The organism is Sporomusa sp. GT1, assembly GCF_014634905.1.
Taxonomy (GTDB): Bacteria; Bacillota; Negativicutes; order Sporomusales; family Sporomusaceae; genus Sporomusa; species Sporomusa sphaeroides.
The window spans coordinates 1-55414 of the sequence record NZ_BMBX01000023.1 but is presented as its reverse complement, the minus strand read 5'-3'; the positions used below and the strand labels follow the sequence as shown (position 1 = coordinate 55414).

Sequence of the window (55414 nt, the reverse complement as noted above, 5' to 3'; positions counted from 1 at the left end):
TCTCAATCAGTATACAACTATATTTTAACATATTTGTAATTTCATATAATTTTTAAATGCACTTTTCACACAGTCTGCCATCCTCTTCCGCATAGTATTCCCGGATGCATTTCCCGAAAAAGTTCTCTGTATGACCTAACAGATCGCCCTTTTTCACTATCCCATTTTCCTCTATAGCGGGATACCAAAGGCCTGCCTCTGCGGCCGCCAGGTAAATAGTTTTATTATATACCTTTTTATCACATACAGGTTCTGCCGGATTAAACACATATACACCCAGGTGATTAAATAGTAAACGGATATCCTTTTGATATGCCTGCACCCATGCTTCCTTGCAATAACCGCAGTATCCCCGTTCCAGCAGGAGACCCGGTATACCCAGTTTGGCGGCATAACTATATTGTCCCGTAGCTGCAGTTGAGGCAATCAGGTAGGGAATATCGGTCGCCCGCGCGGCCGCTTCCGAAGTTTTATGAACCTCTTCTCCTGCCGCTGCAGGGAAGAACAGGCAGGGGGTGAGAGGCTCCATTTGGCCGCCGCTGTGCAAGTCAATGATGAATCCGGCCTGGGGAAAAATCTCGCGGACAAAGTAGTCGGCGATACGGTCGCCGGTACCACCATCCGGGCTGCCCGGGTAATTGGCGTTTAAATTCGCGCCATCTTCCGGTACACGGTCTGGTGATTTCGCCCAGAACCCACTGGTGTTAACGCAATGCAGCAATAATATTCGCCCCTTGACCCTGACCGGATTAATTTCCGCTGCCACGCGGATGGCCGCGGCGACTCCGGGGTATTCCCCGCTGTGGATGCCTGCCGTAACAACAATGGTAGGGCCGTCCTCATTACCATAAATCAAAGTAGCCGGCATTTCATATCCCGCTACACCTGGCTCGATCAAAACCTGTTTCTTTTCTCCCCGGGCCACACTGTATCCGCAAATCGTCCATTGGTTCATTGTATCATCCTCCTGTACTCTGTCATGATATATGATTTCATCCGCTGGTTTGACTTCTCCAACACTGATTTGTTGATACGGCAAACTTTCAATCCCATTGCTTTCGCGTTATAGTCCGGCACTATGTCTTTACCATGATTATCTATATTTTATTGCAATTGAACTTAAAAAAGGAGCAACCTTAGCGGCCTCTCCTTTACGCTTTATGCATTTGCAAACATTTTATCCTGTATGGGAAAGTTCAATATAATGGTCATATTATACCAGTCTGACAAGTGAGGTGTCTACAAATTTTGTTAGAAGGGATTAAAGAGCTGGTTTTGGCAGAAGGGGATTGTCCTGAAGTATTATTACAGAGAAGACTGCCTTTGACCCTCAAGAAGTTTCAGTGGTAAAATAAGCATATAATAAGAATACTATTTTACTACAGGAGGTGCTTGCAGTGAATATAAAACCTTCGGCCGCAATACGCAAGAATTATAACGAAATATCTGCACTTTGTAAAAAGTTTCCCGAACATGGGGCATGACTTATTGATCGCAAATGTCTATAGGAAACTGCTTGTGGACAAACGTTACCTCTTTATTTACAAGATTAAAGACAATACGGTATATCTTGATTATGTGGTTGATTGCCGTCAAGAGTACCCCTGGTTGATTTAATATAAATGAATTCTTAAATGACTGTTTGTCAGGGCGGTATTGACAGGTATTTCCGGATATGGTATAGTCATATGCATAGCAAGGATAAACTAAATATTTCGAGATAGGTGCCCTTAGGGGCTTAATAGGGAAGTCCGGTTAGAAGCCGGCGCGGTCCCGCCACTGTAACGGGGAGTAAGCTTAAGTTATACCACTGGGATGTATTTCCTGGGAAGGTTTAAGCAAGCCATGATCCGGAGTCAGGAGAACTGCCTGTCTGACAATCACCGTTTTTCACCCACGAGGTATGGGGAGGGGATTACAGTAGACGCTTCTATGGCGTAGCTGATTAATTCGCTCCTGGTATATAAACCAGGAGCTTTCTATTAGTCTACTGATTATTACTCCCAGCTTTTCAACGGTTGGGAGTTTTAATATTTCTTCAGGACATTCTTCTCAAAACGCTCCTTTCGAACTTTTGCGCCGCTGGCGCGCGGGCCAATTTGGCCCTAATTTTTTACAATTATACTTTAACATAAAAATTGTATTCAACAACCAATAGCGTGGCAAGAGCAGTTGAATACACCGGGAAAACTTAATATGACAGTATAGGTGCCTGCGAGGCTTAATAGATAAGCCGGTGCAATACCGGCGCGGTCCCGCCACTGTAATGGGGAGCAAACTCAAAAAATGTCACTGAGATTATTGTCTTGGGAAGGCCTGAGCCAGCGATGATCCAGAGCCAGGAGAACTGCCTATATGATAATCACCGTTTTATCCACGAGCGATGGGGAGGGGATTAGCGCAGCAGTTTGGCTTGTGCTTATTTTGTCCCGGCGTATGTTATACGCCGGGATTTTATCGGTATAGCGATACTGTTTTGTCTGTCTCCTCGCCTTTCAGCAGGGAGACTTTTGTGTTATGGCTCGGCAGCTTTCCAGGGGATGCTGCAATATTGCAGCGGGATAATAGCGTAATCCTCCCTTCACTGTCACGGGTCCTACCCTTCGCTTTACGGCTTTGACTGACTAAGACGGCTTATAAACAAGGAGGATACCAATGAGGAGAATTGAAAAGTTAATGGAACTTTTTCACAACTATGACCCTGCTACATTGAGGCATTGTCAAAGTGTTGGTATGCACATGCTGGAATGGGCGGATTGTATGGGGTTTTCCGATAAAAAAATACAAATAGCATATTATTGTGGTTTAATGCATGATATCGGCAGATTGTGCCTGCCTGGCAATGTATTTAATAAACTTGAACCATTATCAGACGACGAACAGGATATGCACAAACTTCATACGGTATATGGCTGGGTCATCCTTAATAGTGTGGGGCTGAAGGAAATAAGTCCTATTGTTCGTTATCACCATGAACGGTATGATGGAACAGGATATCCGGAAGGCCTGAAAGAAGCCGAGATTCCCTTTCTAAGCAGAATGCTTTCTATCTGCGATGCTTTCGATGAGATGACAAACAGACAAGGAACGAATAATCTAAGCGGCCGCCAGGCGTTGCAAGCAGTGGAAACCTGCGCCGGGACACGGTTTGATCCGTGGCTGTGCCAGCAATTTGTCAGTTATATAAGGAAAGTAGAAACACTAAAAGCGGTTGCTAATTTCGCATAAACCGGTTGATATCAGATAATATAAGAGGGATGTGTAGTATGATTTTACATATTGCTAACGGCTCAATACTGAAATCCTATTTAGAGACTAAAGGCATTTCAGGCCAGAAGATTATTGCATTTAATGAATCCATGATTACCGGGAAATGCGCGGAGACAATTTTTAGTGAGGAATTCTTTCAATTACGGGCAGAAACCTTACAGGTTGCTTATGAGCGCTATAACGAATTGACGGTGACAGAACTAGAGGCATTATTAAGTCACTCGTATTCGGAGATTATATTATGGTTTGATGCCGATATGTTTTGTCAGATGAATATTTTAACCTTGTGCGCCTATCTGGATGCCAGCAACTATCAGGGGGAAGTGCATTTACATATTATCCGGCACGATTTCTGGCAATATGACAGTTTGCAGGACATAATACGTATATCCTATCAAATTAACCCTGCGGGATATTACGAGATATACCGGGAGGTTCTCTTGCAAAGACGGCCAACAAGAGAAAAATATCCGGTTTTTGCAGAATTAAACGCAGGAATTAACTTGTACACAAACTATATTTCCGCTAATAGCGATATTCGGTTAGCCATAACAAAAATGGTTAAAGAAAACAAAGATAAACCGTTTGTAATAAAAGAAATAAACGAGAAATATCCTCATTATGGTATCGGTGATTACAATATTCAGCTGATTTATCGTGATATAGTAGATAGGATTCAAATTAATATGGATTGACAATCACTTCCTGCAGTGTTATGCTAATTTCATAAGAAAACTACATATGTTAGAGATAGGTGCCTTACAGGCTTAATAGGGAAGACCGGTTAAATGCCGGCGCGGTCCCGCCACTGTAACGGGGAGCAGGCTTAAGATATACCACTGGGATGGATTTTCTGGGAAGGTTTAAGCAGGCTATGATCCGGAGTCAGGAGAACTGCCTATCTGACAATCGCCGTTTGTTACCCACGAGGTATGGGGAGGGGATTATAGTAGGCGCTTTTATGGCGTAACTGGCTAATTCGCTCCTGGTTTACACACCAGGAGCTTTCTGTTCGGGCTACTGTTCAAACCTCTCACCGCTACGGTTGAGAGGTTTGCTGTTTTAATCACAGGCTGCTCCCATCATCCTGGTAACGAAGGCGTGTCCGGTAATCAAAAAATATGAAGGAGTTGTTTTTGGCCAATGAAAAACATCTATTCGTTTATCACCACCCTGTGCATGCTGGCTGTATTTGGCTGTGTAAGTCTGGTTCCGTCACTGGCAGCGGCTGCACCGGCTCAGGCAGGCAAAAAGGCTATTTTAGTTGTAAGCTTTGGTACTACGTATCCTGAAACTTTAAAGACAACCATTGAAGCTGTTGAAACCAAAATAAAAGCAGAATTTCCCGAGTACGAAGTTCGCCGGGCTTTTACTTCCCGGATTATCATTAAAAGAATTGCTGAACGTGACGGCGTGAAAATCGATACCGAAAAAGAAGCGCTTGACCGTTTAAAAGCCGAAGGCTTTAATGAAGTTATTGTTCAGCCGCTGCATATTGCTGCCGGTGAAGAGTTTGATTTGGTGAAGGGTGTTGTAAAACATCATGAAGCCGCTAAAACCTTTGACAAAATTGCCTTAGGCAGACCTATTATGTATTTTATGGGACAAGAAGAGAAACCTGATGACTATTTAGCTGCTGCTAAAGCATTAGAAAACCAGTTCCCCAAACAGAAAAAAGACGAAGCCATTGTACTGATGGGACATGGTGGCAGCCATCCCGGAAATTCGGCTTATGCCGCCATGCAGCTTAAATTACAGGATGAAGGCTATAAAAACGTATATCTGTTCACCGTGGAAGGGTATCCGTCCTTCGACAATATGCTGGCTAAATTAAAAGCCAACAAAGTAAAAAAAGTTACTCTTATGCCGTTCATGCTGGTAGCCGGTGACCATGCTACCAACGATATGGCCGGTGATGAAGAGGATTCAGCAAAAAGCCAGCTTATTGCCGCCGGCTTTAAAGTAGACACTTATGTGCATGGCTTGGGTGAAAATGCAGGTTTTCAAGATATTTATATCCAACATGTTAAAGATGCCATTGATGAACTGAATAACCCGGAAGCTAAAAAGCACTAAAAGCAAAACCAAATAACAAAAGAGTTGGGTGCCCTGCGGGGCTTAATAGGGAAGTCCGGTGAAAAGCCGGCGCGGTCCCGCCACTGTAATGGGGAGCAAATCCAAGAATATGCCACTGGGATGAAAAGTCCTGGGAAGGTTTGGATGAGCCGTGAACCAGAGTCAGGAGAACTGCCTAGCTGACAGTCGCCGTTTTACCCACGAGGCATGGGGAGGGGATTACAGTAGATGGTATGTATGCTGAAGACTCGCGGGCCCTGGGGCGCCGGATGCTGCAAAATATATCAAAACTGAAAATACATTCCCACGCGTAAGCGCGGGAATGTATTTTTTTTCCTAAGGGGGCAAGGATTTGACCATCAAAAAAGCACTGACCGGCATCGTGACAGTGCTGTTGGTAATGTTGACAATTACCGGACAGGCCCAGGAGGAAGTGTCTTTTTCCTGTCAATTTCCCTATTACCTGGGGAAGATCAGGGATTCTGTGATTCCCGGCGGACAAACGGCAGCGCTGTTTAGTATTGAGCATCGTGGTCTAAACGACAAAACGGTGACAGTGACCATCAGTCTGCCGCCTGGCTTTAGCCCGGCCGGTTCTCAGGAAAATTGGGAGGTAACCAGGCAGGCAGACAGGTATGCCTTAACGAGAGACATGCTGCTGCCAGGAGGGTATAGTCAGTGGTATGATTTACTGTCCCTGCAGGTGGCGTCAGATTTGCCAACAGGCAGGTATACCGCTACTGTGACGGCAGGAGGCAATACACAGCAGATACCGGTTACCGTAGGGACGGGTACCGGTGATGCCGCTGCGCCGGTCACGCTGGCAGGTATGGTTCTGCCGTTGGATAAGGACGGCAAAACCGATGACCGTGTAGGGCGCAATGTCTTAGTGCTACGGGACAGACAATGGGATTACTACAAAAATTTATTCATTGGCAAAGGTGCTTCGAATCAAGAAATTGAGGCCATTCACCCGGTAACTCACCTGGGCGTGGATATTGTCAATCCAGCCGGGGTGCAAAAACTGGTTATTGTTACCGTTCATCTCTTAGATGCGGCTGATCGTCAGCCGGTAAGCGGCTTGTTTACTCCCGGTGCGACCAATGAAGATGTCGATGGTGGCGCACTGGATGGTCACAAGGAATATTTAGAGATGTTTACGGCTTTGAACGGTGACTCCCGGCAGCGCCTGCAGCTGCCTGTATATGCGGATGAACGCAATTTGACCGGCGGGGATTATATCCTCCGGGCAGAACTGAGCGACGGGGTCAAGGCGCCGTTGCTGTACGAAGTGTCGCTTACTATTATCAAAAAAGACAACAAAGCCCTGATAGTAGTCAGTAGTGCCGCCCTGGCGGTATTGACAGGCTTGCTGCTTTCCCTCAAGCGCCTGCGGCAAGTATTGGCGGTGCTGAAAACACGCTGGCTGGTAACCATTGCCTTGTTTGGTGCGGCGGCTTTTGCGGTGGTCAATGTACCGTCCACTTTATTAAATGATTTTTTTCATATTTTGCTGGGCCCATTCGGATTTTTAATTACCGGCCTGTTTAGCAGCATATTTCTCTATATGATGGTGGTGGCGCTGGTCATACTCATTCCCCAGCCCGGGGTGGTGGCGCTGATGACCGTTGTTCGCATGCTGCTCGGGATGCTGGCATTTGGTCAAATCTCACCCATTGGCCTGTTATCCTATGGTCTGCATGCGCTGCTGCTGGAGCTGCTGATTTATGGCAGTGGCATGTATGGCTGGCTGCAGCAACGGGAAGACAACCCCATACCCTGGGACAAGATCGCGCTGCTGGCTGTCAGCTGTGCGGTGGCTGATACCATCGCAGCCTATGTGAGCTTGCAGGCGATGGCGTTTTTGTACCGCATGTATTATGCTGCCTGGTATATTGCATTGGTCTTACTGTTTAACGGCTTTATCTATACCATAATCGGCGCCGTCTGTGGCACCGCCTTAGGCAAACGACTGGCCAGAGTAGGGGGAGATTGACCAATGGACAGTATAGTATGCTTTAATAAGGTTTCCTTTACCTATCGGCATCGCAGCAGTCCCAGTATCAGTAGCGTCAGTCTCCGGGTTTCCCCAGGCGATTTCCTGCTGCTGACAGGTGCGACCGGTTGTGGCAAAAGCACTTTGTTAAAAATGCTTAACGGACTGATTCCCCATGAAAGCGGCGGCAAGCTTGAGGGAGACGTGGTTGTCGGCGGACGTTCGGTGAGTGGCTTGAGTGTGGCGGAGATGAGCCGTACCGTGGGCATGGTATTTCAGAATCCGGATGATCAGATTTTTTCCACAACCGTGTTTGATGAAGTGGCTTTTGTCCTGGAAAATATGGGAATGACGGCAGTTCAGCTCGAACCTCAGGTCAAAGAAGCGTTAGCCTTGGTAGGTCTTGCCGATAAGGCAAAAGCCAGTGTGCATGCACTGTCGGGAGGACAAAAACAGCGCCTGGCGGTAGCCGCCGTACTGGCAGCCAAACCCCAGGTACTGGCACTGGATGAACCTATCAGCCAGCTTGATCCGCAGGGAGCCGCGGAATTGCTGTCCGTATTGCAGCAACTGAATGCCAATCTGGGAATTACCATTATTATTGTTGAGCACCGCCTGCATGAAGTACTGCCTTTATGTCACAAGGCAGCCATTATGGATGCCGGCCGGCTCATCTGGCAGGGCAGGCGTGAAGAGGCTTACAACTGCCAGGAAATGTTTGCTGCTTACGGTCTCAGGCTCCCCCAGCCTGTTACCCTTTGTCATCATCTGGGGGTTGCGGCGCGTTCGGCTCAGGTTGACGATGCCGTGGCAGCCATCCGGCAGCATTATGCCATTCCGGTTCCCGCTATCAGTCCGGTTCCTGCAGCGGCGGCATCGCTGCCTGTAGGACAACACCCGTTGCCAATACCGGCAATCCAGGCCAAACAAGTATTTTTTCATTATGATAACCCGGCGCAAATGGTGCTGAACGGGGTTGATTTGACAGTTGCCGCAGGCCAATTTATTGCCCTTATGGGCAGTAACGGGGCCGGCAAGTCTACCTTGCTGCACTTGCTTGGCGGGTTGCTTAAACCGGCAGCCGGTGAAATGCAGATACTGGGACAAAAGGTTAGGGCAGTATCGCCGGCTGTGGGAATGGTGCTGCAAAATCCGGATTTTATGCTGTTTAACAGTACTGTGCAGGAGGAAATCGGTTTTAGCCTGCGCCAGCAAAGCAAAGACAGCACCGACGGCTGGACAGAGTACTGCGAATTATTGACAGACAGGCTGGGCTTAGGCGGCTTGAGGGAGGATTTCCCGCTGGCTTTGAGCCGCGGTCAACGCTTGCGGGTGGCTATTGCCGCCGTTTTGGCCAATGAGCCGCAGGTCCTGCTGCTGGATGAGCCAACGACAGGCCAGGATATTGGCCATATTGAGGATATTGCGCTCTTGCTCAGGGAATATACCCGGCAGGGTGGCAGCATTATATTTTGCACTCATGATACTGAGGTGGCAGCACGGTTTGCCGATCGAATCATTGTTATGCGGCAGGGTCAAATTGTGGCCGACGGCGCACCGGCTGCGGTTTTCCAGGATCAGGCCATGCTTAAGGCCAGCGGACTTAAACCGCCTGCAATCCTGCTTGCCGCTCAGGCCCTGTATGGCGGCACCGCGCTTACTGTGGAGGAGGTGGTAGGATATGTACGACAGGCATGTCTGGGAAGCTACACCGGGGAACACCCTGCTTCATAAGATCGATGTCCGGACAAAACTGGTGTTATTGCTCCTGCTGGCAGCTATGGTGCTGCTGGTGGACAGCCCGCGTTCACTATTTCTGCTGTTTTGTCTGGTGCTGAGCCTGCACCTGCTGGCGCGCTCCTCTATGGGCAGGTGGCGTATCCTCATGGTCTTTATTCTACTGGGTATTTGGGGCTCCATGACCAGCCAGGCGCTGTTTTACAGCAGTGAGCCGCGAACCATTATCGCTTGTCTGGTGTCGCCGGCCGCACCGGGAATCGGCGCATTGACCGGAGGGGTGTATGTTTACCGGGAAGGCTTGGAATATGGCGCCGTGCAGGCCTTGCGTTCCGGAACTATGCTGGCTTTGGGCCTCCTGATTAACTGGACCTCCGATCCCCGGCAGTTGTTGCGCAGCCTGCTGGCCTGGAAGCTGCCTTACGAACTGGGCTTTATGCTGATAACCGGTCTCAGGTTTCTGCCGGTCATTTTTCAGGAGACCGGTGTTGTTCTGACGGCACAGCGTCTCAGGGGCTTTAATCCATTCCGGACAGTATCGCCCCGGCGGCTCATTCAAACAGCCTTTCAAACTTTGTTTCCCATTCTGGCGCGGACTTTGCGCCGGGCCGCGACTTTGGCATCTTCTGTCGAGAGCCGCGGCTTTGGGCGGGAAACACCGCAGATACCTTTGCCGGTATGGTCCTGCAAGGAACGCCTGGTTTGCCATAGCCTGCTGCTGACGGTGGTGGGTTTGATACTTCTCAAAGTAATGGATTCATTGCAATTTAACGGTTTTTTGTATGTGTCGTCTTTGCGGGGGGTATATGATTTGATGAAGGTGTGGCTGTAAACAATGAAAAAAGTCATCACAGCTGGAATTGCTCTCTTATTTCTCGGTACATTAGGAGCATTAGCCGCCCATATTTTTGGCATGAGCACCCATGTGAGCCTGACTGGCAAACAAAACGGCACACAGACAGGCGCTTATGGTAAAGTAATGGAAGTCGTTTTAGGTCAAACGGAAGTATATAATTATCAGCGAATGGGCTTTAACCGGGGCTTTATCCGCTTTTCCCCTGACAGCAGCTTTTTGGCCGTCGGTTCGGAAACAGGGGAAGTACTGCTTTATAATACCAAGGGCAGCCTTATCTGGCGTAAAAACATGGGGCTGGGTAAGCTGACCGCACTGGAATTTTCGCCGGACGGCCGTTCGGTGCTTGTCGGCGAAAGCAGTCAGCAGGGATGGCTGGTGTGCCTGCGCGTCAAAGATGGCAGTGAACTGTGGCGACAGGCCAGTGTACAGGAACTTGGTGTCAATATTAAGGAAAAAACCTATCCCGGTATAGCCGCCATCCGGACAGATGCCGCCGGTATGGTTTATGCCGTGGCCCAGCGGTATATCAAGCACGCCGACGGGAGCAACCAGTATGCCGGGCGTATCTATAAATTTGCACCTGACGGGGAAAGGATCGGTATGTTCCCCACTGATCACAATCTGGATTGCTGGGTAAGCTGGATTAGTGTGGATAAGGCAGGTGAACAGGCAGCGTTTGCCACCGCTAATTTTGATGTGGCAACCTACCGGTATGACAAGAATATCTATTGTCTGGACGGTGGGCTCAAGGCTGTATTGTGGAGCAATTACGCAGAGTTGGTCCCGCCTTATCAGAATGTTACCATGCGTACAAGCCCTGAGCTTAGCCCTGACGGAAAGTATGCGTCTGCTATTGCCAGCGACGGGCGCTGTTTTTTATTTGACAGCCGGGAAGGGCAGAAATTATGGCAGCGCAGTATCAGCTACCCGCAGAAGATTGGCGGTGTCACGATTAACGCCACCGGCAGCAATAGCTTGATCATAGGGGAATATGCCGTATACACAACAGGCAATACCTACAATAAAGCCAATTGGCAGCTGCCAACCCCGGTGGAGCACCCTAACTCCAACAGCCTGTTTGTGTTTGACATGCAGGGCAAGCTGATCAATAGCTATAAACTTGACGGCACGATTGAGGAAATGGCTGCCGGCAGCAAGCTGGCAGTGTTGGCCGTAGGCCGGAATGTCCGTTCCAAGGATCCGTCAATGCATGGCTTGTATCTTGTTACCATACCGGAAACCCGGCTGGTTGATTACGCCGCCACCAGCGGTGGCCCGTGTATTGCTGCGGCGGTAAGTCCTGACGAACGGTATGCAGCCGCAATAGAGGCCCCTATCCAGCTTGACGATGGCCGGGTAATCGGGGAATATAAGTTAACCCTGCTGGCAAGACAGTGAGTTTCTTCACTGAATCAACTGTAGGGAGATGAGGTTATGGGAGTAAACAGCCAATGGAGGCCGTATTTTTTGCACACTATTATCCTTGCGGTTGTAGGCTTGCTGTTGCTAACCAGCGGCTGTACCGGTTCAAATAATATAAAGCCGCCGGGAACTGACAGCGGTTCCGGCAGTTATGAGCTGGCAGACAGTACCGGTTATGTAGTCCGGTTGCCGCAAAAACCGCAAAGAATTGTATCACTTTCCATCAGTGGGGATGAAATTCTGATGGCACTGGTAACACCCCGGCGGATTGCCGCCCTGACTTATCTGGCAGATGACGGGGGTATCTCCAATATAGTAGAACAAGCCAAAGCCATACCCGGTAAAGTACGGGGTAATGCCGAGAGCGTTATCCCGACACAACCCGATCTTGTGCTGATGCCTGACTGGTATCCGGCGGAATTTACGCAAACACTCAGGGAAGCAGGCCTTACGGTTTATGTTTACAAAACACCTGACACCATTGAAGAAGTGAAACAATCGGTTAGACAAATTGCCCGCGTAGTCGGGGAGGAAGAGACCGGCGAACAGGTGGCAGCCGATATGGACCGGCAACTGACCCAAATTAGCGACAGAGTGAAGCACATTGCCGCAGCTGAGCAAAAGGTGGTCATCTATTACAGCCTCATGGGCGGCACCAACGGTAAGGGCAGTACCTTTGAAGATATTTGCCGGCAGGCAGGAGTAATCAATGGTGCGGCGGCAGCGGGACTGGGGAGGGGGACGTTATTGTCCAAAGAGCAGCTGGTTGCCATTAATCCGGATATCATCATCCTGCCGGTCTGGGATTATACCGGCACAACAGATATGAAAAAATTCGCCGACGATATCCAAAATGATCCTGCGCTGCAATCGGTAAAAGCCATTCAGGCTCGACAATTGATTCCTGTGCCTGACAGGCATTTTAACAGCACCTCCCAGTATATTGTACAGGCGGTGCAGGATATCGCGCAGGTGGCCTACCCGCAGTATTTTTAGATACCGGCTGGTGATCGTGCAAGAGTGCGCTTGGCTGGAGCAAGTTGGGAGAGGAGTGAGTGGCATGGGACGCATATTGTTTATGTGCAATATTGACCGTCAATTTGTCATGATGGAAAAGGCCAGACAGCAACTAATCGAAGAGAAATATCTGTCTGAGGAAGGCGATGTTATTTTCCTGCATGATACTCTGGCATGGGGAACCGACTGGCAAAATAGTTTTCTTGCCAGTGACCTGGTGGTGTTTTCCTGGATGGGAATGGGACGGGATACGCGTTTTCTCAAGGAAGCGGTTGAGTTTTTAAGGAAAAATAAAATCCGGCACGTTATGCTGGCAAGCGAAATACAGCCGGAAGATGCGCTTGGCGGCGTAACGCCGGAGGACAGGAACACCATGCGCCGCTATTTATCCTATAGCGGTCTGGACAATTACCGCAACCTTTGGTTATGGCTTAATAACCGCTATTGTCAGCAGGCCTATGAATGTCAGCCGCCGCGCGAACTGGCCTGGAATGGCATTTTTCACCCGCGGGCCGCTGCATTTTTTACCGATGCCGGGCAATACCGGCAGCTGTTTTGCAAGCCCGGACAAGGGACTGTCGGCATCGTTTTTCCCCGGGATGAATGGATATGGTCTGATTTGACCTATCAGAGCCGGCTGATTGAGGCCATCGAAGCCCGGGGGCTTAATGTTATTGCCGTTTTTAGCCATTGGGCACGTAATGCCGAGCTTAACGCCCCGGGTGTCGATGATGCTGTGAATGCCTTTTTTTATCATGAGAATATGCCGGCGATTGATGTACTGATTAATACCTTTAAATTTTCCCTGACGGTAGGCAAGCCTGTTGATCAGGAATTTCTACATAAGCTGGGCGTGCCGGTATTGCAGGCCTATGCCTTACTCCGGCCGCGGGAGGTATGGCAGGATAGCATCGAAGGGCTCACCCCGATGGAAATTTCCTGCAGTATTGCCATGCCCGAATTTGACGGATGTTTGCATGCTGTTCCCATTGCCGGCAAAGAACAAATGCCTGACGGTACGACAAAATACCAGATACTGCCGGAGCGAATTGAGCGGGTGGCCGCCAAAGCGGCCAAATGGTCCAATTTACGGCGCAAAGCCAATAGCCAAAAGAAAATTGCCATTATATTTCATAATTATCCGGCCACCAATTCAAATATTGGCAGTGCCCAGGGCATGGATTCGCCGGCCAGTATCCGGCTGCTCTTAGAATGTATGGCCGGGCGGGGGTATACAGTCGACGTCATCCCGCCTGACAGCCGGGCGCTTATGGACAGCCTGCTGGCCGCCGCTACCAACGACCGCCGTTTTCTGTCCGAGGCGGTGGTAGAGCAAGCGCCAGGCAAGGTAACGGCTGCTGAGTACCGCCAGTGGTTTGATTTACTTGCACCCCGGACGCAGGAACAACTTAGCGGGGACTGGGGCGAGCCGCCGGGTGATGTATTTAACTATGACGAAAAACTGTTGGTGCCCGGTATGCTCAACGGCAATATTTTTATTACTGTTCAGCCGCCGCGCGGTTTTGGCGAGGACCCCGGCAAGCTGTATCATTCGCCGGACTGTGCTCCCACCCACCATTACCTGGCTTACTATCACTGGATCCGGGATATCTGGCAGGCTGATGCCGTTGTGCATGTGGGCACCCACGGCACACTGGAATGGCTGCCAGGCAAAGGCACAGGCCTGTCGGCCACCTGCTACCCGGATTTAGCCATCGGCGACTTGCCGAATATATATCCTTATCTTATCAGCATTGTCGGTGAGGGTACTCAGGCTAAGCGGCGCGGGGCAGCCTGCCTGATCGGGCATTTGCCGGCGCCTGTGAGTCAGTCCGGCACCTATGATCAACTGGCAGAGCTGGAAAAACTGCTGGATGAATACTGCCATTTTGCCCAGAACCAGCCGGACAATATCCAGGTTGTCGCCAGCCTGATCACCGAAAAGGTGGTGGAAGCCAAGCTTGAGGAGGATATGGGACAGGCGGCCGGGGAAACCTTTGACGACTACGTGCAGCGGCTGCACGGCTATATCAGCGATATTAAAAATATGCAGATCCGGGTAGGGCTGCATGTCCTTGGCTGTCCGCCGCAAGGGGATACTTTGATCGAATATTTGCTGGCCCTGACCCGGCTGGCAAACGGGGATACGCCGTCACTCCCCGAAACCATTGCGGCCATGCATGGGTATGACTACTATGAGCTGCTGGCCGGGAGCGGTAAGCTGCTGCCGGATGGCAGCAAAACCTGCGGCGTCTTGCTGGATGAAATCGGACAGCAGTGCCGGGAGGTTATTGTCTGGCTGTACGACCATGATTTTGACCTGCAAGCGGCTGAACAAGCGGCACAACTGCCGTGGGCCGCCGGAGCCGGTCCTGAACGCCAAGAACAGCTCAGGCAAACGGTACGGTATATCTGTCAGACACTTGTCCCTAATCTCAATAAGACCGAACAGGAAATCACCAATTTACTGGGCGCGTTGGAAGACCGGTTTGTCGAACCCGGGCCGGCCGGTGCACCTACCAGCGGCATGGCCGATATATTGCCGACAGGCCGCAATTTCTATGGGGTTGACCCGCGGACCTTGCCGACTCCGACTGCCTGGGAGCTGGGCCAGACCTTGGGAGACGGTGTGATTGAACGCTATATTGCCGACGAAGGTCACTATCCGGAAAACATTGGCATGATTTTCTGGAGTGGCGCCAATATGCGCAGCCACGGGCAGTGTATTGCCGAATTTCTCTATTTTCTGGGCGTGCGCCCGGTATGGCAGCGGGGCAGTCAGCGGGTTGTTGATTTAGAGGTTATTCCACTGGCACAGCTCAAACGGCCGCGGATTGACGTAACCGCCCGTATTGGCGGCTTGTTCCGCGACACCCTGCCGATGGCGGTAAAGTGGATGGACAAAGCCGTCAGCCTTGTGGCCAATCTGGAGGAAAGCAGTGAAGTTAACTATATTCGCAAGCATGTACTGGCAGATTCGGCTGAGCTGGCCGGTCAGGGTATAGAGCAAACGGCTGCCTGGGAACAGGCCTGCTACCGGGTGTTTGGCTGCCCGCCAGGCACCTATGGTGCCGGTGTCGGCCACCTGCTGGAGGAAAAGAACTGGGAAACCATTGACGATTTGGCTAAAGTATATGTACGCTGGGGAGCCCATGCCTATGGCGCCAAGAGCAGCGGTGCTTTTGTGCCGGAGCTCTTCAGCCGCAGGCTGGCAAGCCTGGATGTTACTGTGAAAAATGAAGATAACCGGGAAGTGCATATGCTCAATTCGGATGATTTTAACTCCTACCATGGTGGTATGATTGCCGCTGTCCGCAGCCTGAAAGGGGAGGCCCCCCGTTCCTACTGTGGTGATAGCTCCAACCGCCGGCAGGTCAAGCTCCGGAGTTTGGATGAAGAATTTAAACGCCTGTTTCGCGGGGAAGTCATGAACCCCAAATATATTGAAGGCATGAAACAGCATGGGTATAAAGGCGCGGCTGACTTAGCCTCGGTGGTGGCTCACTGCTACGAATGGGATGCCACCAGCGCGGTGATGGAGGATTGGATGTACAACGGTCTGGCGGAGAAATATGCTCTTGATCAAAAGATGCAGGAGTGGATGAAAGACGTTAATCCCTGGGCGCTGCAGCGGATTGCCGAAAAGCTGCTGGAGGCCGGGATACGCGGCCTGTGGCAGGCTGATGATAAGACCAGGCAGGAATTGCAGCAAATCTATCTGGATATTGACAGTGAGCTGGAAGAACGGAGTGACAGGTAACTGCTATGGTGAGAATGTTGATATTGAGCCTGACAGGTGCATGTAATTTTGCCTGCAAGTATTGTTATGCCCACGAACATCCGCCGGAACGTATGGATGCCGCCACCGGGATTGCTGCCGTGGAAATGGCGGCAGCGGACGGCCAGGCCTTTATCCTGCAGTTCACCGGCGGCGAGCCGTTGCTAAACTTTCCGGTAATGCAAGAGATTATCCGTCATGTACGGGAAAATGGCCTGCCTGCCATCCTGCAGCTGCAGACAAATGCCTCGCTGCTGACCCGGGAAATGGCGGCTGTGCTGAAAGCCGGTCAGGTAGGTATCGGCATCAGCCTTGACGGGCGGCCGGACGTCAACGACAGGCAGCGCTGCCTGCCTGACGGTCAGGGAACCTGCCGCCAGATTTTACAAGGTGCCGGCCAGTTAGCTGCCCAGGGGATGGCTGCAGGCATAACCTGTGTTGTTACCAATGAAAACGTGAAAAATTTGGCCGGTATTGTAGAAATGGCTTATTACCTGGGAAATGTGCGGCGGATCGGCTTTGATCTCTTACGTGCCCAGGGCAAGGGCGGTGCGGTTACCCCGCCTTCGTCGGCTGCCGTATGGCAGGGAGTAAAAGAAGCCCTGGAGACGGCGGAACGTATGGCTAAACAGACCGGCATATCCCTGCTCTTTTCGCAGGTTGAACGGGTGGATACGCTGTCCAGGAAACAGATGCCGGGGTTTGGTCACTGTCATGCCATGAACGGCGAAGCAGCTTTTGTAGATGCGCAGGGAAATTTGTATGCTTGCGCTTCGCTGGCCGGCAATCCAGATTTCTGTCTGGGACATGTAACAACAGGCTTGGATAAGGTCAGACAGAAAAAAGTTGCATCTTTGATTCAGGAGGGAATGAGTTTTTGCCGGCACTGCCCCTCATTTTCCTTGTGCGGCGGTGCGTGTTTTGCCCGCTGGTACGGGGCAGGCTGCGGCAATCAGGGGTATGCCGCCGAGTGTGCGTTAAAACAGGTAGCTATCGAGTGGTATCTGGAACATCAGGGAAAGGGGAAAAATGGTCATGAAAGTTGCGTTACTGCATGTAGATGTTAGCGGCGGACCGGAGCGCCGCAACCTGGAACTGCTGGCAGAAAGTATCCGTCTGGCGGCAGAAGCCGGAGCGAAATGGATCGTTACACCGGAGATGGCTGTACAAGGCTATTTCTTTGCCTGCGAACGGAAAATCAAACCCATTGTGGTGCCCATTCAGCCGTCGCCGGCAGTGAAACCGCTGCAACAGCTGGCAGCAGAAAAAGAAATTACGCTGTTTCTCGGCTGCGCCGAAAAGGACGAAAAAACCAGCAGGTATTATAACAGCTGTCTGGTTATTGGCGCTGACGGCCGGGTGCTGGGCCGTCACCGGAAAAAACACGCTCATAGCGGGGTATCTGAAGGCTGGGCCACCAAAGGAAAGCACCTGGAGCCGGTGATTTGCGGTGATATTCAGACAGGAATATTAGTTTGTTCTGATTCCTGGTATGAAAGCAATGCCGTAACTTTGGCCGAAAAAGGCGCGGAAGTGATTATTGTGCCGGCCGCCTGGCCCCCCAACAGCTGCGGCGGCCCGCCGGAAAATGCCTGGAAAAAAGCCTCGGCTGCCAGTGGACGGGCATTGTGGGTATGCAACCAGACCGGGAAGCAGCCGCGTTTGGACTTTAGCGAGGCCCAAAGCACGGTTATCACCGAGGGCGAGATGCAAATGGTTTATAGCGGCAAGCCGGCGGTATTATTATTTGAATGGGATTTTGCCAGACAGTGCGCCGCCAGCGAGGCATTTACCGTGGTGCCGCTTTGAGGGAGGATAGGATGACATTTTGGCTTAGCGGAAGGGAAGGAGCAGCCATGAGACTTTATACATTAGCTACCGGTGACCAGGTTTACCGGTACTATAAAAGTATAGTGATACCCTTTGAAGGGCCGCGCAAGGTGGCAAGCACCGCCATTGTCAATGGTGGTTACCGGGAGGATTTGACGGCTGTTTTCAATAATGATGTGAATCCGGGTGCCGGGATGGCCTGCACCATGCGTGCCCCCACCTACCAGAAGCATATGCGGATCATTACTGAGGAAATCGGCCTTGATCCGCTTACCACCGCCGGGATGGGGACAGCGGCTTCCATGGAAAATGTAGCGATAAAGACAGAATGCTATGAAAATCTGACTGTGACCGCCATTGTTACCGGCGGGGTTGAGGTCAATGGCGGCCGTGTCGGTGACCCGGCAGATTATTTTCAGCCGTTGGCCAAAAGTATGGTGGAAAAACCCGGTACCATTAACATTATTCTGGTCATTGACGCCGATTTGCCGCCCGGCATGTTAAACAGGGCTATGGTTACTTGTACGGAGGCCAAGACGGCTGCCCTCCAGGAACTCATGGCCGGCAGCAATTATTCGACAGGCCTGGCTACCGGTTCCGGTACCGACCAGACCATTGTTATTGCCAACCCTGTTTCACCACTATACCTGGAAAGCGCCGGCAAGCATTCCAAACTGGGGGAATTGATCGGCAGGACAGTATTGCCGGCAGTCAAAGAAGCCTTATATAAGCAGACCGGGCTGTCGCCAAGCCGGCAGCATAGTATGCTGGCCCGGTTCAAACGCTATGGCATTAAAGAGGAAAGCCTGTGGCAGGCCTATGCGGCTGCTAACGAAAAACCGGTAATGAAGGCCAGGTTTTTGGCTGCACTATGCCAACTGGACGGCGACAATCAGCTGGTGACCTATGCTGCTTTATATGTGCATCTCCTGGATCAATTATCCTGGCAGCTGCTGTCAGGCGAGGAGGTCTGTCAGGCTGCCAATGAACTGCTGGCTGCCCTTGCGGGTAAGCTTGACGTTACGGCACCGGTAGTTGAGGGGAACGATACCTGTGCCTGTCTTGAGGCCTGGACAGCTTTGGTGGTAGCTGCGACAGGTTCAGATGTTGCCCATTAGACTATACTCTTCAGCATAGTAAGGGGGAAGTAGTATGTTTAGTCCGTTTTGGAACGGGTTTCTGGTCGGGGCAGTTTTATTTTCCATGATCGGGGTGGCGGCCGGGATTTTTGTTGTCGCATTATGCCAGGCTTCAGCAAAAGGAAATGGCACAAATGACAATAATAAATGTAAGCAGGGGGAGATTGTTTTGGCGGAAAACACCAGCCTATTGAAGATGCAAAAAAAGTCATTGATACTATTTACCTTGGTTTTGTTTTTGACAGGTGCCTTTTGTCTGTTGCAATCCGGTACAGGTGAGGCGGCCAAGAAAAAAGCGGCAGCTCCCATCGGGATTGTAAATTATAATGCTTTATTAGACCAGCACCCGGATATGGCTAAAGCCATTGAAGAACTTAAACGGGAAAATGAGCAGGCTCAACAGGAATTTGAAAGCAAATCGTCCGGCTTGAGTGATAAAGAAAAACAGGACCTGAACTGGCAGCTGCGGCAAAGGCTGGAATTAAAGCAGCAAGAGCTATTGAACGCTATTGCTGTCCAAATTGATGCTGTCATCAAGGAGATAGCCGATGCCCAGGGATTAAGTGCCGTGGTAGACCAGGAGGCGACTATCTATGGCGGCAAAGATATCACTAATGATGTATTGAAGAAAATCCAGAAAAGGTAAGTTTCGTTTATTGTTTGTCTTATAATAATGGCTTATAATACAGTTAATGAAAGAAATAGATCCAAAAGGGATTTGTACGTGAGGTGACAGGATGAGCGCAGAAAGGTTCGATCATCTGGAAAAAATGCTGGCGCAGCTTATTCACATGGTAGGGCACAACAATGCATTTACCGAAGAGCTGTGTCAACGGATGGACCGTTTGGAAACCAAGGTAGATAATCTGGAAACCAGGATGGACAGCCTGGAGGCAAAGGTAAATAGCCTGGACGCCAAAGTAAACGGTCTGGAAACCCAAGTTAATAGCAGCTTCGATGGGCTTATCGGCATGGTTCATCTCCTGGGCAAAAAAATGGAGGCCATACCGCGCATTGAAGCTAAAATGGATGTCTTAAACGAGCGTGTGTTTGAGCAAGAAGCTGATATTAATATGCTGAAACGCGCTAAGTGATTGTTGCCTTTGCTCAATCCCTAAGAGTTGTACTTTGTCTAGTATTGACAAAATAGCTGCTTTTTTGTAGTATGAATCATATAAGTATGGCAATTTCATAATGTTGAGTTAGGTGCCCGCAAGGGCTTAATAGGGAAGTCCGGTGCAATACCGGCGCGGTCCCGCCACTGTAATGGGGAGCAGGCTTAAGATATGCCACTGGGATGAAGTATCCTGGGAAGGTTTAAGCAAGCTATGATCCGGAGCCAGGAGAACTGCCTAGCTGACAATCACCGTTTTTCACCCACGTGGTATGGGGAGGGGATTATGTAGAGCAATTAATCGATCTGTGCTGGTTTTTACCATTTGTGGATTAGTTCTTGCGTGCGGCTCTTCCTGAATTTCAGGAAGAGCCTTTTTGCATTTTTACAACCGTTGCTCAAAGTAGACAATGAATAGGAAAAAGGGGAGTCGGCATGAAAAAAATTGTTGGGCTGTTGCTTATGTTTGTCTTTATGATGACAGGCTGTTCGTCTGAAAAAACGGCAGGACCGGCCAAAAAGGATGAGGTTGTAATTTCAGTTGGCGTGAATATGACGGCAGGAGGCTATGACCCTATTGCCGGCTATGGTGTTTGGGGACCGGATATTTTTCACAGTAAGCTGCTGAAATACAATGTAAAGAGCGAATTGGAAACAGATCTGGCAACCGCATATGAGATCAGTAAAGACGGTCTGACGTATACCTATCATTTGCGCCAGGATGCCAAATTTGCTGACGGCACGCCGTTGACTGCCAAGGATGTGGCTTTTACCTATACAAAAGCAAAAGACAGTGGTTCTCCCGCTGATCTGACCATGCTGGCCGGCGTCAAAGCGGTGGACGACTATACGGTTGTTTTTACCCTTAATAAACCCTGGTCGGTATTTACCTCAACCACTGCCACCATTGGGATTGTCTCGCAGGCCGCCTACAATGAGAAATACGGGGACAATCCGCTGGCATCCGGTCCGTGGAAAGTGGTTCAATTTCAAAAAGATCAGCAGCTGATATTGGTGCCTAATGAACATTATTACGGCCAAAAGCCAAAGTTGAAAAAAGTAACTATTTTGAAGCTGGATGAAGAAGCCGCGCTGGCTGCGGCAAAATCAGGCCAACTCGATCTGGTCCTGGTTGAAACGGAATTTGCCAAAACAAAAGTGGCAGGCATGCATTTGGCAGAACTTGAGACAGTTACCGGTCTGGTCATCAACCTGCCGATGGTGAAAGAAACGACAACCGCTGATGGCAAAGTAATTGGCAATAATGTTACCAGCGATTGGGCTATTCGCAAGGCGTTGAATATTGGCATTGACCGCAAGCTGATTGTCCAAAATGCATTTAATGGAATTGGGGACCCGGCCTATGGCTGGTCGGCTGCCCTGCCGTGGGGCAATGCTCAGGCGGCCTTTGCCGACAATCAGGTTGAAGAAGCCAAAAAAATTCTTACAGATGCCGGCTGGATTGATACCGATGGCGACGGCATCAGGGAGAAAAACGGTCTTAAGGCCGAGTTTGTAGTTACCGGACGGAGCAATGATCTGCAAAGGTATAATACCGTTGTCGCCGTCGCGGCAGATGCCAAAAAACTTGGGATTAATATTATTCCCAAAGCAGCTCCCTGGAACGAATGCCGGCTAGCGCAGGCAACACCCACCTGCTGGGTTTTTGGCAGCCATAATCCTATGGATGTATATCGTTATTATCATTCTTCACAGATGGGCAAAGGTGTCATCGGCAATCCTTCCTCTTATGCCAATCCCAAGGTTGATGCGTATATCGACCAGGCCTTGGCTGCTACCAGCAGTGATAAAGTTGACGAATACTGGCGCCTGGCTCAATGGGATGGAACCACCGGCATGAAAGAAGATTATCCTTATCTCTGGATCGCTAATACCCGTCTTACCTACTTTATCAAAGATGGGCTGGATATCGGCAAGCAAAGAGTTCATGTCAGAAGTCAGGGGATTCCTGTTGTCGAGAATCTGGCTGAGTGGTCATGGCAATAGCTGGTCACGCTAAATCTATGGCGTAAAGGAGAATTCAATGAGTACAGGCACCTTGAGATATTGGGGGATGACTCTTGTCCGGATGACGACCTTGCTGATTGCCATTAGCATGGTTAGCTTTATCCTTATTGCTTCATCCCCCATAGATCCTGTTGATGCTTATGTCGGTGATTTGAGTGTCTCGGAGGAGCAGCGAAACAATATTATTGCTTACTGGGGGCTGGATAAATCGCCGGTGGAGCGTTACCTCATCTGGGCCGGACACCTTTTCGAGGGGGATATGGGGACCTCGATTACCTATCGTCAGCCGGTGACCGAGGTAATCGGCGAACGGTTTAAAACCTCACTGGCGCTAATGGGGCTTGCCTGGGTATTTTCCGGGATTATCGGCTTTCTTCTCGGTGTAGTCTCAGGTGTCCGCCGGGGCAGTGGGCTGGATAAGGCAATTAAGACCTTTTGTCTGACCTTGACGGCAACGCCTGTTTTTTGGATGGGATTGCTGATTTTAATGGTATTTGCCGTTGAACTCCAGTGGTTTCCGCTGGGGCTGGCGGCACCCATCGGCAAAGTTGCCGGGGAGGCGACGCTGGCGGAAAGGCTGTATCACCTGATATTGCCGGCCTTCACGCTGAGCATTACCGGAGTGGCTCCGATTGCCCTGCATACCAGACAAAAGATTATTGATGTGATGAAAAGTGAATATGTGCTGTTTGCCAGGGCCAGAGGTGAAAAACGCTGGACTGCTGTCAGACGTCACGGTATCCGCAATATTCTGCTGCCGGCAATCACACTGCAGTTTGCTTCTTTCAGCGAGCTTTTTGGCGGCTCGGTTCTGGCGGAAAAGGTTTTTTCCTATCCGGGTCTGGGCAATGCGGCAACTACCGCCGGTCTCAAGGGAGATATGCCGCTGTTGTTGGGAGTGGCCCTGTTCAGTGCGGTATTTGTTTTTACCGGAAATTTTATGGCTAATGTGATTTATGGAATTGTAGATCCGCAAATCCGGGAAGGAGGAAAGCATGGATAAGGCTTCCACAGCACTCATGCAGTCCCGGAAAATCCGGTTGAATAAAAGAACCAAGATGGTGATTGTCGTCGGGATAGCCCTGTTTTTTCTGGCCGTAGTTACGCTTGCGGGAATTTTCATGGATCCCCTTGCTTATGGTGCCGATTATTCCGCCAAGCGTTTGGCACCTTCGTCAGAGCATCTTTTTGGCACCGATTATTTGGGACGGGATATGTTTTACCGAACGGTTAAGGGGCTTTCAACCAGTGTCTTGATCGGGCTGCTGGCAGCCTTTATCAGCTCCATTATCGCGCTGGTGCTTGGCATACTTTCAGCCACTTTTGGCGGTAAGACCGATCAGTTTATTAATTGGCTTGTCGACTTGTGCATGGGTGTACCTCACCTAATTCTGTTAATCCTGATTTCGATTATGCTGGGCGGCGGAATTCAGGGTGTTGTTATTGGTGTCGCGGTGACACACTGGCCGAATCTCACGAGGGTGGTGCGGGCGGAAGTCATGCAGATCCGCTCGGCTCATTATGTGCAGGTTGCCCGGAAATTTGGCAAGAGTAGATGGGCCATTGCCAAAGATCATATTATTCCTCATGTATTTCCTCAGTATATAGTTGGGTTGATTCTTCTGTTTCCCCACGCCATCTTGCATGAGGCAGGCATCACCTTTCTCGGCTATGGCCTGCCGCTGGATATGCCGGCCATTGGCATTATTCTCTCAGAATCGATGAAACATCTGGCGACAGGCATGTGGTGGCTGGCTTTCTTCCCCGGACTTGCCCTGCTGCTGGTGGTTATCCTGTTTGACACCATTGGTGATTACCTGAAGATGCTGATCGATCCTTTTGAAGCTCATGAATAAGGAGGCGGAAAGAATGACAAATCAGAAAGACAATAATTTGCTGCTTGAGGTAGAAGAGCTTTCCGTTGCTTTCCGGATGTATGATGCCGCCTTCGAACAGCAGGAATTACAAGTAATTTCTGATCTGAGTATTCAGGTGCGGCGGGGAGAAATTTTGGCTATTGCCGGCTCCAGTGGTTCCGGTAAAAGTCTGCTGGCTCATGCAGTACTGGGTTTACTGCCGGAAAATGCCATTGTGACAGGGCGAATGGCTTATGACGGGGAACTTCTGACCCCGGAAAGGCAGGAACAGCTGCGCGGCAGCCAAATTGCCTTGGTGCCCCAGTCGGTGGCTTATCTTGACCCGCTTATGCGGGTGGGCGAACAGGTCCGGGGCCCTCACGGCAAGGCCTCAGCCCAGCGGGCAGCCTTTGAACGCTATGGTCTCGGTCCGGAAGTGGACAAGCTGTATCCTTTCCAGCTTTCCGGCGGCATGGCCCGGAGAGTACTGGTTTCTACGGCAGTGGTCGCTGATGCGCAGCTGATTATTGCCGATGAGCCGACACCAGGCCTTGATCTGGGGATTGCGCTGGAAACGCTGAAACATTTCCGGGAGTTTGCCGACCAGGGCAAAGGGGTTGTTTTGATTACACATGATATTGATCTGGCTTTTAATATTGCCGACAGGATCGCGGTTTTTTATGCCGGGACCACCGTTGAGGTAGCTAACGCTTCCGACTTTAGCGGCAAGGGTGAAGCTTTGCGGCATCCTTATACTAAGGCTCTGTTTCACGCTTTGCCCCAAAACGGTTTTCACCCAATTGAGGGATTCCAGCCGTATCCGAAAAACCTTCCGCCAGGCTGCCTGTTTGGGCCGCGCTGCCCCCACAAAGGGCTGCAATGTGAGGAAAAAGTCTTTATGCGGGACGTGCGTGGCGGCAGTGTGAGGTGCAATCGTGGCGCTTGAAGTAAAAAATATTAGTTTTCGCTACAGAAACGGCCCCTGGATTCTTAACAATGTCAGCTTTCGCGTGGACGAGGGCGAGCGGGTCGCCTTGGTAGGCCCCAGTGGTTATGGGAAGAGCACCTTGTCTAAAATTATTGCCGGTTATCTGCAGCCGACGGCAGGGGAGATTCTCTGGCAGGGCAAGCCGCTGCCGGAAACCGGCTACTGTCCGGTTCAACTGGTATATCAGCATCCGGAAAAAGCCATAAATCCCCGGTGGAAAATGGCCGACTCTCTACATGAAGGCTGGACGCCGGAGCAGTCCATGCTTGACGCGATGGGCATTAAGCCGGAATGGTTGGGCCGTTGGCCCAACGAACTATCCGGGGGCGAATTGCAGCGGTTTTGTGTAGTGCGGGCCTTGAGTCCTGAGACCCGTTTGCTCATTGCCGATGAAATGAGCACAATGCTTGACGTTATTACGCAGGCGCAAATCTGGCATTTGGTTCTCAAAGTGGTGGAAGAACGAAAAATGGGCTTAATTGCCATTACCCATAATCAACCTCTGGCAGAGAAGATTGCCTCCCGTATCATTGACTTGCCGGCCCTTAACCGGCTGGAAAGCATTACTTAATTTGGGTGAGCCGGCGGCTGTCGACTGTCCGGTGTATTATTTAAAGTGTTGACAAACCAGTTGCTTTTCGCTAGTATAAATATGAAAGTGACAGATAATTTCATGTTTGGAGTTAGGTGCCGTAAAGGCTTAATAGGGAAGACCGGTGCAATACCGGCGCGGTCCCGCCACTGTAATGGGGAGCAGGCTTAAGATATGCCACTGGGATGAAGCATCCTGGGAAGGTTTAAGCAAGCTATGATCCGGAGCCAGGAGAACTGCCTAGCTGACAATCACCGTTTTTCACCCACGTGGTATGGGGAGGGGATTACAGTTAAGTGTGGCTTCCTGAATATCATCGGGAAGTTGGCGGAGCGGCTGAATTCACTCCTGGTATTGATACCAGGAGTTTTTTATTCTACACTGCGGACATGCAGGAAGTACGCAGCCAAAAGATTGTGTGATAACAGCATACTGACAGAATCAGGTGCCCGTAAGGGCTTAATAGGGAAGACCGGTGCAATGCCGGCGCGGTCCCGCCACTGTAATGGGGAGCAAGCTTAAGATATGCCACTGGGATGAAGCGTCCTGGGAAGGTTTAAGCAAGCCATGATCCGGAGCCAGGAGAACTGCCTGATTAACAGTCACCGTTTACCCACGAGGTATGGGGAGGGGATTATTTACCGGTTGTCGATAACAAGTTTGCCAGAGACCTTCCTTACTCGTATAAGGGAGGTCTCTTTTTATTATGACAGAAAGCGTAATACCACCTCTCATCTAAGGCTTGTGAACTAATAAGGAGATGAATTGACGTTGCAACATAACGCGGTATACCCGTTTACTGCCATTGTCGGGCAAGAGGATATGAAATTGGCCCTTATCTTAAATGTAATCAATCCCCTGCTGGGCGGGGTATTGATCAAGGGGGAAAAAGGTACAGCCAAATCCACCGCAGTCAGGGCGCTGGCTGACCTGTTGCCTGCTATGGAAGTGAGTACAGGCTGTCCTTTTCATTGTGATCCGGCAGACCTTAGCCGGCTGTGTGACAGTTGCCGTGGCAGAAGTGAAGAACAAACGCTGCCTGTTCAATCAGTGAAAATGCGGGTGGTAGAGCTGCCTGTCAGTGCTACCGAAGACCGGGTTGTCGGCACTTTAGATATTGAACATGCCATCAAACAGGGGGAAAAGAAATTTGACCCCGGCATTTTAGCTCAGGCCAATCGCAATATATTGTATGTGGATGAGATTAACCTCCTGGATGATCATGTTGTTGATGTGCTGCTGGATGCCGCCGCCATGGGGGTAAATACTGTGGAACGCGAGGGCGTGTCTTATTCCCATCCGGCCCGCTTTGTTCTGGTCGGCACCATGAACCCGGAAGAAGGCGATATCAGACCGCAGCTATTGGACCGTTTCGGGCTGTCGGTGGCCGTAGCCGGGGAAAACCGGCCCGAGTGCCGGGTGGAGGTTATTAAACGGCGGCTGAGCTATGAACAGGACCCTGCCGCCTTCGGTCGGCAGCACCAGGCAGAACAGGAACAGCTGGCGGCGAGCATTATGCAAGCCAGCCGTCTCTTGCCACAGGTGACTATTAAGGATGAGCTGCTGCTGCTTGTCGCCAAGCTGGCTATTGCCCTTGATGTTGACGGTCACCGGGCCGATATTACCGTTATTAAGACGGCCATAACCCTGGCCGCCTTTGACGGACGGGAAGAGGTAGAGCCTGAGGACGTAAAAAAAGCCGCCCGGCTGGCACTGCCGCACCGGATGCGGCGGCGCCCGTTTGAGGACGGTACGCTGGATTGGGACAAAGTTGAGGCTGTATTGGCACAGCCGTAAGCCGGGAGGAATGATACTATGCAGCGCATGATATTTCCGTTGGCGGCCATTGTCGGACAGGAAACCGTCAAGCGGGCGCTTCTCATTGCCGTCGTCAATCCCAAAGCCGGCGGGGTTTTGGTGGCCGGGGAAAAAGGCACCGCCAAATCGACACTGGTACGTTCTCTGGCGGAAATTTCCGGTGAGGCCAGGTTAATTGAGCTGCCGCTCAATGCCACCGAGGATATGGTGTTTGGCGGACTGGATATGCAATATGCCCTGGAACAGGGTAAGCGCCGCTTTCTGCCGGGCATACTTGCCAGAGCCAATAATCGCCTGCTTTATATTGATGAAATTAACCTGCTGCGCCAGGAGTTTCTGGGATCTCTGCTGGATGCGGCTGCTACCGGCGTGTACCGGGTGGAAAGAGAAGGAATTTCCTGTCTGCATGCGGCAGCCTGTACCCTGATTGGCACCATGAATCCGGAGGAAGGAACCTTATCACCCCAGATGATTGACAGGTTCGGCCTGTATGCTGCCGTCAGCCGGGAAAAAAACGAGACCGACCGGATGGAAATTATGCGGCGGATTTTGGCCTATGAAGCCCGTCCGGCAGAATTTTGCCGGCAGTATGCGGCGGCTAATGAAGCCATCAAACAGCAGGTAACAATCGCCAGGAGCCTGCTGCAAGCCATTGCTGTACCTGAAGCTATGATCTTGCTGGCAGCACAGATGTGTGCCAAGGCGCATTCGCCAGGCCATCGGGCCGAACTATTTTTATTAGAGGCCGCCCGGGCCATTGCGGCGCTTGCCGGACGTACCTATCTGCTGCCTGCCGACCTGGAGGAAGCCGCCTGCTATGTATTGCCGCAGCGCATGCGGCAGGAGGAGCAGCCGCTTCCCCCCGAACCGCCTGAGCAAAATGAACCGGAACAACCGGATAATCAGCCGCCACTACCGGAACCGCCCACCAACCAACAGGAGCGGGAACAGCCGGCAGAACAGACTGTTCCGCCGGCCGGGCAGCCGGAAAGTGGGGGCAGTGACCAGGAGAAGGTGGCAGATATTGATACAACTTTTCCTTTTATCCGGATGGCGCTAGCTTTGCCCCAGGACCGTCAGGAGCGCCGGGGCAGCGGCAAACGCAGCCTGACGCGCACCGATACCAAGCAGGGACGCTATGTACGTTCAGGCATTCCGAACGGACAAGTGACTGATCTGGCTTTTGACGCCACCTTGCGGGCGGCGGCTCCTTATCAAAAGTTCCGGAACACAGCCCAATGCGCCATTGCCATTGAACGCGAAGATTTGCGGCAAAAAATCCGGGAGAAACGTATTGGCAGTACCTTTCTGTTTGTCGTTGATGCCAGTGGCTCCATGGGCGCGCGGGAACGGATGCGAGCCGTCAAGGGCGCCGTGTGTGCTATGCTGCAGGACGCCTATCAGCAACGGGACCAGGTTGGTCTGATTGCCTTCCGGCGACAAACCGCAGAGGTGCTGCTGCCCATCACCCGCAGCGTGGATTTGGCGCAAAAGTGCCTGCGATATTTGCCTACAGGCGGTAAAACACCGCTGGCTGAAGGGCTGACGGCGGCCTTGAGGGTGCTGGCCTCCCGCCGGCAAAAAGACCGGGAAATGAAGCCGGTACTGGTGCTTGTTACCGACGGGCGGGCTAATACCACCACTACAGGCGGTGACGGCATGGCCGATGCCCTCAAAGTAGCCGGAAAAATACATAAAACCGGTGTGCACAGTGTGGTCATTGATACTGAAAGTGATTTTGTCAAACTTGGTCTGGCGCGGACGGTAGCGAGGGAGATGGGCTCTGTCTATTACAGCCTGCGGGAGCTGTCAGAGCACAACATTATGCACATTGTCAAAAATTTGTCATAAAAAGCGATGTAAAAGAGAGAACTTTATTGACCTAACGGAGGCGTAAACATGAGTTTTATTGCAGAGTGTTTCCATATATTTCAGCAAGGCGGCCCGGTCATGTATCTGCTTTTGGCCTGTTCGCTGCTGGCGGCAACCATCGGCGTGGAACGTTTCTTGTATTATAGAAAAATGAAAGCCGATATACACGATTTTACCGAGAGGATCACTCCTTTACTGGAACGTGCCGACTGGACGGCAGCCGGTGAATTATGCCGGCAGACCCAAGGTATTGCCGCTATGGTTGCCGCCAAAGGCATTGGCCACATTCAGCGCGGTTGCGCGAATATAGAAAGTGTGCTGGAAGGTGAGGCTTCTCTGGCTGTCGCCAGTTTACGGGCGAACCTGAATCATTTGGACACAGTGGTAACTATTGCACCGCTGCTTGGCCTATTGGGTACGGTTATCGGCATGATTAGCTCCTTTAGTGTTATGAATATCAAAGCAGGTCAGCCGCAGGCCATTACCGGCGGCGTGGGGGAAGCTCTTATTGCAACAGCCACCGGCTTGTGTGTGGCTACTGTGGCTATGCTGCTGTATAGCTATTTTAATCATCGGCTGGATGATCTTATCACCAATATCGAAAAGACCTGCCTGCTGTTGCTTGGGTATGCAAAACAGGAGAAATGTCATGAAATTGCGTAATTTGCGCTCCGGGCATCAGCCAAAATTAATGATTATTCCTATGATTGATATTATTTTCTTTTTGCTGGTGTTTTTTATCATGAGCACTCTCTATATGGTTGATCAGCAGACAATACCTGTTAACCTGCCGCAGGCTGCTTCGGCGCAGAGCGACAAGCCTCAAAGTGTGGCCATTGCGGTTACCAAAGAGGGGCGGATTATGTTTGAACAGGAAGATATACCGCTGGAACTGCTGCAAAAGCGGGTAAAGCTGGAGATGGCCAAGCAACAGGATCTGGTTTTTATCCTGCGTTCTGATAAAACAGCCGAATATGGCAAAGTGGTAGCGGTTCTTGACGAGTTGAAACTGGCGGGAGCCCACCGGGTGGCTATCGCTACTGAAAGGAAGGATAAGTAATGGATTGGGCGGCGGATTGGCGTTGGCGAAAAGCGATGCTTATCTCTTTGGTTTTGCACAGTATTGTGTTAATCGGCGTCGGCTGGCTGGCCGGCCGGGCTGTACTGCCTGAACCTATACCGGAGACAGTTATCGAACTGGAGTTAACCGATTGGGCGGAAGGACCGCTGCTGGCAGATACCGAACCGGCGGCAGCTCCTGCCAGCCAGCAAATCTTGCCGGCTATGCCGCAGCCTGTGCCGGTGGTGCGGCCTGCGGCAGTTCAGCCAGTCGCAGCAGCTGATCCGGTGCTGCCGGAGGCGGTAGTGGCTGCCAGCGATATGGCGGTTGTTGCGGTTGATGCGAGTGCGGTTGCCGCCAGTGCCCCGGCAGGCGGCAGCGGCGGGGGAAGCTCGGACGGAAGCGCTGCTGCCGGCAGCGGTCAAGGCGGCGGTAGAGGCGGCAGTGGCAGTGGCAAGGCCGGCGGGGTCATTCCGCCAGGAATATTGTCACAGCGGGAGCCAAACTATCCGGAGCAAGCCCGCCGGGCAGGAATTGAAGGGACGGTAGTGCTTAAAATTGAAATTCTGGCCAACGGACAGGCGGGGCAGGTATATGTTTTCCGGTCCAGCGGTTCGGAACTGCTGGATAATGCAGCTGCGGATGCGGTGCGGCGCTGGCGCTTTGTTCCGGCCAAGCTGCGGGAAACAGGCCAGACCATTGTCTGCCAAACCACTATGCCGGTGGTGTTTAGGCTAAGAACATAACCCCGGAATCCGCCTGATCACTGATGGATAGTTTGTGAAACACTTAGCGCGTATATAGATAAGAAGCGTGTAAAGAGGTTGCAAAAATGATTCATATAGCAAATTTGGTCAAACGCTTCGGCAGCCGGACGGCCGTTGACGGAGTATCGCTGGACATTAACCAGGGAGAGATTTTCGGCTTGCTGGGGCCGAATGGGGCAGGCAAAACGACAATGATCAGGATGCTGACCATGTTAACCCGTCCTACAGCCGGTACGCTGAGCATTCAGGGCTGGCAGCTGCCGCAGGATGAGCAAAAGGTTAAGCCGGTCATTGGCATTGTGCCGCAGCATTTCAATCTTGACGCCGATTTGACCGTCCGGGAAAACCTGGAACTGCATGGCAGGCTGCAGCATATTCCGCCACCGCAGCGCGCCCGGAAAATTCCTGAGCTCTTAGAGTATGTGGAACTGACCGAACGCGCCAACGATAAGGTGCAAGCCCTTTCCGGCGGCATGAAACGGCGGTTGATGATTGCCAGGGCCCTGTTGCACGAGCCCAAGGTCTTATTTCTTGATGAACCGACAGTAGGCCTTGACCCGCAGGTGCGGCGGCGGTTGTGGGACTTAATCAGACGTATGGCGCATGACAAGCTGACCGTTATGCTGACAACCCACTATATTGAAGAAGCCGAGTTTTTGTGCGGGCGGGTAGCCATTTTGGAAAAAGGCAGCATGATTGCCCTGGACAGTCCGGCCGCGTTGTGTGAGCGTCTCGGTGTTTATGTTGTCGAGTGGAATATTGATGAAGGCCGCCAAACTAAGTTCTTTCACAGCCGGGAAGAAGCCGCCGCCTTTGCCGGCACTTTGACCATGACGACCACCATTCGGCGTTCCAACCTGGAAGATGTTTTCGTGGAGCTGACCGGCAGGAAGGTGGTGGACTAATGCTGACAGATATTGCAACCGTATTTTGGCGGGACTGGATTGTCCTGCAGCGGCGCCTGGGAACCTTTATTTTTTCCCGGATGATTACGCCGGTATTGTACCTGGTGGCTTTTGGCTGGGGTGTAGGCCGGAGTGTGCAGGTCAGTCAGGGAAACTACCTGGATTTTATTGTGCCGGGCATTCTGGCCCTTAACTCTATGAATATCAGCTTTAACTCAGTTGCTTCACCGCTCAACATGAGCCGCTTATATCATAAAACGCTGGAAGAATATCTGGTTGCCCCGATTAGCTCCCTGGCTTTTATCCTTGGCAAGGTGCTGTCAGGAACCTTGCGTGGCATTATTTCTTCTCTGATTATTATTGTGCTGGCTTATTTATTTGGGGCGAAATTCCAGCTTAACCTGCTGTTTTGGCTTGTTATTCTACTAAATTGCCTTGTTTTTTCGGCCTTGGGTTTTGTGGCCGCAATGCTTATTAATTCCCATGAAGATATGGGCAACTTCAGCACCTATGTACTGCTGCCCATGTCGTTTTTGTGTGCCACCTTTTTCCGCATTGATAAATTACCGGCTTTTGTCCAGTGGGTACTGGAGCTTTTGCCGCTGACCCATGCCAGCCATGCCCTCAGGGCCATCGGTAGCGGCGGTGAACCGGCGGCTGTGTCCTGGCTGGTTATGCTGGGGTATATTGTGGGGCTGCTGGCCATTAGTGTCTGGACCATGGAGAAGGTGCGGGAATAGAGAAAAGATCGGAAATGCGCGATTGTACGGACGGTACAGTGAATAGGCGTTATTCACAAATTGCATAAGGAGAGTGTCTCATGAAGCAATTAGTAAGCAGGACTGCATTCACACGAAAAATTGCAATTGGTATGTTAGTTCCGGCTGCAGTGCTGCTGTCGGCAGGAACTGTGAGTGCGGCAGAAGAGGAGGATGCCTTTACTCTTGACCCTGTTATCATAACCGCACAGCGTTATGCAACCCGGGACCTGGATACACCGGCGGCAGTTAGTGTGTATACTCAGGAAGAGTTAAAGGCAACAGGCGCAACCAGCGTAATTGAGGCGCTGAAGTATAGTGAAGGGATTATCTACCATGCTCAGGGACCAATGGGTAATGCCCAGGGTACGATGACCAGTAAAGTTATTATCCGGGGTGTGGAAAAAGGGACTTTGGTGCTTATGGACGGCGTACCGCTCAATCTTCATGGCCGTTATAATTTAGAAGACATTCCGCTGGATGATATTGAGAAAATCGAAATTATCCGTGGTGGCGGCTCTGTCCTGTATGGCAGCGAAGCAACCGGCGGCGTTGTCAATATTATCAGCAAGAGTAAGAAAAGCAACAGTATCACAGTTGCTGCCGGCAATAATGGCACGCAAAACCATAATGTCAGCCTGCAGGCCGGCAAATTCGGCATAAACTATTCGATTAACAAAACCGATGAAATTGACCATATATCAGGCGGTTTTACCAGAAGCAGCGATCCGTCCAAGGCTAGCTATGTACCCAAGCGCTATTATGATTTTTCCGGTAATGACCGGCAAGCCTTATCCTGGCGCTATACCTTTGATGACAATTGGGATTTTAGCCATTCCTACGGTACCAGTGACTCAACGTACTTTTACCGCCATGCGGAAGCCGCAAATAAGGCAACTGTTGGCAGTCTGAGTTCGACCAGTAATTTTGATACCACTTATAACCGGATGCAACTAAACTATAAACAAGATAATGTTAAAGCTGCTTTTTATTTTAATCAAAAAGAACTGGATAACAGGAAAACTGAGTATTGGAAAACTACCGGCAAAGGCAGTACCAGCAAGTATGAGCAACTGGGTACCCCTTCCATAACCAATGGCGCTGACAAAGACAAAACTGTCGGCCTGGATGTGCAAAATACCTGGAAGTTTTTCGGGGACACTTTGCTTGTCGGTTTTAACGCTCAGCGCGAAAGCTACAAATCGAAAGAAAAAGTAGACAATGGTGCCTGGGACGGACGGGCGTTTGACCGCAATGTATATTCTATTTACGGGCAATATGACCATAAACTGGATACCTCATCCAATATTATTCTTAGCGCCCGCGAAACCTGGACAAGGGGGGCTGTGGACAATCGGAACTATAGTAAGTTCACCCCGCAGCTTCAATACCTGAAAAAATTAGAGGAAAATACCAGCTTTTATGCTAATGCCGGCATGTCCTTCATGATGCCAACCTTTACCCAGATATATGGCACAGCCGGCCGGGTAAAAGGTAATCCCAGTGTTAAGCCACAGCAAGGCAAGCATTATGAAATGGGGTTAAAACGCAATACCGATACCCATGCCTGGCGGTTAGCCGTATTCAATTATGAGATAGATGACAGTATCTCAACGACTTATAAAGCGGACACAGATCTGTTTGAGACTAGCAATGAAGACATAAAGAATACCGGGATTGAATTAGCCTGCAGTATTGACAATGGCGGCGGCTGGCATACCAACTGGGGTATTTCCTACAGCAATCCCCAAAAATACGAAACCGATAAGGAGGGAAAGAGCAAAGGCTGGCATAGATACTATGGCAAGCTGCAACTAAACGGCGGAATAAACTATGCTAATGAAAAATGGAAGGCGGCACTTACGGCTACTTATTTAGCCGATCGTGAGCGTGATACCGATGCAGGCGGCAGTATTAAGCCAATGCTGTTAACCGGTGCCAATATCAGCTATAAGGTGGCAACTGACAGAGAAATTTATTTAACGGTGGATAATATATTTGACCGCAAGGATATTACCTCCCATTCAACCTCCGAATACTACACCATGGGAAGGACCTTTCAGTTAGGCTATAAAATGAATCTGTAAGTCTGAGAATTGCACACCATAGGATTGACAATTCTTGTCGGGAAGTTATACTATTGACAATTGCGAAAAATGAGGAGGAAATAGGTTATGTCACAAGAACAAGCTGCAAACAAGAAAGCTATCCTGGTTGTTAGTTTTGGTACTTCTTATCCGGAAACCTTAAAGTTGAATATTGAAAGTGTCGAGAACCGTATTCGCGAGGCTTTTCCGGGCTATGAAGTGCGCCGGGCTTTTACTTCCCGTACTGTCATTAAACGGATAGCTGAGCGGGATGGGGTTCAAATTGACAATGAAAGGCAGGCCTTGGAACGGCTCCACACAGAAGGTTACCAGGAAGTCTATCTCCAGCCCCTGCATATTGTGCCAGGTGCTGAATATGACAAAGTTAAAAGACTGGTCAGCCACTATGCCCATGCCAAAGAAAAAGCCTTTGCCACAATCCGGTTAGGCCGCCCGCTGCTCTATAGCATGGGAGTGGACGACCATCCTGATGATTACGAAATTGCCATAAGAGCCTTGGTGCATCAGCTGCCTGCCGCTGCGCCGGACAAGGCTGTCGTCCTTATGGGACATGGCGGGATACATCCCGGCAATGCGGCCTATGCGGCGTTGCAGCTGAAACTGGAAGAGGCCGGGCTCAATAACGTTTTTATCTACACGGTGGAAGGCTTTCCGTCTTTGGAATCGATTATTGGTAAGCTCAAACAAAAACAGGTGAAGCAGGTTACCCTGATGCCGTTCTTATTAGTGGCTGGCGATCATGCTACAAATGATATGGCCGGTGAGGAGGAGGATTCCGCTAAATCACAGCTGGCGGCGGCAGGCTTCGCGGTTGATGTATATTTCCATGGTCTGGGTGAAAACACTGCCATTCAGGATATTTATGTAGCCCATCTCCGCTCAGCTATCGCTCATCCGCCGCACGGACATGTCTGTGCGCATGGCCATGGACACCACCACAAGGGACATTGCCATACGCATGCCCACGGTCACGGCCATAAAGGCCACTGCCATGGTAATGGACATGGTCATAAAGACTAAGGCCGGAAAAAAGTATCCATAGTATTTTGTATCGCAACAGGTCTCTTCCTTAATCAGGAAAGGGGCCTGTTGCTTAGGATACCGGCAATACCGCCGCAATACGCTCCCCCCGGCCCCTTTCCTATTCTTTACGCAGAATATATATTGGAAATGGGATGAATGGTACAGGAGAAAAGATATGTTAAATTAAAGAAATAGGTTTGAAATTTTCAGTGTCATACGTTATACTACTAATGAGAATGATAATCTTTATATATACAATGATTATCATTTCGAATGTAAACGGTTGCAACGTTTGCCGTTATAATCTATTTCTAAATACCTGGAAGCAGGTTGCACTGCTGCGGGAATGGCAAGGGGGAAGATGTCACAATGGATTTTTTGACCCAAAGTTTAGCCCTGTTTCACAAAGGCGGACCGGTAATGTATCTCTTGGCGCTTTGTTCGCTGGTGGTTGTAACCATTAGTGTGGAACGATACTGGTATTATCGGAGGTTGTCCACCAACGGGGTGGAGTTTTTGGAAAGACTTAAGCCGCTGCTGGCCGAGCGGAATCTGAACGAGGCTATACATTTTTGCCAGCAAATGCCGGCGGCAATATCCCAGATAACCTTGCAGGGGCTGCAGGCTTATCAGCAGGGGGATGATGTACATAGAGCCCTGGAGGATGCGGCTACGATTACTGCAGCACGGCTCAGAGCCTATCTTAATTATCTGAGCGGTATCGTGACATTGGCTCCTTTACTTGGTTTGCTGGGGACCGTTATTGGGATGATTCAGTCTTTTAGTGTACTTAATATCCAGTCCGGACAGCCGATGGCCATTACCGGCGGGGTTGGAGAGGCACTGGTGGCGACTGCTGCCGGACTGTGCGTCGCAGTGCTGGCGTTTGTCGCCAATATTATCTTTGCCCAGCTTCTGGATCGTCTGGTTACCGATATGGAACAAACCAGTGCCGTAGTTATCGCTTCGCTGCGGAAATGGCCGGTGCGGAGGCAAGATCATGAGATTGCGTAGCCTAAGGGTGGCAGAACAGCCGCAGCTGATGATTATTCCGATGATTGATATCATATTTTTTTTGCTGGTCTTTTTCATGATGAGCACCCTGTACATGGTGGAGCAGCATACTATGCCGGTCAGCCTGCCCCAGGCGGCGGCCGTGCAGCAGGATACACAGCGCAATATTACTGTAACCGTCACCAAGGATGGGCGGATATTGTTTGAACAGGAAGAATTACCCCTGACGCTGCTAAAAAAGCGGGTAGGGATGGAGATAGCCGGTCAGCCTGACAAAGTATTTGTCCTCCGGGCTGATAAGCAAGTGGAATATGGTCAGGTTATTAACGTTCTGGATGAACTGAAGATGGCGGGCGCCCGCCGGGTGGCGGTAGCAGCCGAAACGAAAGCGAGGTAATGGGTATGGTGGGCAGTATGAGCTGGCGGCGGGCGATAACGGTATCTGTTTTTGTTCACTTTTTATTGCTGGCAGGTTCCGGGCATTTGTTCGCCGGTTTATTTCCTAAGGTTGTTATCAATGAACAACTTATCGAGCTGGATTTCCAAAATGAACCGCAGGTGGCGGCTGCTGCCGCACCAAATATACCGGCACCTGCCGTGCAGCAACCTAATCCGCAGCCGGCAGTCGCCGCTCAGGCTCCGGTCCCCCGAGCCCCGGTTATCCCGCAGCCGCTGGCCGTTAATCCTGCTCCGGCGGCTGCGCCGTCATCCGGACCGGCTGTTGACGAAGCTGAGGCACAGCCGGCTGCGGCGGTGCCGGCGACCGGCGGCAGTGCTTCAACCGGCAGCACCGGCGGCGGGATAGCCCCGCCCGGCGTACTGAGCAGGGTAGAGCCTGTTTATCCGCAGGCGGCCAGGCAAACCGGAATAAATGGAACTGTGGTGGTGAAAGTGCAGGTTCTGGAGAACGGGAATCCGGCAAATGTAGTTCTGTTACGGACATCCGGGCATGCTTCCCTGGATCAGGCGGCGATAGAAGCCGTACGGCAATGGCGGTTTGTACCGGCCCGCAACCGGGATACCGGGCGGGCAGTCGCGTGCGTCACCACAATTCCCGTATCCTTTCGCTTGAATGGCTAAGCTGTCACCAGGCATTGCGGCAAGAAAAGAGAGGGTGGTTTTATGAAATATTTCCCCAAAATGCAATTACTTATTGCCGGCTTTTTAGTAATTCTTATCAGCCTGGCTGTTCCGGTTATGGCAAATAACAATTCGCCGGTGACTCCTCCTAAAATTATTAGTTTGGCTCCGGTTTCACTTTCGGACGACTTACGGGAAAAATATTCGGAACAAACCATAATGGTGAAGGTAAAGGCAACCGTATCGGCAATCGGAATCATAGACAGTGATATAAAAATAATCACAAGCTCCGGCGATGCATTATTTGATCAGGCCGTCATTGATTCAATGAAACAGTCCGTGTTCAGCCCGGCTTACACCAGCGATAATCAGGCGGTGGCCTGCTCCATTCTTTTTCCTCTGCAAATTAATGTGGAAAAATATGTGCCGGACGAACAAGTGAATAACGAAGAAACCGTGAAGGCTGCAGAGCGGTAAGAGGGAACAGTTGCTTGTAAGCAGCAACAACAGGATAAGCTTGACAGACCTTATACGGCATGGTACTATTTGAGTGATAATTGTAAAAATTTCATAGTATTTGGCCAGGTGCCTGAAAAGGCTTAATAGGGAAGACCGGTGAAAAACCGGCGCGGTCCCGCCACTGTAATGGGGAGCAAACCCAAGGTATGCCACTGAGACAAAATCGTCTTGGGAAGGTTTGGGGAAGCCATGATCCAGAGCCAGGAGAACTGCCTGTCTGACAATCACCGTTTTACTCACGAGCGATGAGGAGGGGATTTGGAGCGTATGATTTTCCCGGCTGCTATAAACGTCGCCAGGGTAGAATAGGAACGACGCTATTGTGTTCTGTTGCCCCTTCCTGAATTTCAGGGAGGGGCTTTTCAATGCTATAATCCATCGTGGTTTTGATTATTGGGATTTGCCCTTTAACTGGACCCTGGCCTGGAATCATAAGCTGTAAAATAAATAACCGCCAACAATCAGTTGGCGGTTATTTAGCGCATCATGGGCTTGCCGTGCCTTTACCCCGCTGGGGGAGACATTGAACACTTGGTTCGTTATCTTCCGTAAGGCGACTAACCGATTCCGGCTGTTACCGCGATAACGGCAGCTTTAAGGAATGGAGTGAACACACATTACTGATGGAAAAAATTATACATAGCAAAAAGTGCCGGCAGATGCTGGGGATTGTGGTGGTGGCAGCAGTTTTTGCCGGAGGCCTGTTCTTCTGGAAAAGCCATAGCAGTCCGGGAAATACGACAAAAGCCAGCGCAGTCAAGCCCTTGGTAGCGGTAGAGACAGTCCGGCGGCAGGATATGTTATCAAGAATTGTACTAAGCGGGCAAACGGTGGCGGCGGCGCAGGTCGATATTGCGCCTAAATATGCGGGGCATATTACCCGGGTTGCCGTAGAATTAGGCCAGCAAGTAACAGCCGGGCAAATACTCGTTGTGCAGGATTTGGCGGATATCGAGCTGGTGATCGCCCAGACAACAGCCGCTATCCGGCAGGCCGGAGCGGACAGTATCGAAATCAAAGCCGCATTTGCTGCCGATTATCAAAAAGCCGAGGCCGATTATGAGCGGAATCTTGCTAATTACCGGCGGTATGAAGCCTTGTACAATATGGGGGCCATTTCCCGGGAAACGCTGGATACGGCCAAACAGCAAATGGTCAATGCGAAAGCAGCCCTGGACGTACTAAAGGAACAGTCGATGCCAAGTGGCGTTCCGGCGGTTTTGGAAAGCAAACAGGCAGTGCTGGCTAAAGCCAAATACGGCCTGGAAGCCTTGGAGAAACAGCGGGAAGACCGGCTGCTGCGGGCACCGCGGGACGGCATCATCGGTTACCGGCAGGTGGAGGCAGGAGCCTTTGTGCAGGCCGGGCAAAAGCTGCTGACGGTTGTTGATAATAGCAGCAGCTATGTTGATTGCCTGGTTTCCGAGCAGAACGCCGCGCAAATCCGGAGTGGCATGCAGGTAATGGTTGCCATTGATTCACTGGGGAAGGAGTATCCTGGCAGCATTATTTATATCAGTCCGGCAGCCGATGCCCAAACCCGGCTCTTTACTGTCAGGCTGGCGTTAACCCCGGCAGATGCTGACGTCAAAAGCGGTATGTTCGCCCATGCCGGTATTGCCGGGCTGCTTAGAGAGCAGACTTTGTTTGTGGCGAAAACCGCGGTTACAGAAAAAAACGGCAAGCAGTATGTATTTGTCATTGATGACAAAAATCAGGCCAAGCAGCGCCTGGTGACAACCGGACAACGCAATGATGAGGCCGTGGAACTGCTTACAGGCATTAACGCAGGAGAACGGGTGGCCGTCAGTAATGTATCCCGGCTTAAACCGGGTATGGTGGTTGAGGTGGATACGCAGCTATGAACATCACCCGGTTTTCTATTCAGCGTCCTGTCGGCATAACCATGATTGTCATGCTGTTCGTCGTGCTGGGGCTATACAGCTTTTTCCGTATCGGTGTGGAGCTGCTGCCGGCCCTGAACAGTCCCTATTTTTCCATAGCTGTTGAATATCCCGGCGCCAGCGTGGAAGAAGTTGAGGAAATGGTGGTCAAGCCACTGGAGCAGGAATTGGTTTCCTTATCGCATTTAAAGCGGATTCTTGCCATTGCCAAGCCGGAACGGGCTACGATCGTCCTGGAATTTGACTATATGGCCAATGGCGATATTGCCTCCATCGACGCTTCCAAGGCCATCAACCGGGTGCGGAAAAAACTGCCGGTGGAGGTGGAGGAACCGGTGATAAGCCGGCGGGATGCCAATGCTGTGCCGGTTATGGAAATTGCGGTAAAAGCAAAATACCCATTGTCCGACATCTATGGCAAAGCCGACCAAATTTTTAAAGAGCGGCTCCAGCGGGCCGGCGGTGTATCCGATGTGGCCGTCGGCGGCGGTCGTGACCGGGAAATCGCCGTACTGGTTGACCGTGACAAACTAGCCTTGTATAACCTGTCACTAAATCAGATTGCCGAGCGTATTAAAGGCGATAACCTGCTCTTGCCTGCCGGTTCCGTGTATTCCGCGACGCAGGAAAGTGATGTGCGCTTAGCGGCCCGCTACCAGTCTGCCGAAGAAATCAAGCGGGTATATCTTGCCAATAGCGGCGGCGGTGCCATACCCTTAACCGAGATTGCCGAGATAACCGGGCAGGACAGCCGTGCCACCCGCTATGGGCGGGTAAACGGGGATGATGCCATCACCCTGCAGGTATATAAAAACAGTGATGCCAATATTGTCAACACAGTTAAAGCGGTGCAGCGGGAACTGGCGGCACTGCAGGACGAATATCCGGAATATCAGTTTATTGTGGTAACCAATGACGCCAATTATATTGACAACGCCTTGCATAATACCCTGATTGCCCTGTTTGAGGGCATCATGACTACCGGCCTGGTATTATTTTTATTTCTGCGCGGCTGGCGATCAACAGTTGCCGTCATGATTGCCATCCCGACATCGCTGATTTCCACTTTTTTGGTTATGTATGCGGCAGGCTTTACCTTTAATATGATGTCCCTGATGGGCATGGCGTTGTGTATCGGAATATTAGTGGATGATGCCATTGTTGTCCTGGAGAATATCCATAGACATTTGCAACTGGGCAAACCGCCGGCCGTGGCTGCCGAAGAGGGGCGCAACGAAATCGGCACAGCGGCCATCGCCATTACCCTGTGTGATGTGGTGGTGTTTTTGCCCATCGCCTTTATGACCGATATGACCGGGCAGTATTTTCGCCAATTTGGATTGACCATTGTATTTGCCACTTTGTTTTCACTGTTCATTTCTTTTACCTTAACCCCGATGCTGGCCGCACGGCTATTTTCCTCCGGGGCAGCCCCGGTTAGCGGAAGGATCTGGACTTTTATGGACAGGCTGGAAACAGCCGCTGTTGATAAGTACGAAAAGCTGCTGCGCCGGAGTCTGGCTCATGGCAGGAGAGTGATTGCCGGTGTACTTATTTTGCTGGTTGGTACTGTCGCCCTGATTCCTCTCGGGGTAATCGGGGCCGAATATATGCCGCGGACAGATGAAAGCAATTTCCGGGTCAGTGTCGAATTGCCTGTGGGACAGAACCTGGAAATGACCGATGCGGTGATCAGTCAGTTGGAGCAATATATCCTGACAATTCCGGAAGTAACCTACTGTCTGAGTAATGTCGGCGGCAGCAGCAGCAACTGGGGCAGGCTGACCGTACAGCTTGTGGGGAAAAGAGAACGGGACCGCAGTATTTGGGAAATTACCGAGGATGTCAGAAACTTTGCCCGCCGCCAGCTTGCTCATGCCTCAGTGCGGGTTTATGAAACCGAGTCATCGGTGGCCGGTATTTCGACAGGCGGTGCCGAGATACACTCTCCGGTTTTAATTTATCTCTTAGGATCAGATATGGCTGATTTAGTCAGGGCCTCCTATCAACTGCAGGCCATCCTGGCCAACATTGAGGGCACCAAGGAGATCCGCAGCAACTATCGGGTAGGGGTTCCTGAATTTAAGCTGACAGTTGACCGGGAAAAACTGAAATTCTTTACTACCTCGGTACAGGACGTTAAAGAGGCTTTTGCCGGCGCGATTAATGGCAAAAAGGCCGGAGTGCTGCCCAATGACAGCAACAATAACGGGCGTGACACCGATATTGTCGTCCGGCTAAAAGGCAGCGAATATTTTAAACCCTCCGATCTGACCACTATTCCGGTTAAAGCCGATGGCAAAATGGTGTTTCTGGGGGATGTGGCCCGGATTGAAGAGGGGGTGGGGCCTGTCGGCATTACCCGGCTGAATAAGCAGCGTTCCCTTATTGTGCAGGCCAATATAACTGACCGTCCCTTAAACGAGGTGCTGCAGGAGCTGGACAGCCTGCTAAAAGAGGACGCCTTGCCGGAAGGCGTCACCTACCGTTTTGGCGGGCAGGCGGCCGAGATGGACAGCAGCTACGGAGAAATTATCCAGGCGTTGGTTTTGTCTCTCCTGCTGGTATATATGCTGCTGGCTGTGCTCTATGAATCGGCCTTCACGCCTGTTATCCGGATGTTATCGCTGCCGCTGGGATTAATCGGGAGCCTGTTGTTTTTGCTTTTTACCAATAATACCATCAATGTCTATTCCCTTGTCGGCTTTTTAGTCATGGACGGGCTGGTGGCCAAAAACGGCACTCTGCTGCTGGATTACACACTGACACTGATGGGGCGGGGCATGAGCGCCTATGAAGCATTGGTGGAGGCAGGCAAAACCCGTTTAAGGCCTATCTGCATGACTACCCTGACCATGGTGGTCGGCATGCTGCCCACTGCCCTGGCTTTGAGCGAGGGTGCCGAGACCAGGGTGAGCATGGCCTGGGTGCTTATTGGCGGCTTGCTCTCATCTACCGTTTTTACCTTATTGTTATTCCGATAGTTTTCCTGTTTTTTGACCGCCATCCTGTGCGGACTTGGTTTCATTAATCGCTTGTTGTTGGATGGCAACCGTAATAATTTGTATTTTTATGGTATAATAGCCATAGAAAATCAAACCTTCAAACAACAAGGGAGAGAATTTCATGGAAATCTTGCGGTCTGTTTGTCCCTATGATTGTCCTGACACCTGCGGCTTGCTTATCTATAAAGAGGGTGAAACGGTTGTTAGAGTCCAGGGCGATCCGGAGCATTCGTTCACACGCGGGACACTTTGTCCTAAAATGGCTCATTATGAAAGAACAGTTTATTCTAAGCGGAGACTTTTAACGCCATTGCTGCGGTCCGGTCCCAAGGGCAGCGGCGCCTTCACGCCGGTTTCCTGGGAAGAAGCCATTGGCATCATTGCTGATAGATGGCAGGGAATTATTGCTCAATATGGGGCGGAGGCAATATTGCCCTACTCTTATGCCGGCACAATGGGACTTGTTCAGCGCAATGCCGGTCATCCCTTTTTCTATAGCCTGGGTGCATCCCGGCTGGAGCGGACAATCTGTTCGCCAGCCAAGGACTATGGCTGGAAAGCTGTAATGGGGCAAACTATAGCGCCACACCCCGGCGAGCTGCAAGCCAGTGATCTGATCATTTTGTGGGGTATCAGCGCTCTGGCGACAGATATTCATATTATGCATGATATACATATCGCCAAGGCCAAGGGCGCTAAAGTATGGCTGATTGATACTTATGAAACGCCTACTGCGAAAATTTCCGATCAGGTCATACTGGTTCGTCCGGGTAGCGACGGGGCTTTGGCGCTGGGCATGATGCATGTTATTGCGCGCGACAAGCTGGCAGACCAGCATTTTATCAGGCAATACGTGCAGGGGTATGAGGAACTGGCAGCTACGGTGCTGCCTCAGTATACACCGGCAGCAGTCAGCAAAATAACCGGAATTGCTGCCGGTACAATCGAGGAGCTGGCAAGACAGTATGCTGCGGCAGAGGCCCCGTTTATCAGAATGGGGAGTGGTTTATCCCGCTATGGCAACGGAGCAATGACCGTACGGATTCTTACTTGTCTGCCGGCGGTGATTGGTGCATGGCAAAAAAGCGGTGGCGGCGTATTGACCGGCACAACTACGGCAGGTGCCTTTGACACCAAATTAATCACCCGGGAAGACTTGCAGAAAGGTACGCCGCGGCTGATCAACATGAATGAATTGGGACATGCCCTGAATGAAGTAAAGGATCCTCCGGTAATGGGGCTATATGTGCACAGCTCCAATCCGGCCATAACAGCTCCTGATCAAAACCGGGTCCTGCAGGGCTTAGCCCGGGAAGAACTTTTTACCGTAGTGCATGAACGGTTCATGACCGACACGGCTAACTACGCAGATGTGGTATTACCGGCGACGACTTCCCTCGAACACAGTGATATATACCGTGCCTACGGGCATTATGTCGTACAGCGTGCTCTCAAGGTAATTGACGCGGTAGGGCAGTCAAAATCCAATTGGGAGGTATTCTGCCTCCTAGCTGCGGCGATGGGAATCAAGGAGCCGTTCTTTCAGCAGACCGAGGAAGCCCTGATTGACAGTATTCTGGCCAATCCCACTCCCTGGCTGGAGCAAACCGAAATGGAAAAACTGCGGCAAGGATATCCGGTGGACTTGCCGCTGCCTGACGATTATAAGCTGCAATTTCAAACACCGTCAGGAAAAATTGAAATAATAAATCCCAGAGAAGAGGAACCCTTGCCAAGATATCTTGAGCCTTATGGCGACAACGCAGAGTTTTGGCTGATTAATTCGCCCGATGCCCGGATATTGGATTCGTCCTTTAATGAACGGGAAGACCTGACGAAAAACAATACAATGATCCTGCAAATGAACCCGGCAGATGCCGCTAAGAAAAGCTTAAAAGACGGTCAGCTTATTGTTGTTTATAACGAACGCGGCAAAGCGGTTTTTACGCTGAAAACCAGCGCGAAAGTACCGGAATCAGTTGTTGTAACCGAAGGCGTGTGGTGGATCGAACATGCTGTAGGCGATCGGTCGGTCAATGTGCTGACTTCTCAAAGACTTACTGATAAAGGGAAGGGAAGTACTTTTTATGACGTGAAAGTAAATGTTATCGCCCACGCAGATAGTTGCGATATATGCAGGTAGATGAAAGGAGTCTTACATGACAAAACAAATACTGCTGTTCGCTTTGTGCTTGCTTCTGCTTGCGGCCGTTCCCGTGCAGGCGGAGGAGCCTCCTGCTAATTCGCCGCTGGACTGGGAGCTCAGTGTCCGGCCCAAGCCCAGCGAAGCGGAGATCGAGCGACAGCGCTGGGTGCAGGTATTCAAGAATGATATTGGCATTTTTGCCTTTGACCATACCTCGCTTAAGGTTGATGAAGCCGATAACAACCTGGTCCATGTTCTGACCAAAACCATCTTTACCGATCCGAAGCTTATCGGCAATTTACATGACAAATATCAGGAAAAACTGACAGCAGAAGACAAAGTCGCCTACAGCGAAATCTGGATGGCATTTAAGACCAGAGACAAAACCTATGCAGTTACCGCGATAAAGGTGGTCAGTGAACAGGGAACCGTGTTGGAAGAACGTCAGCAAATCGCAAAGTTCGCCCCTGTTCCCGTAAAGACCTTTGCCGACTCCATGTACGAAATTGTTAAAAATTATGTGCGGAATAATTAATACTCCCACTACCTGCCAGCGCAATACCAGGCACAGTATCGGCTCAAAGTTTCCATAAAAAGTTTGTCGAATTTAGTAGGATAAAAACTTTCGACAAAGTTATCCATTTATGATAAAATTTAGAAAACAGACAACTAAACAAAAAATAAATATTTCCAGGTACAGGTGTCCGCAAGGACATAATAGAGAAACCGGTTAAAAGCCGGTGCGGTCCCGCCACTGTAATGGGGAGCGAATCCATGATATGCCACTGAGACGATCGTCTTGGGAAGGTTTGGAGGAGCGATGAGCCTAAGCCAGGAGAACTGCCTGTACAACAATCACCGTTGACCTGCGAGAGATGGGAAGGGGATTTGGCTGCATGTTTTTTTGCATGTAGTTCCGGCTGTTTGCCGGGATCAATAAGAAGCCCCTGTCGGTTATTCGCAGGAGGCTTCTTTCTTTTTATCAACTCCTACTCCTACTAACTGAAAGTCGGTGAATCGAGTGTACCATTGCCGCCGGTATCGTACTACCTTCTTCACCTTCCTATTGCTGCTCTTTCTGTTGCCCTGGCTTGCTCAGGCCTCCCCGGCACCGCCGGCAGTCCTGCCGGATACGGCTGTTGACCGGCAGGCTGCAGTAAGCATTGGCGGTTTGCCGGAAAATGAATCCGGAACAACCCCTGGGACTACCGGCCAGGCAGGGCATGTCACCGCCTCCGGCCTGGAACCGGGCGCTGAGCCGGAGCCCGGACTGCAACTGCAGCCTGCGCCCGAACCTGAAACTGATCTTCAGGGACCGCTAGTGGTACAGCTCAACTATCTAAAGGTCGATCAGGCCAGACCGCTGCTGAGTGCCCTGGTCCCGGAAGAACAGATTAAAACCGATCCGCTGCGCAATATCCTGGTGATTATGAGCACTCCCGATATATACAGACAGGTGGAGCAACTGCTGGCAAAAATTGATACACCGCCGCCGCAGGTTATGTTTGAAGTGCAGGTACTGGAGATTAACCGCGATGATTCATCCAACCTCGGTGTTGACTGGGGAGCTAAGACCCTGCTGCCTTCCGAAAAGCTCTACGACCATTCAAATTTCTGGATTACTACCGGCAGGTACGGCGTCAATCTTCAGGGAATTATCAACCATTTAATCGAAAAGAAAAAAGGCCGGCTGCTGGCAAGCCCGCGTATCGCCACCTTGGACGGGGTAAAGGCGCAAATCCTTATCGGGGACAAGCTGGCTGTCGAAAGCTCGCAGCCTACTACCGGCAGCATGCCCATTATCTCCGTCATCTATGTTGAGGTGGGGATTAAATTAGGAGTGACCCCAACTGTAAACAAAGATGGTTTCATAACTACCCATATTCAGCCGGAAGTGAGCAACAAGACCGATACCACCAAAAACGGCAATCCCAATATCCGCACCCGCCAGGCAGATGCCACCCTCAGGGTTAAAAGCGGGGCAACCATTGTACTGGGCGGCTTAATTCAGCGCCAGGAAACCAATACTACCTTCAAGGTTCCGGTGCTGGGGCAGCTGCCGCTGGTGGGAAAGCTTTTCCACTCAACCGATAAGCAAGTTACTGAGACCGAACTGGTGATTATGCTGACCCCTAAAATCATCGGTGACGACTTCTTAGCCGCCACCGTTCAGGAATATGATTCAGGTGTGCATTAGGTTTATGTGTTTCTCACAGACGATCATAGCCTGAATATTTTGGGAGTGATACCTGTCATGAATATAGTATTAAAGGCGATTAGCCTGGGCCTGTTAATCTTGTTTTTGAACCTGCCGTTAACCCAGACTCATTCTGCCGCCACGGTGAATCAGCCTGTTTCCGGCGTTGCCTTGATGCCGCCAATGGTTCAGTTATCCGGTCATGTCACGCTCATAAATTGTTATGCGCCCTCCAATAGCTGTTATGCGGTTATTGAACTTCGCGAGCCGCCCGGAAAAGCCATTGTGGTCAGAACGTCCGAGCAAAAGCTGCAAAGCCTGCTGGAAACCGCTCTGGCGACAGGCAAGCTTATCTCTTTTGTCGGGCAAAACGTTATGATTGCGTCACCTCCCCGCGGTGGTACCTGGAATATGGAGGTATACGCCATTGACGAAATCACATTATATAACAAAACTTTGTAACCGACTCGCTGTTAGCGTTGTAGGATGCCTCATGCTTTTGCCGGCACTGTTACTTGCACAGCCGGTTTCAGCGATAGCTGCGCCGGATATTGTCAGACAGTGGGCGCCGGTCGTCTGCCAGTCCGATCACAGCGATGGTCTGGCGGCAAAGCAAAATGTATTTACTCTGGTCAATTATGACCTCGACTGGCAGCTCAACAACAATTGGTACAACCTGTACTTTTACCCGCTGGCGCATGCTATGTACTATTCTGTGGTGGAAAGCGACACCCATTATTATCTTGGCTATTATCAATACTATCCACGTCATGGCCGTGGCCATGAACATGCCATGACCGGTGTGCTGCTTGCCGTAAGGAAACTGCCGGATAACACCGGCGCTCTTGATTTGCTGGTGACCTACAGTAACGGTAAATGGAGAACACGGGATGGTGGGCGAGTGTTCCTGGCAGACGGGCACCCGGTATTACAGCTTCGCACCGGAACTCACGCCGTTGCCGCCGCCGGTAAAAACAGCCGGCTGCTGCGGAAAAAGAATATGCAGGTGCTGAGTGCGGCCGGCAGCCGCCTGGGCAGTGACCAACAGTCTGGGGCGGGATATATGGACTATGTTTTGCTTCCCCTGACAGCCTTGTGGGAGCGACGCCAGGATATCGGACAAGGCCGTGTTTTCTCCCGCTGGGGCTATTTTGACAGCTATAATGCGGTCAGGGTTTCAGCCCCCTGGGCCTGGGAGTATCGCCGGCTTAACTGGCTGATGAATCCCGGTGAACTGACCCTGTATTTTACCGGCCAGCCGGTCAAAGCCTGCAACTACCTGAACCATCCGTATCAAGCCGGTACAGGCAATAAATAAATCACTATTTTGCCAAGCGGTTAAACAACAAAACTATATATCGGTACAGGTGCCCTTCGGGGCTTAATAGGGAAGTCCGGTGCAAAGCCGGCGCGGTCCCGCCACTGTAATGGGGAGTGAACCCAAGGATATGCCACTGGGACGAGGAGTCCTGGGAAGGTTTGGGCGAGCGATGAGCCAGAGTCAGGAGAACTGCCTGTACAACAATCACCGTTGACCTGCGAGCGATGGGTAGGGGATTATCTGGGCAGTCTGTTTCATAGGCTGGTTATGTCAGCTTTGCTGCAATAACACTGTGGACAATGGATTTCTCATATAGTCAACACTCTGTAACCCGGAGCGGTTGGCCTTATGAGAAATCCATTTTTTATTGTAAAAATGGAATTGGGTACGAAAAAGCATCACAAAAAAATGAGTACAGGTGCCCTGCAGGGCTTAATAGGGAAGTCCGGTGCAAAACCGGCGCGGTCCCGCCACTGTAACGCGGAGTCAGCCCTTACCATGCCACTGGAAAAACTTCCGGGAAGGCCGGGCGGACGATGAACCGGAGCCAGGAGACCTGCCTGTACGGAAAGTCTTCGTTTGACCTGCGAGCGACAGGGAGAAGATAGGGAAATTTACTGGAGAAAGGAGACAGAGGATACAACAACGGTAAACAAGCCAATATTTCCGGAAATTTTGGCAAGAGCACTATTGGTAAAAAGGAGAGAGTGTTCGTTGAAACAAGGCAAATTAAGCAAAAGAGCCCTGGCGCTTGGCGTCTGCTGTACGCTGGCCCTGGGTATGGCTCCGGGGCTTTCGGTACCCGGTTCCAGCGGCATCGTTCATGCGGCCGAGGCCGGCGGCGAGCCGTCACAGGAAACACAGGACACTGTGGCGGCAGACCCCGGACAGGCGCAGGAATATGCCCTGGAAGCCATCACCGTCGAAGCCAAGCGCCCTGACTGGGAATCCAAGCTGTCGCCAGGCACGGTGACTATTATCCGGCCTGACGATTACAAGGGAGAGCAGAAAACATTGCCCGAATTGCTCAAGGATGTGCCTGGCGTCCATGTCCGTTATGTGTCCGGCAAAGGGCAGTATACCACCGTCACCGTCCGGGGCAGTACAGCGGCCCAGGTGGGCGTATTCGTGGATGGTGTGCTGTCCAACCTCGGTGGGGATGCGGCTGTCGATATCTCGACAATTCCTGTCAGCAATGTCGAGCGGATCGAGGTCTACCGTGGCTATATCCCGGCCCGGTTCGGCGGTACCTATATGGGCGGGGTCATCAACATCGTCACCAAGAAGCCCGACAAAGCCAATATTTCGGCTCAAATCGGCAAAAGCTCCTGGGGCGGTACTGTCGCCGGCCTGGAGATCACCCAGCCGCTGGGGACGGGCAGCCTGATGATCGGCATCAACCGCGATGAGAGCGACGGGGATTTCCGCTATGAGAATCCGTACTCTAAAGAAGTTTACGCAAAAGAGATGCCGGGATTGCAGGCGGATATGAAATATGTCCTGGATACATTCAATAGTGACATGGAGTTCTATACAGGAGTTAATCCTAATTATTCCACGTTTGAGGAAGTTGATTCGGCATTTAATGACCCGGCTGTTTACAATCAGTATTTGTCCGGTGCACGGGACAACTGGTATTTGAATAATTGGTTTTCCAGCAAGCAGGAGATGCTTGACGATTATGTCGCAAATAATATTGGACATAATCCGGGCTTTACACTGGCTGATGCGGAACAGCTATATGACCGGGAATCCAAAGCCGCACTGGATGCGGTAAGAACTACTTTATATGAGCAGAGCGCAGGTACGCGAAAGCTAATGTCCGAGATTTCTGATGATAATACCCGCTGGCGGCGCAACAACGACTATAAAAATACTGATGCCATTATCAAATGGCAGGATGACCACTGGCTGGTCAAGGGCAGCTGGAAGAAAATTGACCGGGGGCTGCCGCGAGTACTTCAGTGGAGTACCTCTAACACGTCCACTACAGTAGTGGATCTGCCAGGACAATTCGAGCGAAAACGGCAGGAACTGACAACCAAGGATTTGCTGGTGGGACGGCGGGATACATCCGGCAATCTGGAGTGGGGCTGGCAGGTCAATTATCTTGATCAGGATAAGCACTACAGCAATCCGGATCATGGGGCTGGCGGAAATGAAAAGATGCTTCAAAAATGGAGTACCTATGACTCGCGGCGGCTTGGTGGAGCCATTGATGGCACCTATAAGGCTGGTAGCAACCATATGTTTGAGTTCCTGGCCAACTGGTCCAAGGAGAAAATGGATATTGATGGAAACAGGATGGATGAGCTTGATTTTGATGATGAGACCACTAATGCTGAACGGTTCCGAAAGTATTATGAACAGACGTTATTCAATCTCCAATTGCAAGATACCATTACTCTTAACCAGGCTGCAGACTTCTGGCTGACCCCCAGCATCCGCTATAATTATTCTAAGGTCATGGGGCAGGCGGCGGGCAACAAAGAAGATCCCATCGATAAGAATCATATCTGGGTTAAGAAGGAGGATTCCCAGGTCAATGATAAGGTCACCTGGCAGGTGGCGCTGAAAAAACAGGTGGACGACCACCTGACCTTGCGCTCCACCTATGGCACCTACTACCGGCTGCTTAACCTGTATGAGATTGCCGGCGATGGCGCCGGCATCCTGCCCCGGCCTAATACCGGCGCGGGCAATGTTTATGGCAGTAAGTTCCCGGTACCGGAGGAAGGAACCCAGTGGGATTTGTCGGCTATCTGGGACGGCAAACTGCTGGGTACTAACTCCTCCCAGGTGCAACTGACCTATTTCGGCCGTAAATCCGAGAATCTGCTGCAACTGTACCGCTACGGTTATGATTTCTGGTCTTACACCAATTCGTCCAAAGGGCGGGTCAATGGTGTGGAATTGCAGGGCAATTTTAGCTGGAACAAATGGGATCTGAACCTGGCCAGCACCTACCTGCATACCAAGGCGTGGGAGCAATCTAATGCCACCAGCAATGCGCCGCCAGTCTATGCAAAAATAAAGCAGACATACACGCCGGAATGGGAGGGCTCCGTTCGGCTGACATACCGGCCGGACAGGCAACTGGCTATTTTTTCCGAAATGAAGTATGTGGGGGCAATGTACTTTAATAAATACAGTCAAGCTGAGGTACAAAGCTCTCTGACTACCGTCGGACTGGGGGCTAAATATAAAATGACGAAAGATTGTCAACTCATCGCCGGTGTAAATGACCTCTTTGACAAAGGGCCGGAGATGAGGCTGACGAGGGAAGACTCTGCTATTAGTGCTAGTTTGAAAAACAGTCTGCTTCAATATCCGCTGCAAGGCCGCACCTATTATATGACCTTGCAGTACAAGTACTAGTAGCAGCCTGCACTGGTAAAGGAGGTGATGCCCGCATTTCAGGCCGGCAAGACCAGTCTGAAGCGAAGGGAGTGATGGCGGAAATACACTGATGGTACCTCTGGATTTTTTCACACAGGAAAAATTAAAGAAAAGTGAGGTCATGAATCATGAAAAAGAAATTCGGTTTTCTTAAACGGGCTATCGTAGCAGCCCTGACTCTGTCTGTGCTTGGCAGTTCGGCGGCGCTGGCCGCCACGGAAAACTTATTCGGCTACACAGTAGTTGATTCCAATTACACCCAGGGTCTGGCCGGCGCCATTAATGGCGACCGGACTGCCGCTCCCGGCACCTTCACGTCCAACACCAAGGTCACCGGTTTAAACAGCGACCCGGCCCTGTTCAACTTCTTCCAGGGCAATGAAAGCCGCCTGGTGTTGCGCCAGTATAATGTGTATGCTCCGGCAACCTTAATCGACAATAAAATCATTGACCCGTTTGCATCTTCTTGGACGCCTTCGATTACCGAAAAGAAATGGGACGCCGTACGCAATCTGCACGCGGTGGCTACCAAGGGTAATTTCCTCTACGCTACCGGCTATGATTTGGGCAAAATCTCGGTAGTAGATATGAGCAATGGTTATACGCAAAAAACAAGCTATCAGTTTCCGACAGCTTGGCCGAGCATTCCCACAACAGTCGTACCAGCCGGTGCTTCGGTCCATGGTGAAGGCTTAACCGTTGTTGGCAACAATTTGTATGCGCTGTTTACCGTTAATCCGAATGGCGGCTATTCAGAGTATTCCGATAGTGTTGTTGTGAAATTCAACATACAAGCCAATGGTAATTTAAGCTATGTTAATTATATAACTGTTGGCAAAAATGCCTTTACCCTCGATCATTATGACAACAAACTCTACGTTTGCGCCCTGGGCGGCATGCAGAATGCCGGCAGCTCCAACGCTGACACCCGCCTGGACATCATTAATTTGTCAAACTTCACCAAGACCACCGTCAACAAGACTGCTTCTATGACCGGCGATTTCCGTGATATTACCATCGTGGACGCCAATAATGCCTATGTATTCCTCGGTAACTATAACACCAGCTGGAATATGGACGGCGGCGTATACCGCACTACCGTAGCCAATCTCACCTCCCCGTCGGCCTGGACCAATGTCAGCAATCTCAGCAACGCTCCCGGCTACCTCTGGGGCATCTATGCCGACAGCAACCGCTTCTGGTTTGTTAAAGGCAACCAAATCGACATTTATTCCAGCCTGCTTGTCAGCAGCGCTAAGAAGGCTGATAAAACCTTTACAGCAGTTGATTTGGGTGGCAGCAGCTTTGGCCCGTATGCCAGCCTGAACTCCGCGATTATCCTTGCCCCGGATCAAACTTCAGGTCTTGCCGCTAAGAGCATGTCCGGCGTGGCCAAATCCTTTGCTTCCCAGACTGCCCTGGCACAACAAGCTCGCAAAGCAGCTGAAGAAGCCAAGACCGGCCTGAAAACCGTAAACGGCCAAAGAATCCTGAGCTTCAACTAATCACAAAACATGTAATTCATCATCTACATTATACTCCCAATTAAATTAGCTATGACTTTCAACCGAAAAAGTACTGCCACAATCCCCTTGTCTTGGCTATCCGTTCGCCCCGGAACCCCAAGGCAAGGGGATTTTTCTGGGACAAGGGGACAGGTCCCTTGTCCCACTTGATCTATCTATTCTACTTGTAGATACTCCTGCCATCTTAGTTAATTGCCTTGTTGTGATAATGTTTTGTACGCCGGCTAATAGATTTTTCGCTTAGCAGTTAAGGGATTTCCTTGGTATATCTTTACAATAAATAGTTTATATGCTAAACTATTTGCGGGAGGTCGGAAATATGTGCTCATCATCGGAAAGCTGTGATCCCAAACAGGGAAGTGCTCGTATCGGGCGGCTTATTATGCAGCTCAAGCGTCTGGAACGGCATCCGCACCAGTTTGGTGCCGCAGGCTGTTTAACGCCCAGCGAAATTCATACCATTGATGCGATAGGGGTTAACGGTCGGATTTTGATGAGTGAACTGGCGGCGCACTTAGGCGTTACTAAGGGGGCGGTGACCCAGCTTATCAGCCGGCTGGAGGCTAAAGACTGTGTTCAGCGCACGCCGCACACCACCGACAACCGGGCGACGCTGGTTTCACTGACCGCAAAGGGCCGACAGGCGTATCTGGCGCATGAGCAGTTAAACCGGCAATTTTATGATAAGCTCAGTGCCCAGTTGACGGCTCAGGAAATAGCCATATTTGAAAAATGCATTGATACGTTTTGTGAAGTACTAAAAAAGTGAATTCGGTTCAGCGCGGTTGGCACGTCGGGCCAGGCAGGAGTCATCCCGCCTGAATTACCGCCACCTGTGGAGGCGGGAGTGTCGCCGCTAATATGGATAATTTTTTTTGCCGATATAGTTTAGATACTAAACTATATCGCAATTGCTAACTACATAATAGGAACAGGTGCCCTTAGGGGCTTAATAGGGAAGTCCGGTTGAAAGCCGGCGCGGTCCCGCCACTGTAACGGGGAGTAAACCCAGGATATGCCACTGGAAGGAAAATTCCGGGAAGGTCTGGGTGCATGATGAGCCGGAGCCAGGAGAACTGCCTGTTTTACAATCACCGTTTGACCCGCGAGCGATGGGGAGGAGATTAGCAAGCAGGGGCTTTCCGTTCCAAGGAACAATGCCGCCTGGTTGCAGCAGATCTTCTCCCGGCAATTTGCCGGGAGATTTTTATATATTATAAGGAGCATTCCTGTAAGGAGTAAAAACGGTCTTTGAAAAATGAGACGCCCGGCAATACAATGGCAATGTGTGCT

45 protein-coding genes and 12 riboswitches are annotated in these 55414 nt (G+C 50.8%); of the genes, 43 read left to right on the top strand and 2 right to left on the bottom strand.

Going from position 1 to position 55414, the window contains the following annotated elements; all coding sequences use genetic code 11:
* Window positions 1-52 precede the first annotated feature (52 nt).
* Window positions 53-955 (bottom strand): M14 family metallopeptidase, encoded by a 903-nt coding sequence (locus GT1_RS18100; RefSeq protein WP_188399892.1) that lies wholly within the window; start codon window positions 953-955, stop codon window positions 53-55.
* Window positions 956-1705: 750 nt separating this feature from the next.
* A riboswitch (cobalamin riboswitch) is annotated at window positions 1706-1888 on the top strand.
* A 301-nt stretch (window positions 1889-2189) separates the two neighbouring features.
* A riboswitch (cobalamin riboswitch) is annotated at window positions 2190-2370 on the top strand.
* Between the two features lie 285 nt (window positions 2371-2655).
* Between GT1_RS18100 and GT1_RS18095 the strand changes: the two genes are divergently transcribed.
* From GT1_RS18095 to GT1_RS17930, 35 genes are all read left to right on the top strand, one after another.
* On the top strand, window positions 2656-3228 hold the full coding sequence (locus GT1_RS18095) for an HD-GYP domain-containing protein (RefSeq protein WP_188399891.1): 573 nt from the start codon (window positions 2656-2658) through the stop codon (window positions 3226-3228).
* A gap of 38 nt (window positions 3229-3266) precedes the next feature.
* Window positions 3267-3965: a hypothetical protein gene (locus GT1_RS18090; RefSeq protein WP_188399890.1), complete on the top strand. Its 699-nt coding sequence runs from the start codon at window positions 3267-3269 to the stop codon at window positions 3963-3965.
* A gap of 40 nt (window positions 3966-4005) precedes the next feature.
* A riboswitch (cobalamin riboswitch) is annotated at window positions 4006-4187 on the top strand.
* 226 nt (window positions 4188-4413) lie between these two features.
* Window positions 4414-5346 carry a sirohydrochlorin cobaltochelatase gene (locus GT1_RS18085; RefSeq protein ID WP_223226355.1) on the top strand — a complete coding sequence of 311 codons (933 nt, stop codon included), beginning with the start codon at window positions 4414-4416 and terminating at the stop codon, window positions 5344-5346.
* A gap of 9 nt (window positions 5347-5355) precedes the next feature.
* Window positions 5356-5540: riboswitch (cobalamin riboswitch) on the top strand.
* A gap of 158 nt (window positions 5541-5698) precedes the next feature.
* The gene (locus GT1_RS18080) at window positions 5699-7342 is read left to right on the top strand and encodes a hypothetical protein (RefSeq protein ID WP_188399889.1); all 1644 of its coding nucleotides are present in this window, start codon (window positions 5699-5701) and stop codon (window positions 7340-7342) included.
* Between the two features lie 3 nt (window positions 7343-7345).
* Window positions 7346-9076 carry an ABC transporter ATP-binding protein gene (locus tag GT1_RS18075; protein WP_188399888.1) on the top strand — a complete coding sequence of 577 codons (1731 nt, stop codon included), beginning with the start codon at window positions 7346-7348 and terminating at the stop codon, window positions 9074-9076.
* Window positions 9024-9911 (top strand): energy-coupling factor transporter transmembrane protein EcfT, encoded by an 888-nt coding sequence (locus GT1_RS18070; protein ID WP_188399887.1) that lies wholly within the window; start codon window positions 9024-9026, stop codon window positions 9909-9911. The genes GT1_RS18075 and GT1_RS18070 overlap by 53 nt, the downstream gene beginning before the upstream one ends.
* Window positions 9912-9914: 3 nt before the next feature.
* Complete coding sequence (locus tag GT1_RS18065) at window positions 9915-11333, top strand: PQQ-binding-like beta-propeller repeat protein (RefSeq protein WP_188399886.1); 1419 nt, start codon at window positions 9915-9917, stop codon at window positions 11331-11333.
* Between the two features lie 69 nt (window positions 11334-11402).
* Window positions 11403-12353: an ABC transporter substrate-binding protein gene (locus GT1_RS18060; protein ID WP_188399885.1), complete on the top strand. Its 951-nt coding sequence runs from the start codon at window positions 11403-11405 to the stop codon at window positions 12351-12353.
* Window positions 12354-12417: 64 nt separating this feature from the next.
* Complete coding sequence (gene cobN / locus GT1_RS18055; RefSeq protein ID WP_188399884.1) at window positions 12418-16134, top strand: cobaltochelatase subunit CobN; 3717 nt, start codon at window positions 12418-12420, stop codon at window positions 16132-16134.
* Window positions 16135-16139: 5 nt separating this feature from the next.
* Window positions 16140-17219: a radical SAM/SPASM domain-containing protein gene (locus GT1_RS18050; protein WP_188399883.1), complete on the top strand. Its 1080-nt coding sequence runs from the start codon at window positions 16140-16142 to the stop codon at window positions 17217-17219.
* Window positions 17188-17961 (top strand): carbon-nitrogen hydrolase family protein, encoded by a 774-nt coding sequence (locus tag GT1_RS18045; RefSeq protein WP_188399882.1) that lies wholly within the window; start codon window positions 17188-17190, stop codon window positions 17959-17961. Before GT1_RS18050 ends, GT1_RS18045 begins: the two co-directional genes overlap by 32 nt.
* 47 nt (window positions 17962-18008) lie before the next feature.
* Window positions 18009-19100, top strand: coding sequence for an adenosylcobinamide amidohydrolase (locus GT1_RS18040; RefSeq protein ID WP_188399881.1), 1092 nt, complete (start codon window positions 18009-18011; stop codon window positions 19098-19100).
* 34 nt (window positions 19101-19134) lie between these two features.
* A complete protein-coding gene (locus tag GT1_RS18035) occupies window positions 19135-19767 on the top strand; it encodes an OmpH family outer membrane protein (protein ID WP_223226354.1) in 633 nt (210 codons plus the stop codon).
* Between the two features lie 91 nt (window positions 19768-19858).
* Complete coding sequence (locus GT1_RS18030) at window positions 19859-20215, top strand: hypothetical protein (RefSeq protein ID WP_188399880.1); 357 nt, start codon at window positions 19859-19861, stop codon at window positions 20213-20215.
* Between the two features lie 93 nt (window positions 20216-20308).
* Window positions 20309-20492: riboswitch (cobalamin riboswitch) on the top strand.
* Window positions 20493-20670: 178 nt separating this feature from the next.
* Window positions 20671-22242 (top strand): ABC transporter substrate-binding protein, encoded by a 1572-nt coding sequence (locus GT1_RS18025; protein WP_188399879.1) that lies wholly within the window; start codon window positions 20671-20673, stop codon window positions 22240-22242.
* Window positions 22243-22279: 37 nt separating this feature from the next.
* Window positions 22280-23266, top strand: a complete 987-nt coding sequence (locus GT1_RS18020; protein ID WP_188399878.1) for an ABC transporter permease — start codon at window positions 22280-22282, stop codon at window positions 23264-23266.
* Window positions 23259-24119, top strand: a complete 861-nt coding sequence (locus GT1_RS18015) for an ABC transporter permease (protein WP_188399877.1) — start codon at window positions 23259-23261, stop codon at window positions 24117-24119. The genes GT1_RS18020 and GT1_RS18015 overlap by 8 nt, the downstream gene beginning before the upstream one ends.
* Before the next feature lie 13 nt (window positions 24120-24132).
* A complete protein-coding gene (locus GT1_RS18010; protein ID WP_188399876.1) occupies window positions 24133-25065 on the top strand; it encodes an ABC transporter ATP-binding protein in 933 nt (310 codons plus the stop codon).
* Entirely contained in the window at window positions 25055-25678 is a 624-nt protein-coding gene (locus tag GT1_RS18005) for an ABC transporter ATP-binding protein (RefSeq protein ID WP_188399875.1), read from the top strand. The genes GT1_RS18010 and GT1_RS18005 overlap by 11 nt, the downstream gene beginning before the upstream one ends.
* Before the next feature lie 97 nt (window positions 25679-25775).
* Window positions 25776-25958: riboswitch (cobalamin riboswitch) on the top strand.
* Between the two features lie 37 nt (window positions 25959-25995).
* Window positions 25996-26121: a hypothetical protein gene (locus GT1_RS22585; RefSeq protein WP_255430464.1), complete on the top strand. Its 126-nt coding sequence runs from the start codon at window positions 25996-25998 to the stop codon at window positions 26119-26121.
* Between the two features lie 4 nt (window positions 26122-26125).
* Window positions 26126-26309: riboswitch (cobalamin riboswitch) on the top strand.
* Between the two features lie 161 nt (window positions 26310-26470).
* Window positions 26471-27496, top strand: coding sequence for an ATP-binding protein (locus tag GT1_RS18000; RefSeq protein WP_188399895.1), 1026 nt, complete (start codon window positions 26471-26473; stop codon window positions 27494-27496).
* An 18-nt stretch (window positions 27497-27514) separates the two neighbouring features.
* Window positions 27515-29368: a VWA domain-containing protein gene (locus GT1_RS17995; protein WP_188399874.1), complete on the top strand. Its 1854-nt coding sequence runs from the start codon at window positions 27515-27517 to the stop codon at window positions 29366-29368.
* 48 nt (window positions 29369-29416) lie between these two features.
* On the top strand, window positions 29417-30052 hold the full coding sequence (locus GT1_RS17990) for a MotA/TolQ/ExbB proton channel family protein (RefSeq protein WP_188399873.1): 636 nt from the start codon (window positions 29417-29419) through the stop codon (window positions 30050-30052).
* Entirely contained in the window at window positions 30039-30449 is a 411-nt protein-coding gene (locus GT1_RS17985; RefSeq protein ID WP_075753220.1) for a biopolymer transporter ExbD, read from the top strand. The genes GT1_RS17990 and GT1_RS17985 overlap by 14 nt, the downstream gene beginning before the upstream one ends.
* Window positions 30449-31195, top strand: coding sequence for an energy transducer TonB (locus tag GT1_RS17980; RefSeq protein WP_188399872.1), 747 nt, complete (start codon window positions 30449-30451; stop codon window positions 31193-31195). The genes GT1_RS17985 and GT1_RS17980 overlap by 1 nt, the downstream gene beginning before the upstream one ends.
* A gap of 86 nt (window positions 31196-31281) precedes the next feature.
* The gene (locus tag GT1_RS17975; RefSeq protein ID WP_188399871.1) at window positions 31282-32121 is read left to right on the top strand and encodes an ABC transporter ATP-binding protein; all 840 of its coding nucleotides are present in this window, start codon (window positions 31282-31284) and stop codon (window positions 32119-32121) included.
* On the top strand, window positions 32121-32861 hold the full coding sequence (locus tag GT1_RS17970; protein ID WP_188399870.1) for an ABC transporter permease: 741 nt from the start codon (window positions 32121-32123) through the stop codon (window positions 32859-32861). The genes GT1_RS17975 and GT1_RS17970 overlap by 1 nt, the downstream gene beginning before the upstream one ends.
* A gap of 80 nt (window positions 32862-32941) precedes the next feature.
* Window positions 32942-34966 (top strand): TonB-dependent siderophore receptor, encoded by a 2025-nt coding sequence (locus GT1_RS17965; protein ID WP_188399869.1) that lies wholly within the window; start codon window positions 32942-32944, stop codon window positions 34964-34966.
* Between the two features lie 87 nt (window positions 34967-35053).
* On the top strand, window positions 35054-36007 hold the full coding sequence (locus GT1_RS17960; protein WP_188399868.1) for a sirohydrochlorin cobaltochelatase: 954 nt from the start codon (window positions 35054-35056) through the stop codon (window positions 36005-36007).
* 372 nt (window positions 36008-36379) lie between these two features.
* Entirely contained in the window at window positions 36380-37024 is a 645-nt protein-coding gene (locus GT1_RS17955) for a MotA/TolQ/ExbB proton channel family protein (protein ID WP_075753230.1), read from the top strand.
* On the top strand, window positions 37011-37421 hold the full coding sequence (locus tag GT1_RS17950) for a biopolymer transporter ExbD (RefSeq protein WP_075753232.1): 411 nt from the start codon (window positions 37011-37013) through the stop codon (window positions 37419-37421). The genes GT1_RS17955 and GT1_RS17950 overlap by 14 nt, the downstream gene beginning before the upstream one ends.
* Before the next feature lie 5 nt (window positions 37422-37426).
* Window positions 37427-38104: an energy transducer TonB gene (locus GT1_RS17945; protein ID WP_188399867.1), complete on the top strand. Its 678-nt coding sequence runs from the start codon at window positions 37427-37429 to the stop codon at window positions 38102-38104.
* Between the two features lie 60 nt (window positions 38105-38164).
* Window positions 38165-38581: an energy transducer TonB gene (locus GT1_RS17940; protein ID WP_223226353.1), complete on the top strand. Its 417-nt coding sequence runs from the start codon at window positions 38165-38167 to the stop codon at window positions 38579-38581.
* 89 nt (window positions 38582-38670) lie between these two features.
* A riboswitch (cobalamin riboswitch) is annotated at window positions 38671-38855 on the top strand.
* A 391-nt stretch (window positions 38856-39246) separates the two neighbouring features.
* Window positions 39247-40488, top strand: coding sequence for an efflux RND transporter periplasmic adaptor subunit (locus GT1_RS17935; RefSeq protein ID WP_188399865.1), 1242 nt, complete (start codon window positions 39247-39249; stop codon window positions 40486-40488).
* A complete protein-coding gene (locus GT1_RS17930) occupies window positions 40485-43511 on the top strand; it encodes an efflux RND transporter permease subunit (RefSeq protein WP_188399864.1) in 3027 nt (1008 codons plus the stop codon). The genes GT1_RS17935 and GT1_RS17930 overlap by 4 nt, the downstream gene beginning before the upstream one ends.
* Here GT1_RS17930 and GT1_RS17925 read toward each other — a convergent pair.
* Window positions 43500-43637, bottom strand: a complete 138-nt coding sequence (locus GT1_RS17925) for a hypothetical protein (RefSeq protein ID WP_188399863.1) — start codon at window positions 43635-43637, stop codon at window positions 43500-43502. The genes GT1_RS17930 and GT1_RS17925 overlap by 12 nt on opposite strands.
* A gap of 16 nt (window positions 43638-43653) precedes the next feature.
* Between GT1_RS17925 and GT1_RS17920 the strand changes: the two genes are divergently transcribed.
* From GT1_RS17920 to GT1_RS17885, 8 genes are all read left to right on the top strand, one after another.
* Window positions 43654-45675, top strand: a complete 2022-nt coding sequence (locus GT1_RS17920; protein ID WP_188399862.1) for a molybdopterin-dependent oxidoreductase — start codon at window positions 43654-43656, stop codon at window positions 45673-45675.
* A gap of 16 nt (window positions 45676-45691) precedes the next feature.
* Window positions 45692-46213: a hypothetical protein gene (locus tag GT1_RS17915; RefSeq protein WP_188399861.1), complete on the top strand. Its 522-nt coding sequence runs from the start codon at window positions 45692-45694 to the stop codon at window positions 46211-46213.
* A gap of 146 nt (window positions 46214-46359) precedes the next feature.
* A riboswitch (cobalamin riboswitch) is annotated at window positions 46360-46541 on the top strand.
* Window positions 46542-46744: 203 nt separating this feature from the next.
* Window positions 46745-47875 carry a type II secretion system protein GspD gene (locus GT1_RS17910; RefSeq protein WP_188399860.1) on the top strand — a complete coding sequence of 377 codons (1131 nt, stop codon included), beginning with the start codon at window positions 46745-46747 and terminating at the stop codon, window positions 47873-47875.
* A gap of 57 nt (window positions 47876-47932) precedes the next feature.
* On the top strand, window positions 47933-48337 hold the full coding sequence (locus GT1_RS17905; RefSeq protein ID WP_188399859.1) for a hypothetical protein: 405 nt from the start codon (window positions 47933-47935) through the stop codon (window positions 48335-48337).
* A gap of 37 nt (window positions 48338-48374) precedes the next feature.
* Window positions 48375-49193 carry a hypothetical protein gene (locus GT1_RS17900; protein ID WP_188399858.1) on the top strand — a complete coding sequence of 273 codons (819 nt, stop codon included), beginning with the start codon at window positions 48375-48377 and terminating at the stop codon, window positions 49191-49193.
* 30 nt (window positions 49194-49223) lie between these two features.
* Window positions 49224-49408, top strand: a riboswitch (cobalamin riboswitch).
* A 187-nt stretch (window positions 49409-49595) separates the two neighbouring features.
* Window positions 49596-49775: riboswitch (cobalamin riboswitch) on the top strand.
* 135 nt (window positions 49776-49910) lie between these two features.
* Window positions 49911-52574, top strand: a complete 2664-nt coding sequence (locus GT1_RS17895; RefSeq protein WP_188399857.1) for a TonB-dependent receptor domain-containing protein — start codon at window positions 49911-49913, stop codon at window positions 52572-52574.
* A gap of 149 nt (window positions 52575-52723) precedes the next feature.
* Window positions 52724-54100 carry a hypothetical protein gene (locus tag GT1_RS17890; RefSeq protein WP_223226352.1) on the top strand — a complete coding sequence of 459 codons (1377 nt, stop codon included), beginning with the start codon at window positions 52724-52726 and terminating at the stop codon, window positions 54098-54100.
* A gap of 340 nt (window positions 54101-54440) precedes the next feature.
* Window positions 54441-54890, top strand: coding sequence for a MarR family winged helix-turn-helix transcriptional regulator (locus GT1_RS17885; protein WP_223226351.1), 450 nt, complete (start codon window positions 54441-54443; stop codon window positions 54888-54890).
* A gap of 147 nt (window positions 54891-55037) precedes the next feature.
* Window positions 55038-55220: riboswitch (cobalamin riboswitch) on the top strand.
* The last annotated feature ends 194 nt before the right edge of the window (window positions 55221-55414 follow it).

Coding starts and splice junctions, on each gene's coding strand:
- GT1_RS18100 (WP_188399892.1), bottom strand. CDS start 955: ATGAACCAATGGACGATTTGCGGATACAGTGTGGCCCGGGGAGAAAAG.
- GT1_RS18095 (WP_188399891.1), top strand. CDS start 2,656: ATGAGGAGAATTGAAAAGTTAATGGAACTTTTTCACAACTATGACCCT.
- GT1_RS18090 (WP_188399890.1), top strand. CDS start 3,267: ATGATTTTACATATTGCTAACGGCTCAATACTGAAATCCTATTTAGAG.
- GT1_RS18085 (WP_223226355.1), top strand. CDS start 4,414: ATGAAAAACATCTATTCGTTTATCACCACCCTGTGCATGCTGGCTGTA.
- GT1_RS18075 (WP_188399888.1), top strand. CDS start 7,346: ATGGACAGTATAGTATGCTTTAATAAGGTTTCCTTTACCTATCGGCAT.
- GT1_RS18070 (WP_188399887.1), top strand. CDS start 9,024: ATGTACGACAGGCATGTCTGGGAAGCTACACCGGGGAACACCCTGCTT.
- GT1_RS18065 (WP_188399886.1), top strand. CDS start 9,915: ATGAAAAAAGTCATCACAGCTGGAATTGCTCTCTTATTTCTCGGTACA.
- cobN (WP_188399884.1), top strand. CDS start 12,418: ATGGGACGCATATTGTTTATGTGCAATATTGACCGTCAATTTGTCATG.
- GT1_RS18050 (WP_188399883.1), top strand. CDS start 16,140: ATGGTGAGAATGTTGATATTGAGCCTGACAGGTGCATGTAATTTTGCC.
- GT1_RS18045 (WP_188399882.1), top strand. CDS start 17,188: ATGAAAGTTGCGTTACTGCATGTAGATGTTAGCGGCGGACCGGAGCGC.
- GT1_RS18040 (WP_188399881.1), top strand. CDS start 18,009: ATGAGACTTTATACATTAGCTACCGGTGACCAGGTTTACCGGTACTAT.
- GT1_RS18035 (WP_223226354.1), top strand. CDS start 19,135: ATGTTTAGTCCGTTTTGGAACGGGTTTCTGGTCGGGGCAGTTTTATTT.
- GT1_RS18030 (WP_188399880.1), top strand. CDS start 19,859: ATGAGCGCAGAAAGGTTCGATCATCTGGAAAAAATGCTGGCGCAGCTT.
- GT1_RS18025 (WP_188399879.1), top strand. CDS start 20,671: ATGAAAAAAATTGTTGGGCTGTTGCTTATGTTTGTCTTTATGATGACA.
- GT1_RS18020 (WP_188399878.1), top strand. CDS start 22,280: ATGAGTACAGGCACCTTGAGATATTGGGGGATGACTCTTGTCCGGATG.
- GT1_RS18015 (WP_188399877.1), top strand. CDS start 23,259: ATGGATAAGGCTTCCACAGCACTCATGCAGTCCCGGAAAATCCGGTTG.
- GT1_RS18010 (WP_188399876.1), top strand. CDS start 24,133: ATGACAAATCAGAAAGACAATAATTTGCTGCTTGAGGTAGAAGAGCTT.
- GT1_RS17995 (WP_188399874.1), top strand. CDS start 27,515: ATGCAGCGCATGATATTTCCGTTGGCGGCCATTGTCGGACAGGAAACC.
- GT1_RS17990 (WP_188399873.1), top strand. CDS start 29,417: ATGAGTTTTATTGCAGAGTGTTTCCATATATTTCAGCAAGGCGGCCCG.
- GT1_RS17985 (WP_075753220.1), top strand. CDS start 30,039: ATGAAATTGCGTAATTTGCGCTCCGGGCATCAGCCAAAATTAATGATT.
- GT1_RS17980 (WP_188399872.1), top strand. CDS start 30,449: ATGGATTGGGCGGCGGATTGGCGTTGGCGAAAAGCGATGCTTATCTCT.
- GT1_RS17975 (WP_188399871.1), top strand. CDS start 31,282: ATGATTCATATAGCAAATTTGGTCAAACGCTTCGGCAGCCGGACGGCC.
- GT1_RS17970 (WP_188399870.1), top strand. CDS start 32,121: ATGCTGACAGATATTGCAACCGTATTTTGGCGGGACTGGATTGTCCTG.
- GT1_RS17965 (WP_188399869.1), top strand. CDS start 32,942: ATGAAGCAATTAGTAAGCAGGACTGCATTCACACGAAAAATTGCAATT.
- GT1_RS17960 (WP_188399868.1), top strand. CDS start 35,054: ATGTCACAAGAACAAGCTGCAAACAAGAAAGCTATCCTGGTTGTTAGT.
- GT1_RS17955 (WP_075753230.1), top strand. CDS start 36,380: ATGGATTTTTTGACCCAAAGTTTAGCCCTGTTTCACAAAGGCGGACCG.
- GT1_RS17950 (WP_075753232.1), top strand. CDS start 37,011: ATGAGATTGCGTAGCCTAAGGGTGGCAGAACAGCCGCAGCTGATGATT.
- GT1_RS17945 (WP_188399867.1), top strand. CDS start 37,427: ATGGTGGGCAGTATGAGCTGGCGGCGGGCGATAACGGTATCTGTTTTT.
- GT1_RS17940 (WP_223226353.1), top strand. CDS start 38,165: ATGCAATTACTTATTGCCGGCTTTTTAGTAATTCTTATCAGCCTGGCT.
- GT1_RS17935 (WP_188399865.1), top strand. CDS start 39,247: ATGGAAAAAATTATACATAGCAAAAAGTGCCGGCAGATGCTGGGGATT.
- GT1_RS17930 (WP_188399864.1), top strand. CDS start 40,485: ATGAACATCACCCGGTTTTCTATTCAGCGTCCTGTCGGCATAACCATG.
- GT1_RS17920 (WP_188399862.1), top strand. CDS start 43,654: ATGGAAATCTTGCGGTCTGTTTGTCCCTATGATTGTCCTGACACCTGC.
- GT1_RS17915 (WP_188399861.1), top strand. CDS start 45,692: ATGACAAAACAAATACTGCTGTTCGCTTTGTGCTTGCTTCTGCTTGCG.
- GT1_RS17905 (WP_188399859.1), top strand. CDS start 47,933: ATGAATATAGTATTAAAGGCGATTAGCCTGGGCCTGTTAATCTTGTTT.
- GT1_RS17890 (WP_223226352.1), top strand. CDS start 52,724: ATGAAAAAGAAATTCGGTTTTCTTAAACGGGCTATCGTAGCAGCCCTG.
- GT1_RS17885 (WP_223226351.1), top strand. CDS start 54,441: ATGTGCTCATCATCGGAAAGCTGTGATCCCAAACAGGGAAGTGCTCGT.